This window comes from Thermotomaculum hydrothermale, from assembly GCF_016592575.1.
GTDB lineage: Bacteria > Acidobacteriota > Holophagae > Thermotomaculales > Thermotomaculaceae > Thermotomaculum > Thermotomaculum hydrothermale.
Genome location: NZ_AP017470.1, coordinates 634,385 through 692,055, shown reverse-complemented (window position 1 = coordinate 692,055; position 57,671 = coordinate 634,385). Strand labels below are relative to the sequence as shown.

At 33.7% G+C, this 57,671-nt stretch carries 51 protein-coding genes (1 of these 51 cut by a window edge); 29 read left to right on the top strand and 22 right to left on the bottom strand.

Annotated elements, in window-relative coordinates; genetic code table 11:
• Positions 1–890: the 5' portion of an S-methyl-5-thioribose-1-phosphate isomerase gene (mtnA, locus tag TTHT_RS03125; RefSeq protein WP_201328585.1), read on the bottom strand. 91 nt of this gene lie to the left of the window's left edge; only the first 890 of its 981 coding nucleotides appear in the window; its start codon is at positions 888–890; its stop codon lies beyond the left edge, outside the window.
• A gap of 103 nt (positions 891–993) precedes the next feature.
• Between mtnA and TTHT_RS03120 the strand changes: the two genes are divergently transcribed.
• From TTHT_RS03120 to TTHT_RS03050, 15 genes are all read left to right on the top strand, one after another.
• Positions 994–1,623, top strand: coding sequence for an L-threonylcarbamoyladenylate synthase (locus TTHT_RS03120; RefSeq protein WP_201328584.1), 630 nt, complete (start codon positions 994–996; stop codon positions 1,621–1,623).
• The gene (locus TTHT_RS03115; RefSeq protein WP_201328583.1) at positions 1,616–3,115 is read left to right on the top strand and encodes a hypothetical protein; all 1,500 of its coding nucleotides are present in this window, start codon (positions 1,616–1,618) and stop codon (positions 3,113–3,115) included. Before TTHT_RS03120 ends, TTHT_RS03115 begins: the two co-directional genes overlap by 8 nt.
• 53 nt (positions 3,116–3,168) lie before the next feature.
• Complete coding sequence (locus TTHT_RS03110) at positions 3,169–3,915, top strand: dihydroorotate dehydrogenase electron transfer subunit (RefSeq protein WP_201328582.1); 747 nt, start codon at positions 3,169–3,171, stop codon at positions 3,913–3,915.
• Positions 3,915–4,829, top strand: coding sequence for a dihydroorotate dehydrogenase (locus tag TTHT_RS03105; protein WP_408033908.1), 915 nt, complete (start codon positions 3,915–3,917; stop codon positions 4,827–4,829). Before TTHT_RS03110 ends, TTHT_RS03105 begins: the two co-directional genes overlap by 1 nt.
• Entirely contained in the window at positions 4,822–5,532 is a 711-nt protein-coding gene (pyrF, locus tag TTHT_RS03100) for an orotidine-5'-phosphate decarboxylase (RefSeq protein WP_201328580.1), read from the top strand. The genes TTHT_RS03105 and pyrF overlap by 8 nt, the downstream gene beginning before the upstream one ends.
• Positions 5,513–6,022, top strand: a complete 510-nt coding sequence (locus tag TTHT_RS03095; RefSeq protein ID WP_201328579.1) for a hypothetical protein — start codon at positions 5,513–5,515, stop codon at positions 6,020–6,022. The genes pyrF and TTHT_RS03095 overlap by 20 nt, the downstream gene beginning before the upstream one ends.
• Positions 6,023–6,086: 64 nt before the next feature.
• On the top strand, positions 6,087–9,941 hold the full coding sequence (locus TTHT_RS03090) for a glycosyl hydrolase family 18 protein (RefSeq protein ID WP_201328578.1): 3,855 nt from the start codon (positions 6,087–6,089) through the stop codon (positions 9,939–9,941).
• Between the two features lie 53 nt (positions 9,942–9,994).
• Positions 9,995–11,146 carry a TlpA disulfide reductase family protein gene (locus tag TTHT_RS03085; RefSeq protein WP_201328577.1) on the top strand — a complete coding sequence of 384 codons (1,152 nt, stop codon included), beginning with the start codon at positions 9,995–9,997 and terminating at the stop codon, positions 11,144–11,146.
• Positions 11,147–11,233: 87 nt separating this feature from the next.
• Positions 11,234–12,202 (top strand): NAD(P)H-dependent flavin oxidoreductase, encoded by a 969-nt coding sequence (locus tag TTHT_RS03080; RefSeq protein ID WP_201328576.1) that lies wholly within the window; start codon positions 11,234–11,236, stop codon positions 12,200–12,202.
• Between the two features lie 136 nt (positions 12,203–12,338).
• A complete protein-coding gene (locus TTHT_RS03075; RefSeq protein WP_201328575.1) occupies positions 12,339–12,782 on the top strand; it encodes a MarR family winged helix-turn-helix transcriptional regulator in 444 nt (147 codons plus the stop codon).
• The gene (locus TTHT_RS03070; RefSeq protein ID WP_201328574.1) at positions 12,775–14,199 is read left to right on the top strand and encodes an efflux transporter outer membrane subunit; all 1,425 of its coding nucleotides are present in this window, start codon (positions 12,775–12,777) and stop codon (positions 14,197–14,199) included. The genes TTHT_RS03075 and TTHT_RS03070 overlap by 8 nt, the downstream gene beginning before the upstream one ends.
• Positions 14,196–15,320: an efflux RND transporter periplasmic adaptor subunit gene (locus TTHT_RS03065; RefSeq protein WP_201328573.1), complete on the top strand. Its 1,125-nt coding sequence runs from the start codon at positions 14,196–14,198 to the stop codon at positions 15,318–15,320. Before TTHT_RS03070 ends, TTHT_RS03065 begins: the two co-directional genes overlap by 4 nt.
• Positions 15,317–18,415: an efflux RND transporter permease subunit gene (locus TTHT_RS03060; RefSeq protein ID WP_201328572.1), complete on the top strand. Its 3,099-nt coding sequence runs from the start codon at positions 15,317–15,319 to the stop codon at positions 18,413–18,415. Before TTHT_RS03065 ends, TTHT_RS03060 begins: the two co-directional genes overlap by 4 nt.
• A 47-nt stretch (positions 18,416–18,462) precedes the next feature.
• On the top strand, positions 18,463–20,622 hold the full coding sequence (locus TTHT_RS03055; RefSeq protein WP_201328571.1) for a histidine kinase dimerization/phospho-acceptor domain-containing protein: 2,160 nt from the start codon (positions 18,463–18,465) through the stop codon (positions 20,620–20,622).
• Entirely contained in the window at positions 20,588–21,415 is an 828-nt protein-coding gene (locus tag TTHT_RS03050) for a menaquinone biosynthetic enzyme MqnA/MqnD family protein (protein WP_201328570.1), read from the top strand. The genes TTHT_RS03055 and TTHT_RS03050 overlap by 35 nt, the downstream gene beginning before the upstream one ends.
• On the opposite strand, the gene TTHT_RS03045 is transcribed toward TTHT_RS03050, so the two are convergent.
• The gene (locus TTHT_RS03045; RefSeq protein ID WP_201328569.1) at positions 21,412–22,560 is read right to left on the bottom strand and encodes an anhydro-N-acetylmuramic acid kinase; all 1,149 of its coding nucleotides are present in this window, start codon (positions 22,558–22,560) and stop codon (positions 21,412–21,414) included. The genes TTHT_RS03050 and TTHT_RS03045 overlap by 4 nt on opposite strands.
• A gap of 81 nt (positions 22,561–22,641) precedes the next feature.
• Between TTHT_RS03045 and TTHT_RS03040 the strand changes: the two genes are divergently transcribed.
• The 6 genes from TTHT_RS03040 (at position 22,642) to TTHT_RS03015 (ending at position 29,564) form a co-directional block, all read left to right on the top strand.
• Positions 22,642–23,397, top strand: coding sequence for an ATP-binding protein (locus tag TTHT_RS03040; protein WP_201328568.1), 756 nt, complete (start codon positions 22,642–22,644; stop codon positions 23,395–23,397).
• A complete protein-coding gene (locus TTHT_RS03035) occupies positions 23,394–24,737 on the top strand; it encodes a replication-associated recombination protein A (protein ID WP_201328567.1) in 1,344 nt (447 codons plus the stop codon). Before TTHT_RS03040 ends, TTHT_RS03035 begins: the two co-directional genes overlap by 4 nt.
• A gap of 55 nt (positions 24,738–24,792) precedes the next feature.
• Entirely contained in the window at positions 24,793–25,302 is a 510-nt protein-coding gene (locus TTHT_RS03030; protein WP_201328566.1) for a L,D-transpeptidase family protein, read from the top strand.
• A 128-nt stretch (positions 25,303–25,430) separates the two neighbouring features.
• On the top strand, positions 25,431–27,479 hold the full coding sequence (locus TTHT_RS03025) for an OPT family oligopeptide transporter (RefSeq protein ID WP_201328565.1): 2,049 nt from the start codon (positions 25,431–25,433) through the stop codon (positions 27,477–27,479).
• Positions 27,476–29,158: a dipeptidyl-peptidase 3 family protein gene (locus TTHT_RS03020; RefSeq protein ID WP_201328564.1), complete on the top strand. Its 1,683-nt coding sequence runs from the start codon at positions 27,476–27,478 to the stop codon at positions 29,156–29,158. Before TTHT_RS03025 ends, TTHT_RS03020 begins: the two co-directional genes overlap by 4 nt.
• 67 nt (positions 29,159–29,225) lie before the next feature.
• Positions 29,226–29,564, top strand: coding sequence for an STAS domain-containing protein (locus TTHT_RS03015; protein WP_201328563.1), 339 nt, complete (start codon positions 29,226–29,228; stop codon positions 29,562–29,564).
• A gap of 28 nt (positions 29,565–29,592) precedes the next feature.
• On the opposite strand, the gene TTHT_RS03010 is transcribed toward TTHT_RS03015, so the two are convergent.
• From TTHT_RS03010 to TTHT_RS02975, 8 genes are all read right to left on the bottom strand, one after another.
• Positions 29,593–30,156, bottom strand: coding sequence for a histidine kinase N-terminal domain-containing protein (locus tag TTHT_RS03010; protein ID WP_201328562.1), 564 nt, complete (start codon positions 30,154–30,156; stop codon positions 29,593–29,595).
• Between the two features lie 80 nt (positions 30,157–30,236).
• On the bottom strand, positions 30,237–30,983 hold the full coding sequence (pssA, locus tag TTHT_RS03005) for a CDP-diacylglycerol--serine O-phosphatidyltransferase (RefSeq protein ID WP_201328561.1): 747 nt from the start codon (positions 30,981–30,983) through the stop codon (positions 30,237–30,239).
• A 22-nt stretch (positions 30,984–31,005) separates the two neighbouring features.
• Complete coding sequence (locus TTHT_RS03000; protein WP_201328560.1) at positions 31,006–31,245, bottom strand: YdcH family protein; 240 nt, start codon at positions 31,243–31,245, stop codon at positions 31,006–31,008.
• 61 nt (positions 31,246–31,306) lie between these two features.
• Entirely contained in the window at positions 31,307–33,856 is a 2,550-nt protein-coding gene (gene glgP / locus TTHT_RS02995) for an alpha-glucan family phosphorylase (RefSeq protein WP_201328559.1), read from the bottom strand.
• A gap of 10 nt (positions 33,857–33,866) precedes the next feature.
• Entirely contained in the window at positions 33,867–34,760 is an 894-nt protein-coding gene (locus TTHT_RS02990; protein ID WP_201328558.1) for an NAD(+)/NADH kinase, read from the bottom strand.
• Positions 34,750–35,553 carry a TlyA family RNA methyltransferase gene (locus tag TTHT_RS02985; protein ID WP_201328557.1) on the bottom strand — a complete coding sequence of 268 codons (804 nt, stop codon included), beginning with the start codon at positions 35,551–35,553 and terminating at the stop codon, positions 34,750–34,752. The genes TTHT_RS02990 and TTHT_RS02985 overlap by 11 nt, the downstream gene beginning before the upstream one ends.
• Before the next feature lies 1 nt (position 35,554).
• The gene (locus TTHT_RS02980; protein WP_201328556.1) at positions 35,555–36,694 is read right to left on the bottom strand and encodes an acyl-CoA dehydrogenase; all 1,140 of its coding nucleotides are present in this window, start codon (positions 36,692–36,694) and stop codon (positions 35,555–35,557) included.
• Between the two features lie 3 nt (positions 36,695–36,697).
• Positions 36,698–37,843: an acyl-CoA dehydrogenase gene (locus TTHT_RS02975; RefSeq protein WP_201328555.1), complete on the bottom strand. Its 1,146-nt coding sequence runs from the start codon at positions 37,841–37,843 to the stop codon at positions 36,698–36,700.
• A gap of 250 nt (positions 37,844–38,093) precedes the next feature.
• Between TTHT_RS02975 and TTHT_RS02970 the strand changes: the two genes are divergently transcribed.
• Complete coding sequence (locus tag TTHT_RS02970) at positions 38,094–39,494, top strand: hypothetical protein (RefSeq protein ID WP_201328554.1); 1,401 nt, start codon at positions 38,094–38,096, stop codon at positions 39,492–39,494.
• A gap of 149 nt (positions 39,495–39,643) precedes the next feature.
• Here TTHT_RS02970 and TTHT_RS10895 read toward each other — a convergent pair whose 3' ends face one another.
• From TTHT_RS10895 to priA, 12 genes are all read right to left on the bottom strand, one after another.
• The gene (locus TTHT_RS10895; RefSeq protein ID WP_201328553.1) at positions 39,644–40,120 is read right to left on the bottom strand and encodes an MBL fold metallo-hydrolase; all 477 of its coding nucleotides are present in this window, start codon (positions 40,118–40,120) and stop codon (positions 39,644–39,646) included.
• 7 nt (positions 40,121–40,127) lie between these two features.
• The gene (locus TTHT_RS10890; protein ID WP_201328552.1) at positions 40,128–40,574 is read right to left on the bottom strand and encodes an MBL fold metallo-hydrolase; all 447 of its coding nucleotides are present in this window, start codon (positions 40,572–40,574) and stop codon (positions 40,128–40,130) included.
• Entirely contained in the window at positions 40,561–42,276 is a 1,716-nt protein-coding gene (locus TTHT_RS02955) for an N-acetylmuramoyl-L-alanine amidase family protein (protein ID WP_201328551.1), read from the bottom strand. The genes TTHT_RS10890 and TTHT_RS02955 overlap by 14 nt, the downstream gene beginning before the upstream one ends.
• Positions 42,258–42,758: a hypothetical protein gene (locus TTHT_RS02950; protein ID WP_201328550.1), complete on the bottom strand. Its 501-nt coding sequence runs from the start codon at positions 42,756–42,758 to the stop codon at positions 42,258–42,260. The genes TTHT_RS02955 and TTHT_RS02950 overlap by 19 nt, the downstream gene beginning before the upstream one ends.
• The gene (gene rdgC / locus TTHT_RS02945) at positions 42,748–43,347 is read right to left on the bottom strand and encodes a recombination-associated protein RdgC (RefSeq protein ID WP_201328549.1); all 600 of its coding nucleotides are present in this window, start codon (positions 43,345–43,347) and stop codon (positions 42,748–42,750) included. Before rdgC ends, TTHT_RS02950 begins: the two co-directional genes overlap by 11 nt.
• 12 nt (positions 43,348–43,359) lie before the next feature.
• Positions 43,360–44,073: a tRNA1(Val) (adenine(37)-N6)-methyltransferase gene (locus TTHT_RS02940; RefSeq protein ID WP_201328548.1), complete on the bottom strand. Its 714-nt coding sequence runs from the start codon at positions 44,071–44,073 to the stop codon at positions 43,360–43,362.
• Positions 44,074–46,356 carry a type I DNA topoisomerase gene (gene topA, locus TTHT_RS02935; protein ID WP_201328547.1) on the bottom strand — a complete coding sequence of 761 codons (2,283 nt, stop codon included), beginning with the start codon at positions 46,354–46,356 and terminating at the stop codon, positions 44,074–44,076.
• Positions 46,356–47,393, bottom strand: coding sequence for a DNA-processing protein DprA (dprA, locus tag TTHT_RS02930; protein ID WP_201328546.1), 1,038 nt, complete (start codon positions 47,391–47,393; stop codon positions 46,356–46,358). The genes topA and dprA overlap by 1 nt, the downstream gene beginning before the upstream one ends.
• A complete protein-coding gene (locus TTHT_RS02925) occupies positions 47,386–47,901 on the bottom strand; it encodes a pilus assembly FimT family protein (RefSeq protein WP_201328545.1) in 516 nt (171 codons plus the stop codon). The genes dprA and TTHT_RS02925 overlap by 8 nt, the downstream gene beginning before the upstream one ends.
• A 328-nt stretch (positions 47,902–48,229) precedes the next feature.
• Positions 48,230–48,511 (bottom strand): hypothetical protein, encoded by a 282-nt coding sequence (locus TTHT_RS02920; protein ID WP_201328544.1) that lies wholly within the window; start codon positions 48,509–48,511, stop codon positions 48,230–48,232.
• Positions 48,508–48,693 (bottom strand): hypothetical protein, encoded by a 186-nt coding sequence (locus tag TTHT_RS02915; protein WP_201328543.1) that lies wholly within the window; start codon positions 48,691–48,693, stop codon positions 48,508–48,510. Before TTHT_RS02915 ends, TTHT_RS02920 begins: the two co-directional genes overlap by 4 nt.
• Before the next feature lie 168 nt (positions 48,694–48,861).
• Positions 48,862–51,264 (bottom strand): replication restart helicase PriA, encoded by a 2,403-nt coding sequence (priA, locus tag TTHT_RS02910; RefSeq protein ID WP_201328542.1) that lies wholly within the window; start codon positions 51,262–51,264, stop codon positions 48,862–48,864.
• Between the two features lie 59 nt (positions 51,265–51,323).
• Here priA and nusB point away from each other — a divergent pair, with 59 nt between their 5' ends.
• Genes nusB through TTHT_RS02875 form a run of 7 tightly spaced genes read left to right on the top strand, consistent with a single transcriptional unit; the run spans position 51,324 to position 57,653 of the window.
• Positions 51,324–51,734, top strand: coding sequence for a transcription antitermination factor NusB (gene nusB, locus TTHT_RS02905; RefSeq protein ID WP_201328541.1), 411 nt, complete (start codon positions 51,324–51,326; stop codon positions 51,732–51,734).
• Complete coding sequence (locus TTHT_RS02900) at positions 51,731–52,468, top strand: transglutaminase-like domain-containing protein (protein ID WP_201328540.1); 738 nt, start codon at positions 51,731–51,733, stop codon at positions 52,466–52,468. The genes nusB and TTHT_RS02900 overlap by 4 nt, the downstream gene beginning before the upstream one ends.
• Positions 52,468–54,435, top strand: a complete 1,968-nt coding sequence (locus TTHT_RS02895; protein ID WP_201328539.1) for a chemotaxis protein CheA — start codon at positions 52,468–52,470, stop codon at positions 54,433–54,435. The genes TTHT_RS02900 and TTHT_RS02895 overlap by 1 nt, the downstream gene beginning before the upstream one ends.
• Positions 54,398–54,823 (top strand): chemotaxis protein CheW, encoded by a 426-nt coding sequence (locus TTHT_RS02890; RefSeq protein WP_201328538.1) that lies wholly within the window; start codon positions 54,398–54,400, stop codon positions 54,821–54,823. The genes TTHT_RS02895 and TTHT_RS02890 overlap by 38 nt, the downstream gene beginning before the upstream one ends.
• On the top strand, positions 54,792–55,589 hold the full coding sequence (locus TTHT_RS02885; protein ID WP_201328537.1) for a CheR family methyltransferase: 798 nt from the start codon (positions 54,792–54,794) through the stop codon (positions 55,587–55,589). Before TTHT_RS02890 ends, TTHT_RS02885 begins: the two co-directional genes overlap by 32 nt.
• Positions 55,574–56,596, top strand: coding sequence for a chemotaxis-specific protein-glutamate methyltransferase CheB (gene cheB, locus TTHT_RS02880; RefSeq protein ID WP_201328536.1), 1,023 nt, complete (start codon positions 55,574–55,576; stop codon positions 56,594–56,596). The genes TTHT_RS02885 and cheB overlap by 16 nt, the downstream gene beginning before the upstream one ends.
• Positions 56,568–57,653 carry a thermonuclease family protein gene (locus TTHT_RS02875; protein WP_201328535.1) on the top strand — a complete coding sequence of 362 codons (1,086 nt, stop codon included), beginning with the start codon at positions 56,568–56,570 and terminating at the stop codon, positions 57,651–57,653. The genes cheB and TTHT_RS02875 overlap by 29 nt, the downstream gene beginning before the upstream one ends.
• Positions 57,654–57,671: the final 18 nt, after the last annotated feature.

Genomic DNA, 57,671 nt, shown 5'->3' with positions numbered 1-57,671 from the left:
CCAAAGTGCAAAACAGGGGATTTTTCAGGAATAATTGATTTACCATTAATAAGTGCAACCTCATCCCTGCCCCTTTCCTCAATTACAATTTCATTACCGCTTTCAATTGAAAAATCAAATGTTGAAACAGGTGCTGCAATGTAAAAGGGGATATTAAAGTAATTGGCAAGTACCGCAAGCATAAAAGTGCCAATTTTGTTTGCTGTGTCACCGTTTTTGGCAATTCTGTCTGCCCCAACAATAACTGCGTCAACCTCTCCTCTTGACATTAAAAGCCCTGAGGTATTGTCTGTAATTACAAAGTGAGGGATGCCCTCTTTCACCATTTCGTATGCGGTAAGCCTTGCACCCTGAAGGTAAGGCCTTGTTTCATCAACAAGAACTTTTTTTATAAGCCCCCTTTTGTGCAAGCTTCTAATAACCCCTAATGCTGTGCCATAATCCCCTGTTGCAAGTGCTCCGGCATTGCAGTGAGTCAATATTGAAACTTTACTCTTAAACAAATCTGCCCCATTCTCACCGATTTTCCTGTTTATTTCAATATCTTCAAGGTGAATTTTTCTTACTTCTTCAAGCAATTTAAAATAATCGTTTCCTGCTTTTTTATAAAAATTTTTCATTCTATCAAGCGCCCATTTAAGGTTTACTGCGGTAGGCCTTGTGTTTAAAAGAAGGGAATAAACATCATCAACATCAAGGCCTTCCTTAATGCCCATAGCAAAGCCATAAGCAGCGGTAATACCAATTGCAGGGGCTCCCCTTACAATCATATCCTTTATAGCCCTTGCAACATCTTCAGCAGTTTCACATACAATAAATTCCTCTGAAAAAGGCAATTTTCTCTGGTCAAGAAGTATTAATTTCCCATTTTCAAACTGAATGTGATTCATTTTAACTCCCAATCTTTTAGTCTTAAAAATTTTAATATGAATTATTGACAAAAACAATATTGTTTTTTAAGATTAAAATATAAACACTTTGAGAGGTAATTGAATGTTAATACAAATTAACGAAAATCATCCACAACCTTACAAAATAAAAAAAATAGTTGAAATTTTAAACAATGATGGAATTATAATTTACCCTACTGATACAATTTACGGGATAGGGTGCTCTATTTATTCACCAAAGGCTATTGAAAAAATCAGGCAAATTAAAGGCAGAGAAAAAAACAAATATTTTTCAATACTTTGCTATGATTTAAAACATCTATCAAAATACGCAAAAAATGTTTCAAATGAGGCGTATAAATTAATGAGGAAGATATTACCAGGCCCATACACAGTTATCTTACAGGCTTCACGAGAATTGCCTAAAATTCTTCATTCAAAGAGAAAAACAGTGGGGCTTAGAATACCAGACCATAACCTATCAAGAGAGATTGTAAAAGAGTTGGGACACCCGATTATTACAACAAGTGCAAACAGAAGCGGAAAAGAGCCTTTAAATGACCCAATATTACTTGAAAAAGAATTTAGCAATGAGGTAGATGCAGTTATCGAAGGTGATGTTTTGTTCTCTGAACCCTCAACAGTTATAGATTTAAGTGAGCAACCTTTTAAAATATTAAGAAAAGGGCAAGACCCTTACGGAATAATTGAACTATTAGAAGAAAATGTTTAATTTACTTTTAAACCTGGCTAAATCTTTTCCTTTTTCTCTTTTAGTACTTGATAAAAACGGAAATATTGAATTTATGAACAAATCAGCTGAATTATTCCTGAACCATTTTAATATTCCCTCTATCTCTATAACAAATTACCGAGATTTAAAACCTTATTTCCCTAATCTTTGCTTATACATAGAAAACTATTACACTAATATCTTTACTGGAAATCAGAGTAAATACGGGATTGAGTTTTCAAAGGATTACATCGCAGATGTAACCCTTGTTCCATATTTTGAAAATGGAGAATTTAAAAACTTAAGCATTATCATTGAAGACAAAACAGCGCATTACAAAAAAATACAGGCATACAACATAAATTCCAAATTCCTAAAAGATGTCATAGAAATTAAAGATCTGGTGACTGGTAATTCTAAGTTCCTGTTTGATAGAACATTAACTCTGCTCAAAAATATAAGCGGACAAAAAAAAATTCTTTTTACATTTGGGGAAAATAACCCTTATGAAGAATTCTTTTATACTGGATTTAACAAAAATGATGTACAAGAGTTGTTAAAAAGTGAAAAATTATTATCCTTTATTTTAGATAATGAAGCATCAGAAAAATTCAACTTAGTTGATAATATATATTTCTTCCCAAACAATATCCTTCTCGATTTAGGAATAAACCTTGAATTCAATGATAAGAACACTCTAATCTGTGCAATTTTAAAAAATAAAAAAACTCCTTTTGGTGCCATTTTTATAGAATTTAATCAAAATATCATTCCCTACATAACAATGATTGAGCAACTCTCTCTTTTTATGCAATTTGCCCCTCTAATCTTTGGAAATTATGAAAAAACAAAAACTCTTATTGCTCAAAAAAACTTTATTCAATCTGTTATAAATAATCTTCCTCAAAATATTTTTGTTTGCAATAACAATTTTGAAGTTGAATTAATAAATAAAGTTGGAAAAAATAATTTTAATCCACCGGAACAAAAAACACACCTCAGCGAAGTAATTGGAGAAGATTTGTTTTTTAAAATTATTGATGTGTACAATAAAAAAACAAAAACAGGGGAAATAAAATTTAATAACAAACACTATACTGTTACAATTTCAAAAACAAAATTCGGGAAACACACTAATCTTCTCATTGTAATTTCAGATATCACTGAAATTAAAAAATTAGAAAATGAAGTAAGGGAAAAGGAAAAATTAGAAACAATAAAATCCCTGAGTGTTACTGCACATGATAGGATCAATAATCCATTAACCGTTATTTCAACAAAGCTTGATATTATGGAAACCTATCTTGAAAAAAACATGTTAGACAAAGAAAAGACAACAAAAATTATAAAATCACTAAAAAAGCAAATAGATAGGATTTCTACAACATTGACTAAATTAAATTCAATGGAAAGTATTCAACTTGCAAAGTATGCAAATATGGAAAACATTAAGCAAATTATACTCAAAGAACCAAAGGAAAAAATAGACTAACCCTCTAAAATTAAGTATACTTTCATTGATTAAAAATTAGATAAGGATTGTTAATGAAGCAGGGGAAACTATTTTTAAAAAATAAGAAGACATACTTTGATTATGCAATTCTTACCTTTTTAACTGAAGTTGAAGACTTTCTTAATGTAAAACCGGGAAATTTCTTTATGCTTCAGGCAAATACATTATTAAAAAAACCGATAAGTGTAATGGATTGCAATAAAAGAGACAAAATGCTTAAATTTCTTGTAAAGAAGATAGGTAAAGGGACGGAATTCCTTTACAACCTTAATCCAGGGGAAACAATAGATGCCATAGGCCCTTCCGGAAATTCATTTCCTATAGATGAGACAGGAGAATACATCCTCGTTGGCGGGGGAAGCGGAATACCACCATTATACTTTCTCTCAAAACAGATAGAAAAAAGCAGGCATACAGTTGTTTACGGGGGAAGAACAAAAAAAGACATTGTACCTATTTTTGGAAAATCAGCACCAACAATAATTACAACAGAAAACGGGGAATTAGGAATTAAAGGAACTGTAATTGATGGAATAAAAAAGGTAATTGAAAAAAACAATTTTAAAAAACCAATAATACTTTCATGTGGACCTGAAGGAATGGTTAAGGCTATAAAGAAAAATTTTCCAGATATACCCCATTATACCTCTCTTGAAAGGTATATGGCTTGCGGCTTTGGAGTTTGTTTAGGTTGCGTCGTTGAAACCAATGAGGGATACAAAAGAGTTTGTGTTGACGGCCCTGTTTTCAACATTAATGAGTTAAAGGAATTAAAATGATAGAGTTAAGTGTTGATTTAGGCAGAAACCTGAAACTTAAAAACCCCGTTCTCCTTGCAAGCGGAACCTGCGGATACGGATTGGAGTTTGAAAACTTCTATCCACTCTCAAAAATAGGCGGGATATGCACAAAAGGCTTATCCTATAAACCTATTGAGGGAAACCCAACCCCAAGAATAGTTGAAACATCCTGCGGAATGATAAATTCAATAGGATTGCAAAATATAGGAGCAAAGGCATTTGTGGAAGAGAAACTACCCCTGCTTGCAAAAAAAGATACAAAAATAATAGTTAATATTTTCGGCTATTCGCTGGAAGAATACATAAAAGTTGTTGAATTTTTAAGTGAATACCAGGAAATAGACGGCTTTGAAGTAAACATATCCTGCCCAAATGTGAAAAAAGGGGGAATACAATTTGGTACAAACCCTAAATTAACAAAAACCCTTGTTTCAAAATTAAGAAAAACAACAGAAAAACATTTAATGATAAAACTCTCCCCAAATGTAACTGACATAACTGAATTTGCTAAGGTTTGTGAGGGAGAGGGAGCAGATTCAATCTCCCTTATTAACACTTTATTAGGAATGGCTGTCAACATTGAAACCAAAAAATTCTCTATAAAAAGAAAAATGGGAGGATTTTCAGGACCTGCAATAAAACCTGTAGCACTTAGAATGGTTTACCAATGTGTAAAAGCGGTAAAAATTCCTGTAATCGGGATAGGAGGGATTTCAAATTATAAAGATGCACTTGAATTTCTTTTAATTGGTGCAAAGGCGATTCAAATAGGCACAGCAAACTTTTTTAATCCATCTTGTGGCAAAGAGATTGTTGAAGGGATTTCAAATTTCCTACAAAACAAAGGAATTGAAAACATAAATCAATGGATAGGGAGTATTGAAGATGAATAAAATGGAAAGAGTTATTGTTGCACTTGATGTTGATTCAAGGGAAAAGGCTTTAAGTATTGTAAAACAATGTGCACCTGATATCTCATACTTTAAAATAGGAAAACAACTATTTACAGCAGAGGGGCCACAACTTGTAAAAGACATAAAATCACTTGGGGTAAAGGTATTCCTTGATTTAAAATTTCACGATATTCCAAACACTGTTGCAAATGCTGTAATTGAGAGTGCTAAATTAGGTGTGGATATGGTAAATATACATCTAAGCGGCGGCTCTGAAATGGTAAGAAAAACCGCTGAAAAATTAAATGATTTCTTTGAAAAAAACGGAACAAAACCACTGCTAATAGGGGTTACAATCCTTACATCTCTTGACGATAATGCTTTAAAAGAAATTGGATATGCTTACAACACAAAAGAAATGGTAAAAAGGCTTGCACTTTTAGGAAAAGAAAATGGAGCTAACGGAGTGGTTTGCTCACCCCTTGAAATTGAAATAGTGAAAGAAGTATGCGGGAAAGACTTTATAACTGTTACACCTGGAATAAGGCCTGAATTTGCATTAAACAAAGACGACCAGAAAAGGGTTATGACTCCTAAAATGGCATTTGAGAAAGGAACGGATTATATTGTAATAGGCAGGCCTATTACAAAGGCAGCATCAATAAAAGAGGCGGTGAAAAAACTTGCAAACGAACTCAAATGAAATAGGGGTATTTACACATGGCAAATTAACAAGAAGCTTTGCCTTCTTAATAAGTGGTGTAGCGATATTCTTTTACACAAGACAATGCATCATTGCAAAATCAATTATGGAAAATTTAACTGCTAAAATGCTACTCTATCCCCAATCTGCTAACTTTTACTATGCAATGAAATTGCTTACAAGTCTAAGCCTTGTGGCCGGTCTTGTTGTAGTTCTTATAATTTTTTACACACTGATTGATGTATGGGGGTTAAAGGTTATTATAACCACTGATGAATTAATTGTAATAAATACGCTGATAAAAAAATTCCCTGGAACAGGAAGAATTCCCTGTGATGAGATTGTTGAAATTAAAAAAGGATTATTCAGGTTTAAAATTTTAGGAGAAAAAAACTCTGTTAGCATAAGCGGGGTTGAAAAAATAGACCTATTATTCCACCTTATCTATGAGTGTAAAAACAACAAATTTAAAGACAAATTGAAATTATAATTTTTTCATTCCTTTTTTTTCAAAAAAATAATAAAATTACAAAAAATTAGTTTTTGGAGGAATTATGTTTCCCAAAAAAATGATAGTTTTGGTTATAATAATTGCTTTTTTCACTGCTTTTGCAAATAAAAACGCAAATAACCCAGCTTTAAGCTTTCAATCTATTCATCAATTGCAATCAAAAGAGTATCAAAATATTACCCCAACACCTTTAAAATCAGAACAATACTATAAAATGTTTACAAAGGGAGAAGTATCCACCCCAAGAGTTAAAAAGCAGGTTTTAGGCTATTATACATACTGGAAAACAGGGACATCAAATATTCAATGGGACTTACTCACTATACTTGCATACTTTTCAGCAGACATTGATTCAAGCGGAAACATCACTGATTTAAATGGATGGCCTTCTTCTGCCCCTATAAACGAGGCTCATGCACACGGAGTAAAAGTAATTTTAACTGCAACACTGTTTGGAGGAAGCTCCATTAGGACTTTAATTCAAAGTGAAACAAACAGACAAAATTGCATTCAAAACCTGTTTAATCAGGTTCAATCTGCAGGGGCAGACGGAGTTTGTATAGACTTTGAATTACCCTACTCTTCAGACAGGGATTATTTCAATACATTTATTCAGGAGATTTCAGACTATTTCCATACAAATATGCCGGGAAGCATTGTCGTTGTTGACACTCCGGCAGTAAACTGGAATGACAGAATGGACTTTAACACCCTTACAGATTACGCTGACTACCTATTTATAATGGCTTATGATTACCACTATTCAGGGGGAGACCCTGGCCCTGTTTCTCCATTAAGTTATACAAGCGGAAGCCCATGGCCAACCTGGGCAGGTATAGTTCAAACACTTGACGATTACATAAATGGCACATACGGTGTGGGAGATGCAAAAAAAGGCAAACTGATATTGGGAGTGCCCTATTACGGATACGACTGGCCTGCAAAAGCCTGCGATATTCCAACAGAGCAAAGGGCAAACGGCAGTGCTGTAATTTATTCAAATGCTGTTGACAAAGCAGCTCAGTACAACAGGGAATGGGACGACTACTCTCAAACACCTTTTTATGATTACAATTGCTCAACTTCTTACCCTCATCAGGCATGGTACGACGATGAAGTCAGCCTGGGATTAAAATACGACAAAGTCAACCAGTACAATATAGGTGGAACAGGGATGTGGGCTTTAAACTATGACGGAACGAGAACTGAATTGTGGGAAAAGTTAAGGGAAAAATTTGGTTTCTCATACATTACCTCAACAGCCCATGGAAACGGCTCAATCTCCCCAGAAGGACAGGTGGAAGTTAATTATGGGAAAAGCATTACATTTAACTTTACCCCTGATACCGGCTATCACATATCAGATGTTCAGATTGACGGAAATTCAATAGGAGTAGTAAATTCTTACACTTTTGATAATGTCACAACTGACCATACAATTGATGTTTTCTTTGAACAGGATGCACCAACAACATACATAATAACCGCAAGTGCCGGAAACGGTGGCTCAATCAGTCCAAGCGGGAATATAACAGTCAATGAAGGAGACGATATAACCTTTACAATTACCCCAGACAACGGTTACCACATAAAAGATGTTGTGGTAGATGGAGTAAGCAAGGGGGCAACATCAAATTATACCTTTACCAATGTTACAACAAACCACACAATAGAGGCGCAATTTGAAGCAGACACCCAGAACACCTTTACAATCACAGCAAGTGCAGGGAATGGGGGAATAATATCCCCATCAGGTACAATAACTGTCAATAAAGGGGATAGTATTACTTTTTCAATCAAACCTGAGCCAGGCTACGAAATTGATTATGTACTTGTTGACGGGAACTCAGTTGGTGCTGTAACCTCGTACACTTTTGAAAATATTACAGTAGACCACACAATAGACGCATTTTTTAAAGAAATGCAAACAAACAACTATACAATAACTGCAACAGCAGGGGAAGGAGGGAGTATTGATCCTTCAGGTACAATTACTGTTAATGAAGGAGAATCAATTACATTTGTAATCTCTGCAAATAACGGATATCTAATAAAAGATGTTATAGTTGATGGAAACTCTGTTGGAATTGTTAACATCTACACCTTTGATAATGTTCATGAAAATCACACAATTGAAGCTACATTTACCATAATTTCAAACAACAAATACACAATTACAGCACAATGTGGAGAGGGAGGCTCAATTTATCCATCAGGAGAAATCACTGTAAGCGAAGGGGAAACAAAAACCTTCACCATTTCACCAGATGAGGGACATACCATTGATAAAGTTGTTGTAGACGGAACAGATTTTGGAAGGATATCAAATTACACTTTTAAAAATATCACTTCAAACCACTCAATTTATGCATACTTCACAAGAGTATCTACCCCTGAAATTGAAAGTTTTTCAGCCTCAACTCAAAGCGGATTAACTGCTCTTACTGTGGATTTTTCCTGCAAATTTAATGAACCAAATAACAGACCTATCACAAAATACACTTGGATTGTTTCAGGAGATTATGAGGGAAGCTTTGAAACAGAAGAGCCTGAAATATCGTTAATTTTCTATGCAGCAGGAGCTTACTATGTAAAGGTTGAGGCAGAAAATGACCTTGGATACAAAGGTGAATCAAAAAGCATAAGAATTCTGCCTGTTGAATTGAAAAGCTATCCTTTAGCAATTAATGGGAAAACCACCATAAATGAAAGACAAATCAATTTTAATTCCTATCTGATAAACCCAATTAATCAAACAGCAAGAGCATCTATCCAACAGATAGATAATGAAAAAAATATTGAAACCAAAAATATTACAATAGACCCTTTCAGAAAGGTGAAACTTTCAGAATTCTTTAACAATAATTCTAACGAAAACTATCAATACACAATTACTCCTAATTCATTCCTTTTAATTTATACAGATGTAAGCGGTGAAAATTTAGGGGCTGCTGCATATCAGGGATTGACAACAAATTATCAACTAAACATCCCCCACATTGCAGAAGAAACCAATTACTGGAATACCCTTGTAAGCATTGGAAATAAAAATGGAAAACAGTTAATTGTAACTGTTAACAACCAGGGTTCAAGTCTTGATGCAAGTTACAGCAATTTAATTGACTTAAATAAATTTGCAGAAAATATTTCTGAACAGTTCAGCTGGGGCAAGATTTACGACATAAACCAATCTGATGTTTTAAACGGGTTTGAACTTTTTGTTCAAAATAACAATGATGGAGCAGCAATAACCCTTTCGTCTGACTCTTACACAAAGTTTTATATACCTCATATCCCTGAAGAAAAAGATATATTCTGGACAGGATTTACTTTTACAAACACAGAAAACAGAGATGGCAGGCTTATCTTCTATCTTTACAATGACAAAAAAAAGCTTGTGGGAACAAAGTCAATTGAAATAAAAGCGCTGTCGAAGGTTAAAGGGTTATTTGAGCACCTTTTCAGTGAAGAAGAATTGCAACAGGCTGTCTGGGGATATGCATACTCTAATGTGAAAACAACTGGAATTGAAATATATGGTGTCCCTGGAGGAGCAATTTGTGGTTATTCACTCCTCCCAAAGGGTAAAGAAGTAGGGACATTACCTGTTGCTTTAAGTGATGATAATTACTGGACAGGAATTGTAGCCCTCAACCCTAATAGAGAAAATGCTTTTGTAACTTTTAAACTGTATGATGGACAGGGAAATATAATTGGTGAAAAAGAAGTAAAAATAGAACCATTAAAGAGATATAAATCACTTTTAAAGGATTTATTTCCTGAAAATCAGTTCAACGAACACTCTTTTGTACAATATAGTTCAAACAAACCCCTTATTTGTATTGAAGTTGAAGGTGATAGGGGCAGAACCTATATGAAATCTTTAAATGCATATTAAAAAAGGATTATTGTGATATAATCCAGAAGACAAATTTTTTCAGGAGGATTTTAATGAGAAAATATTTAGTTTTTATTTTTATGATGTTATTAACCACTTTAAGCTTTGCAGGTTTTAAAGAAGACTACAATAATTTAATGCAAAGCCTCCAACAAAAACAGAAGACAATTAAAACAAGAGAGCAATACCAGAAGTTTTTAGATGAGATGAAAAAGCAGATGAATGACCTGATTTCAAAATACGATGTTAATAAAATGAATGACGAAGAAAAATTGCTTGCAGCACAGCTATATAACTCAGTAAACGATGGGAAAAAAGCTCTTGCTACTTTAAAATTAATAAAAAAGCCTGCTGCTTTAGACCAGGATAAATTAAATCTGACAAAAGCAGTTGCTTACTTTGAACTTAATGATTACTCAAATGCGTCTAAATACCTTGACATGGTTAGCAAAACAAGCTCTGATTATGCAAGGAATGCTTTTAACTTTGGATATATGCTTTTAGGAAAAAACAAAAACAAAGAAGCAATTGCGTTTCTTGAAAAAGCGGTAAACGCTCCTAAACTTGACCCAATGACAGCATACTATGCTTATGACAGTTTGTCTCTTGCTTATCAGCAGGTTGGAAACATTGACAAGGCAAAAGAAACAATTAAAAATGCTTTAAACAGCAAGGTACTCCCTGACCAGATAAAAAATAGAATGAAGCCAAGACTTACCCAATTAGATACTGTAGGAAAACAGGCACCTGAAATTACTGGAGTTGACACATGGATTAACACAAAAGGAGTGAAGCTTTCCGATTTAAAGGGCAAAGTTGTTGTATTAGACTTCTTCGCCCCATGGTGCCCTCCTTGCAGAGCAGCTATGCCTCACCTTGAAAAACTCTATGCTCAATTAAAGGACAAAGGGCTTGTTGTTATAAGCATAACTTCTTACTATGGAACATTTTCAGACGGCAAACAGAAAATACCCAATCTAAAGCCTGAAGAAGAATTAAAATACATTAAAAACTTCTTAAAAGAAAGAAATATTGAGTATCCTGTTGCAATATTAAAAGATAAATCAATATATAAAGCGTATGGTGTAAGCGGTATCCCTCACTTTGTTGTAATAGACAAAGAAGGTAAAATTTCAAAAGTTTTCGTAGGTTTTTCAGATGGAAACGACCCGCTTATCACTTACATTAAATCATTGCTTAAATAAGTAAAATATTTTAAAATAACAAAAAATTGGAGAGAGGGGGAGATTTACTCCCCCTTTTTCTATTTAAAGAGAAATCTGGGAGGTAACATGTTTAAAACAAAGGTAACCGAAACCCTTGGGATTAAATACCCCATTATTCAGGGGGGTATGATGTGGTTGTCAAAGGCTGAGTTAGCCTCAGCAGTATCTAATGCGGGAGGGCTTGGAATTATAACTGCATTGTCCTTTGACAAACCTGAAAAATTAGCCGATGAAATAGACAAATGCAAAAGTTTAACTGATAAACCGTTTGGAGTAAACATTACATTTTTACCGACATTAAGGCCTGTAAACTATGATGCTTACATTGATGTAATTATTGAAAAAGGGATAAAAATAATGGAAACTGCAGGAAGAAACCCTGAACCTTATATGAAGAAATTAAAGGATGCAGGAATTAAGGTAATACACAAATGCACTTCAATAAGACATGCTAAAAAGGCAGAGGCAATCGGTTGTGATTTTGTAAGCATTGACGGATTTGAATGTGCAGGCCATCCTGGAGAAGACGATGTTACCTCACTAATCCTTATTCCAAGAGCGGCTGATGAATTAAACATTCCTGTAATTGCTTCAGGAGGATTTGGAGATGCAAGGGGATTTTTAGCAGCCCTTGCACTTGGTGCTGAAGGTGTAAATATGGGCACAAGGTTTGTTGCAACAAAAGAGGCACCCGCACATGAAAACATTAAGAAAAAACTGGTTGAAGCAAAAGAGACAGACACAATTCTTGTTGAAAGAAGCTTAAAAAACACTCTAAGGGCATTGAAAAACAAACACGCTTTAAAAATCAAAGAGATGGAAGAAAAAGGGGCAACCCTTGAAGAACTTGCACCACTTTTAAGCGGATTAAGAGGGTTAAAGGCATTACAAACCGGCGAACTTGACGACGCACTCTTTGCATGCGGCCAGGTTGTCGGCCTTATAAACGACATTCCAACAGTTAAAGAGTTGATTGAAGGAATTATTTCAGAGGCAGAAAAAATACTAAAGGAAAAAATGTGTAAGTTTATCTAATAATTACAAAAAATATTTTTTCAGGCGGCAAATTGCCGCCTTTTTTTATTGACAAAACTGTTTACGGGAATTAATATTTTATTAAATCAATATTTTAGCTTCTAAAATATTGAGGAACTAAATTAATGAGGGGAAAATGGGTATTGATTTTTCAACAATGAGTGTATTAACAAAGTTTCTTCATTTAAATCATTTATTCCTTTCAAAAAGGATAAAAGAGATAGACCCTGCTTTAAGCAAACCGCATGCTGGTATTATTATCCATATGCTGCCGGATACACCTTATAAAGTTGGAGAGCTTGCAAAAATGCTTGATGTCACCCCAGGGGCAATAACACAGGCAACAAAACCTTTAATAAAAGAAGGATACCTTTTGAGGGAAAACGGTGAGGATTTAAGAACGGTTTACTTGAAATTAACCAAAAAAGGAGTTGATTTAAGGGGGAAAATACTGAATGAATTTAAGAAACTGAACAATACCATGCTGGATTTTTTAACAGACAATGAAAAAAAAATTTTTTTATCACTTTTACAAAAAATAACAGATGAACTTGAAAAAAGGATTGAGGATTATGATTAAAAAAATTGCTGTTTTATTCGCAATTATTGTATTTTTTCAGGTTTCCTGTAACTTAGCACCTGAAGTTGAGGAGAAAAAAATAACACCAGAAAAAGAAAGCTTTGTTAATTCTAAAAAACAAAACAAAAAACTTGGCGACTTAAATTGGTGGAATGAGTTTAACGACAAAAACCTTAATACATTCATACTTGACGCGCAAAAAAACTCCCTTGATTTTAAAAATGCAGATTTAACAGTTGAAAAATTTAAACTTCTTTACAGGGTATCAAAAAGCAATTTCTGGCCTAATATTTCACTTTCAACAGGGGCAATGAGAAACAAAACAAATTTAAGAACTTTTTTACCTCAAGGGGGGGCATTTAAAAATACCACCTACTCTTTTACTTTTGATGCATCATACGAGATTGATTTATTTAATAAACTAAAAAACGAAAGAAAGCAGAGCCTTTATTCATTTTTAAATATGGAACAAACTCAAAAATCGTTGAAACTCTCAATAATTGCAAACGCAACTTCCCTTTACCTGAAATATTCAGAACTAAAGAAAGAGATTAAAAATACTGAAAAAACAATTGAGGTTTATAAAATCATAAGAGATACCGCTTACAAAAATTATTTAGATGGAGTATATCCTTCTGAAACCTTTTTGCTTGCGGAAAATCAGTTAAACCAGCTTGAAAATACATTAAACTCTTTAAAACAAAACAAAATAATACTTGAACAGTCAATAAAGAATATTCTTTCAAAACACAACGCATCAATAAAAACAACAGACTTTGACAAATTAAAAAGGGAAATTAAACCTTTAAATCCCGGACTTCCTTCAGAGCTTCTTTTAAGAAGGCCAGATGTTCTTGCATCCTATTTAGATGTAAAAGCAAAGGCTTCAAGCGTTGGGATTAATAAAGCAAACCTATTTCCCTCAATTAAACTTACAGCCTCTGACGGTTTTAAGACAACAGAACTCTCATTGCTGTTAAATCAAAAATCAAATGTATGGAATTTTGGGATTAATATTTTCCAGCCAATCTTCAACAGAGGGGCATTGAGAAACAAATTGAAGATTTCAAAAAAGGATTTAGAGATTGCAATAAACAATTACAAAAAAACCGTTATAAACGCATTTACAGAGGTTGATTCACTATTAGAGCAGTATGAAACAATCACAATCCAGATTAATTCAGAGAAAAAGGCTGTTTCAAGCCTCAAAACCATTTTAGATAAAAAGAAAAAGGACTATATAAATGGAACTGACACCCTTGAAAACTATTTAAACCAGAAAATTGCTTATATAAACGAGAAAAACAAGTTAGACCGCCTGTACTTAAACCTTCTGTTAAACAGGGTATCACTTTACAAAGCATTAGGTGGCGGGGTAAATTTGCTAAAAAATAATGAATATAGAGGTGAAAAATGAAAAGCAGAAAAGAGGTATTTATAGCCTTATTTATTGTTATTTTAGGCGTAATTGCATTTACCCTTTTTATAAAATTTAGAATAAAGCCTAAAAAGACAAAGGTTGAATACAAAGGCCCTATTGTTGAGGTTTTAGACGCAGAAAAAAAGCTTCAGCCTATTGTTTTTGAAACTTACGGCACTGTTGATTCTTTAAAAAAGATAAACCTTATTCCTCAGGTTTCAGGAAAAATTGTAAAGGTATCAAGAAAATTCAAAGAAGGTGGATTTTTCAAAAAGGGCGAAGAAATTGTTTTTATAGAGCAAACAGACTACAAAATTGCATTAGAAAGGGCAAAGGCTAATTTAGTAAATCAGGAAGTAAATTACAAAAAGGCATTAAAGCAGGCAAAGATAGCAAAAGAGCAATGGGAAGAAATATACAATAAGATTTTGAATAATGAAAAAAATATTGTGCCAGATGAGTTAACTTTATACATCCCTCAATTAAAAGCGGCAAAGGCCTCCTTTGATGCTGCAAAAGCAGAAGTTGAATTGGCAAAAATAAACCTTGAAAGAACAATAATAAAAGCACCTTTCAACTGCTACATTATTTCAAAAAATGCTGATGTTGGGCAGGTTGTATCCCCACAAACAGTACTTGCCTCTATCTACTCAACAGATGACATTCAAATTGTAACTCCTTTAAACAAAACAGAGGCAAGCTATGTTCAGAATGGGAACTCTGTTAAAATATTGATGCAAACCAAAGATAAATTTAAAGAATTTAACGGAAAAATTGACAGGATAGGTTCAAACTATGACTTAAAGACAAGAATGGTAAATGTTTATGTTATTCCCGAAAAAAATGCAGGGAAAATGTTAAAGTTAGGCGATTTTGTAATATGTCATATTGAATCAACACCTGTTATTTGCACAAAAATTCCACTAAACTCTTTCAGAGACGGCTCTGTCTGGATATACAAAGACAACACATTACAAATTAAGCAGGTTAAACTCTTATACGAAGACAAAAAATTTGCCTATGTAAAAGGGTTGCCTGATAAATGCAAAATTATAACAACAAACCTTTACGCAGTATCAAACGGAATGAAAGTGAGAGTAATGAAGGGTGAAAAATGAGAAAGATAGTTGAATGGACAGTTAAAAATCATGTAACCGCAAACCTATTACTCGTCTTTATATTATCCTATGGCTTTATAAACATGAAAAACTCAAATGTTGAAGTCTTTCCATATTACAGCCTTGATATGATTAGCATTACAGTACCATACAGGGGGGCAACACCAAAGGATGTTGAAGAGAGCGTTTGTGCAAGGATAGAAGAGGAAATAGCAGGGATTGACGGGATAAAAGAGATAAAATCAACTGCAAGCGAGGGAATTGGAACTGTTATTGTTGAAATTCAGAAGGGATACGATTCAAGAAAACTGCTTGACGAAATAAAGAATGCAGTTGACAGAATTACAAACTTTCCGCAAGAGATTGACAAGCCAATAATTACAGAGGTTTCAAGGAGAACAGAGGTCTTAAAAATCCTTGTTTACGGCGATGCGAACGAAAAAGACATAAAGAGAATTGCAGAAAAGATAAGGGATGACTTAACTTCATTAAAAGAGATTTCTCTTGTTCAAATTTCAGCATCAAGGCCTTATGAAATTTCCATAAATGTACCAAGGGAAAGCCTTGAAAAGTACAATTTAAGTTTAAGCGACATCTCAAAGATTGTAAGGGCAAACTGTATTGACATACCAGCAGGGAGAATAAAAACAAAGGATAGTGAAATACTTGTCAGAACAAAGGGATTAAAGTACACATCAAAAGACTTTGCCAATATCCCTATAATAAACAACATAAACGGGAACATAGTAAGATTAAAAGACATTGCAACAATTGTTGACGGTTTTGAAGATGTTGACAGTAAAGTTGAACTTGACGGTAAATTAACCGCAGTAATAAATGTTTACAGAATAGGGAAACAATCAGCCTTAACAATTGAAAAAACAGTAAAAAAATACTTAAAAGAGGAAGAAAAATACCTGCCAGAAGGAGTGCACACCGTAATTCTCGGCAATATGGCAGACATTCTAAGAAGCAGGTTAAACCTATTGCTTAGAAATGCTGCTCAGGGGCTTGTTCTTGTATTAATAATGCTTGCAATGTTTCTTGAAATAAGGCTTGCCCTATGGGTTGCAGCAGGTATACCGGTCTCCTTTTTAGGTGCGTTTATAATACTCCCCCACTTTGGAATAAGCGTAAATATGATTTCATTATTTGCATTTATTGTTTGCCTTGGTATGGTTGTGGACGATGCAATTGTTATAGGAGAACATATTTTCTACAAAATTGAGCGTGGCGTTCCAAAGATGAAAGCATCAATTGAAGGAACAATGGAAATGGCCTTACCTGTATTTCTATCAGTTTCAACAACAATTGCCGCATTCTATCCTCTTTTGAATGTTGAAGGAATATTTGGCAAATTTATGTTTGCAATACCTGCTGTTGTAATTTCAGTTTTAACAATCTCCCTTCTTGAAGCACTCTTTATTCTGCCATCCCACCTTGCCTGGATTAAAGATAGGGAATCAAAGCTATATAACATACTTCCCAAATACTTTAACAAAAAACTTGATTATTTTATTGAAAACTATTACTTAAAACTATTAAGAAAGGCTCTTGACTATAAATACATAACATTATCTATTGGTTTTTTTATGCTTTTGTTTACCTTAGGATTTTTTGCATCAGGACACTTGAAATTTCTGTTTTTCCCGAAAGTTGATTCAGACCAGGTTGTATGTGCAATAAAGCTTCCTGAAGGGGCAAGTGCCATAGAAACTCAAAAAGCAGTAAGTTATGTGCAAAAAAAGGCGTTTGAACTTGAAAGAGAAATAAACAAAAAGTATGGAAAAAAAATTATCAAGCATATTGTTGCAACAATAGGAAGCCAGCCATATTCAAACAGACACAACACTTCAAAGGTAACAAACAATTTTTCATCAAATTTAGGAGAAGTTGCGCTTGAACTTGAAAAATCAGATAAAAGAAATTTAGACAGCAATATAGTTGCCAATATGTGGAGAAGGATAACAGGGGAAGTGCCAGGAGTTGAAAGTATTAGTTTTACCTCCTCATTATTCAGCTCGGGGGAAGCAATAAACATTCAGCTTGCAGCAGATGATTTTGAACTATTAAAAAAACTTGCGAAGGAATTGGAAAACAAATTAAGGGAATTTAAAGGCGTTTACGACATAAAAGACAATCTGCAGGGCGGTAAGAAAGAGCTAAAACTAAAACTTACCGATTTTGGAAAGGTTTTAGGTTTTAATGTTGCCACACTTGGAGAACAGGTGAGAGGTGCATTTTACGGCCTTGAATCAGTGAGAATTCAGAGGGGAAAGGATGATGTCAGAGTAATGGTAAGGTTTCCTGAAAATGAAAGAAATTCAAAATACTTCCTTGATACCTTAAAGGTCAAAGCACCTGACGGCTCAATGGTACCTTTAAAATATGTTGCTACATATAAAATATCTCCGTCCTATTCGGTAATTACAAGGGCAAACAGGAGAAGAGTCGTAAATGTCATGGCTGATGTTAATGAAAAGGTTGCAGATGCAGATAAAATTTTGAACAAATTAAAGAAAGGATATTTAAGAAAGTTAAAGGAAAACTATCCAGGGCTTTCTTACTCTTTTGAAGGGCAAAACAAGGAAAAAAGAGACTCAATGAAGAGTATGATTGAGGGATTCTGGATTGCTATCTTGCTAATTTATATATTACTTGCAATACCTTTTAACTCATTCAGAATTCCCATTGTCATTATGACAGCCATTCCCTTTGGAATAATTGGAGCAGTATGGGGGCATGTGCTTTTAGGCTACGATTTAAGTTTGCTCAGTTTTTTCGGGATTGTTGCTTTAACAGGAGTGCTTGTTAACGATAGCCTTGTGCTTATTGATGCTATTTATCAATTTAAAAAGGAAAAACCAGAGCTTTCAAAGTATGAGCTTGCTATTGAGGCATGCAAAAAAAGATTCAGGCCTGTAATATTAACCTCAATTACAACATTTGGCGGGCTAATGCCTTTAATATTTGAAAAATCAGTGCAGGCGAAGTTTCTTATTCCAATGGCATTAAGCCTTGGTTTCGGCGTCCTTTTTGCAACCGGTATTACCTTGATTTTAATACCATCGCTTTACCTTATTTTTGAAGATTAAGTCTTGTATTTCTTGACATAAATAAATGAAAAACATATCATTAACCTATGGTACAAATTAGTTTTACAAAGAAAGAAATCTTAATAAAAATAGTATATTACGGGATGGCATTGGGGGGGAAAACTACCTCTCTGCAATACATTCATTCAAGGATAAAAAACAAATCAAGCGCAAAACTTTACTCTGTAAAAACAGAAGAAGATAGGACATTATTCTTTGACTTTTTGCCTATTACAATCCCCTCTTTAAACAATTACAAGGTTAAATTAAAGCTTTACACAGTACCTGGACAGGTGAAATACGCATCAACAAGAAGGGCTGTACTGGCAGCAACTGACGGTATAGTGTTTGTGGTTGATTCCCAGAGCAATTTAATCAAAGAAAACCAGGAAAGTTTAAAAGACCTTGCTGAAAACCTTAAATTTTACAACTTTGACATAAACAAAATTCCCATAGTTTTGCAATATAATAAAAGAGACCTAAAAAATATTCTTCCACTATCTGAATGTAAAAAAAATTACAATGTAAAAAACTGGCCTGATTTTCCTACTATTGCTATTAATGGCACGGGAGTACTTGACGCCTTTTTTGAAATTGCAAAAAATGTTGTTGTTGATTTAATAAAAAACAAAAAATTGTCTGCTCCACCAAATTTTGCAGAAGAATTTGTTTTATACCTTAGAGATATTTTTACTGATGAAGAACAGGCTGAAAAAGAAAAAATAAAGCAAAAGGGAAAAGAAAACAATCAAGAAAAAGGAAGTGAATTAAAAATAATTTTCCCTGCGTCAGACAACGATACTGGAGACCAGTTAATCCATCAGGCTGTTCAAACAAATATGGAGTTAACAGAACTTTACAATGAGCTTGAAGAGACAAAATCCAAACTTGAAATAAAGGTAAATCAGCTTGTTTCAGCAAGCAAATTAGCACAGGCAATAGTTTCGGAACTGGATTTAAAAAAGATATTTAAACTTGCAAGTGACTCTCTGAAACTTTCCACAAAAGCAGGGGTCTCCATATTGCTTGAAAATGAAAACGGTGAACTAACTCAAAGTTTTATTGACAGTATTAAAGAAGACTATTTGATGGAAATAGGCAGGGAAACTGGAAATAACTTACATTATCAGGTTTATAATCAAAATAAAATTGTAGTAATGTATAGAACCAAAAACACAGAGCTATATAAATTGTTAAAAAAATACCATCCCCTTGTAAAGGGATGTGTTTCATTGCCATTGAAAAAGTCAAAAAAAAGAATAGGATTAATAAACCTTTACCTTTTTGAGGATATTCAAATTGAAGAATCTACCCTCCATTTTTTCAATATAATGGCAAACTTTATTTCAATCGCTATTGAAAACGCAAAACTTTACAGTACAGTCAACAATCTGAACAAACAGTTAAAAGAAAAAATGGATTACATTGCAAATATAAACAAGGAGCTTGAACAAAAGGTTGCAGAAAGGACAAGAGAACTTGAACTTAAAAACAAACAATTAGAAGGGTTACTATCACAGTTAAGAATGATTGACAAATTGAAAGATGATTTTATGGGATTAATGTCTCACGAATTAAAAACCCCATTAACATCAATTATTACCTATGCGGAAACAATTGCAGACGGATACATATCAGATCCCGAGGAATTAAAAAAATTCGCAAAGGTAATTCAAAAAGAAGGCACCTATCTTTCCTCAATTGTTGAAAGGGTGCTTGACACTGTAAATATTGAAAATAACAGGCTTGAACTGATAATTCAGCCATATCCATTGAAAGCACTTGTAATGGAACAAATGCATCGTCTTGAAGAACAGATGAAAGAGAAAAAAATAAAGGCAGAAATCAACCTGAAAGATACCCTTGTCATGGTCGATAATGAGCAGGCTGGGAAAGTTATATTCTTTGTTCTTGAAAATGCCATAAAATATAACCCACCTGGAGAATTGATTAATATATACTCATCAATAGAAAACAATAAAGCAAAACTTTACATTGCAGACTCTGGACCAGGAATTAAAGAAGAGGATATTGAAATTATATTTGACAGGTTTAAATTAATAGAAAAACTTGAACACCATAAGAGAGGATTAGGTCTAAGTTTACACCTTGCTAAAAGGTTAATGACAAAAATGCAAGGGGATATTTATGTGACAAATCCGGGAGGAAAAGGTGCCGAATTCTGCATCGAATTTAAAAAAGCATAAGCCAATAATTTCTGTAATTCCTTATATTAATGCGAAGCCGTTAACTTATTTTCTTGAAAATAAAGACAATAAAGATTACGATATAAGTTACAACTATCCATCAGATTGCATTGAAAAATTAAAAACTGGAAAAATAGACGCAGGGATAGTCTCATCAATAGCAATTGCAAAGATTCCAGATACAAATGTAGTTGACGGGATTTGCATAGCCTCTCATTCAAGCGTGGAAAGCGTTTTACTATTTTCCAGAAAAGAGATTGAAGAAACTAAAACCATAGGGTTAGACCCAAACTCTGGCACATCAAACGCACTAATAAAAATACTTATGGAAAAGTGGAAAAATAAAAAATGCAATTATAAATTTTACAATACAGATATAGAAACCGCTTTAAATTCAAAAGATTATGATGCAGTCCTTGCAATTGGGGACAGGGCACTTCTATTTGGAACCCAAAACCCATCTTTAATTAAAATAGACCTTGCATTAGAGTGGAATCACTTTACAGGACTGCCCTTTGTTTTTGCAATGTGGCTTATAAAAAAAGACTCTTCACTTTCTCCAGAAATATTCAGGGAAGCAGGAGAAAAGGGGATTCAACAGATTGACACAATTATTGAAAGTATTGCATTTAATGGAGAATCAAACCTTACAAAATATCAGATAAAAAAATACCTTAAAGAAAACCTCCACTATCGCTTCGGTTCAAAGGAAAGAAAGGGATTAATGCTTTTCTTAAAATACTGTGCTGAAATGGGATTAATACCTCAAAACTATTCTCTAAATCTAATTTAAGGCAAACTAATCTTTCCTAATATTTGAGGCTTTGAACAACCTGTAACAGAAGGAATTGAAGATGGAATTCTGTTTAAAGTGTTAAAACCTAAAATTGCAAAACCTATTGCTTCCTTAAAATCAGAGCTTATCCCCAATTTATCTGAACTAATAATATCAACATCTGGAAGAAGGTTTTTCAAACTTTCCATAAAAAACTCATTGTTAACACCGCCCCCTGAAACAATTAGAATTTCAGGAAAATCCTCATACTCAACAAACATCTCAATAGACTTTGCAATTGAGTAAGGCGTTAAATAAGAAATTGTTGAAAACAAATCTAAAAAATCAAGGTGTCTTCCAACCTGCAAAACAAAATTAAGAAAATCCTCTCCAAAATACTCCTTCCCGGTAGATTTAGGCGGCATCTTCCTGAAATACTCGTCTGCAAAAATCCTCTCTAAAAGAAGGTTGTTCACCCTTCCCTTTTTTGCAAAGTTTCCGTTTAAATCGCAGGTGTGCTTATTTCCAAAAAGCCTTTTAACAGCAAGGTCAGAAAGGTAATTTCCAGGGCCTGTGTCAAAGGCAATCAAATCCCTACTCTCATTTTTAGGAATAATTGTAATATTTGCAATCCCTCCAATGTTCAAACAGGCAACATTTTTGTCTTTCCTGTAAAAGAGAAGCTTATCAACAAAGGGAATTAATGGCGCACCCTCACCACCGCTTGCCATATCCTTTCTTCTAAAATCAGAAACAGTGAGAATACCTGTTTTCTCCGCAATAATATCCCCGTCTCCTATCTGCAAGGTAAAGGCGGTATTAACACCAAAAATCTTTTTTTGAGAGGGGAAATGCCCAACAGTTAAACCATGAGAGCCGATACAAAATATTTCTTTTCTATCAATCTTTGATTTTTCAAGCAGCTTTTCAACGCAATCTGCAAAAAGTTTGCCTAAAAGAAAATCGTATCTTAAAAGCTTTTCCTTATTTACAACCTGGCTTTCAGATAATTCTTTTAACTCATCCCTTAAACTTTTTGAAAATGGCAGGTAAATACTTTCAATAAGGGATTCAAATCTGCCATCTTCATTAATTTTAACAATAACCCCATCAATCCCATCTAACGATGTTCCACTCATTAATCCAATACAGAATTTACTCATATTTTTATTTTAAATTTTTTAAGTTGCAATTAAAACCTATTTCTTTAAAATTCAATAGACGACTTTATTTCAGGAGCGTGTATGAAAAAAGCCTTTGATTTAATAGTTAGAAGAACAGGAAAAGCAATTGGCGACTTTAAAATGATTGAGGGGGGAGACAAAGTCGCTGTTGGAATATCAGGAGGAAAAGACTCTCTAACCCTATACCTTGCGTTAAGAGAATTGCAAAGGAAGGCAAAGGAAAAGTATAAAATTGTTCCTGTTTACCTTTCAATGAACAATGAACCGCCTAAAAAAGACTTGAGCGATTTTTTTGAAAATTTAGGTGAAAAACTAACCTGGTTTAAGTCAGATATAGAAATCACTGTGAAAAAAATGATGGCTGAAAATCCAAAAGAGGATATGCCGTGCAGGCTTTGTTCAAGGTTTAGAAGGGCTGTTTTGTACGAAAGGATAAAAGAGATTGGCTGCAACAAATTGGCCTTAGGCCACCACATGGACGATATGGTTGAAACCTTTGTAATGAACATGTTTTTTGCAGGGAAAATATCCGGTATGCCTGCAGTTGCCCAAAGTGAAAAACACCCTATCCTTTTAATCAGGCCTATGTGCTACATTCAGGAAGAATTGATAATAGAGTTCGTAAATTCGGGAGAAATTAAATTTCCAACAGACACAACTTGCGAGCTTTTAGGTGATAAAATATCAATGAGAGACAAGGTAAAAGAACTAATTAATGAATTGAAAAAAAAGGATAAAAGAGTGCTGCACAACGCTTTTACGGCACTGAAAAAGTACAACTTCTTCCACGATTATTCAAAGGGAGTAAAAGATTGAAAAAGCCTTTTGCAGAAAAATTCAGGCCTGAAAAACTTGAAGACTTTATTGGGCAAAAGCATCTAATTGGAGAAAATGCTCCAATAAAAAAATTTATAGAGCAAAAGCACATTCAATCAATGATTTTCTGGGGAAATCCAGGTACGGGAAAAACAACCCTTGCAAGGATAATTAGCAAAGAGATGAATATGCTTTTTACAGAGATCTCCGCAACAAATTCAGGGGCAAAAGAGCTAAAGGATATTGTTAAAAAGGCATCTTTATCAAAAAATATACTTCTCTTTGTTGATGAAATCCACAGGTTTAACAAACTTCAACAGGATATACTTCTGCCTTCCATTGAAAAAGGGGATTTGGTTATGATTGGTGCAACAACTGAAAACCCTGCATTTTCAGTAAACAAGGCAATACTTTCAAGGTGTCTGGTATTTCACTTTGAACCATTGTCCAGCGAAGAGATTTTTGAAGGGCTGAAAAAAATAAAGGAAAAGGAAAACCTGAAAACATCAACAGAAACCCTGAAAAAAATAAGTTTTTTCTGCGGCGGAGACTTTAGAAAGGCATTAAACTATCTTGAAGCAATTGAGGTTACAGGGGAAGATGCCTTTGAAGAGTTTAAATCAAACCCTGTTTACGACAAACACTCTGATGAGCACTTTAACCACGCATCTGCATTGCAAAAGAGTTTAAGGGGCTCAGATGCCGATGCAGCAATCTATTACATTGCAAAGATGTTAGAAGCGGGGGAAGACCCTGAATTTATCGCAAGGAGAATGTTTGTTTGTGCTGCAGAAGACATAGGAAACGAAGACCCCTTTGCAACAGTTTTAGCCGCTGCTGTGTTGTATGCTGTTAAAAATTTAGGATTGCCAGAGGCAAGAATTCACCTTGCACAGCTTGCAATTTACCTTGCAAAAGCTGAAAAATCAAACGAAACAATAGTTTCAATTGACAATGCAATAAATGACATAAGAAATGGGCTTATTTTTGATGTACCAGACCACCTAAAAGACACACATTACAAGGATGCAGATAAAATATCAGGGGCAAAGGGCTACATCTATAGCCATTCTAACCCCTTTGAAAAACAGGAATTTTTACCAAAACAACTAAAAAACAAAAGGTACGTTAAACACTCTGAAATAACAAATCTTTCAAAAGAAATTGAAGAGAAAATAATGAATAAGCTAAAAACCCTTGACGGCGAAAGAATAAACCTTGAAGATTTAAGCATCAGTTTAAATATTGAAAAATGGAAGATGAAAAAAGCTCTTCGCTACCTTATAAAATCAGGGAAAATAAAAATAACAAGAGACTGGATACTACACATAAAAAAGTAAAATTTGATGTGCAAACAATAATCATTTACAATAAATCAACTTTAAAGGGAGAAAAATGGCAAGAAAAATATTATCTAAAAATTTTAAAAAATTTCTAATTTTTCTGTTTATTTTTCTCATAACCCCATCATTTGCTATAACCCCTGCGGATATGGTGGTGGTAAAAAAGTCTGAACATAGATTATACCTTATGAAAAATGGCAAGGTAATAAAATCCTATCATGTTGTTTTTGGAAAAAATCCCAAGGGGCACAAGATAAAGGAAGGAGACTCAAAAACACCTGAAGGATTATATGTCCTTGATTATAAAAATCTCAATAGCAAGTTTTACAAATCAATTCACATATCATACCCAAACAAACAGGACATAGAAAGGGCAAGAAAACTCCATGTAAACCCGGGCGGCGACATTATGATTCACGGCCAGAAAAATGGCTGGGAAATGTTTTCATTCATAATGCAAAGATTCAACTGGACAAGGGGATGCATTGCACTAAGCAACAAAGATATGGACGAAGTATGGAAATCGGTTAAAGTTGGCACACCAATTAAAATCCTTCCATAAAAAATTTTTATAAAACAAGCTGAAAATAGAAATCAAACTGTACAATTACATCTTAATTTCCTTGAAAAAAAAGTGATTTTGCAATAAAGTAATTAGGTAAGTTTACCAAAATTTAAAAAGGAGAGGTTATGGAAGTTAAAAACCCTAAAGGATTACCTGAAAACGCTTACAGGCCTTTAAAAGAAGGGGAAAAGTATATCCCTTTTATCCCTGCTGAAAAAATTATCCCGGAAGTAACCCCGAGAAGTATTATCTGGGGAATGATAATGGCATTTCTATTTACCTTTGCATGTGCTTACTCCGGATTAAAGGCTGGACAGGTATTTGAAGCAGCAATCCCTATTGCAATTTTAGCGGTGGGGTTAGGGAAAATGTACAAAAGGGAAAACACAATTCTTGAAAATGTTATTATCCAGAGCATTGGGGCAGGCTCAGGAGTTGTTGTTGCAGGTGCTATTTTCACCCTTCCCGCCCTGTTTATGTTAAATCTAAATCCTGGATTTTTAACAATATTTTTTGCAGCATTTTTAGGGGGAGTTTTAGGTATATTATTTTTAATTCCCCTTAGAAGATATTTTGTTGCAGACCAGCACGGAATTCTACCCTTCCCCGAGGCAACTGCTACAACAGAGATTTTAGCAACAGGGGAAAGCGCAGGAGACCAATCTAAAACCCTTATTTACTCCATGCTTGTCGGTGGAATAATTGACTTTTTAGGAGAATCAATGAGATTCTGGGGAACGCATTTCAACTGGACAATGCTTGGCACCCCCTTTAAAACATTTACCGAAAAAACAAAAATGCTATTTAAAATGGAAACAACCGCATTCTTCATAGGCCTTGGATACATTGTGGGATTAAGGTATGCCTTTGTAATTGTTGCAGGCTCATTTTTGGCTTGGTTTGTATTTGTTCCATTTTTTGGTTACTCTCAATCATTGGTGCATGCAACTGCAATGACTCCAAACGCCATATTTGCTCAATATGTAAGGCCTATCGGTATAGGCGCAATCGCTATTGCAGGTTTAATGGGAATAATCAAAAATTTCAATGTTATCATCTCATCATTTTCAATAGGATTTAAGCAGATTTTCGGCCACCACGAAGAACATGAAGAAATAAGGACTGATAAAGACTTATCAATGAAAACAATTATCACTTTGTTGGGAGTTTCCTTAATAGCAACCTTTATTTTTTACTATATACTTACAAAAAGTTTCGGTTTCGGGCTATTGACTTTAATCATTACCTTTGTAATTACATTCTTATTCACAACAGTTGCAGCAAGAGCAATTGCTATTGTTGGCTCAAACCCTGTTTCAGGAATGACACTTGTTACTTTGATTATAGGCTCTGTTTTGCTTGTTAAAGCAGGGCTTCATGGAGATAAGGGAATGGCTGTTGCATTAGTTATGGGCTCTGTTGTATGCACTGCACTCTCTGTTGCAGGGGGCTTTATTACTGATTTGAAAATCGGTTACTGGTTAGGGGCAACACCTTACAACCAGGAAAGGTTTAAGTTTTTAGGGATTTTAATTGCTGCCGCAACAGTTGGAGCTGCAATTTACCTTATAAATGCAACCTTAGGTTTCACCCTTCCAAACGGGCAACCGAACCCTGCAATGCCTGCTCCTCAGGCAAATGTTATGAAATCAATTATCCTGACCCTAATGGACCCAAAAGCAAATATTCCATGGATTTTATACGGCGTTGGCGGAATTGTTGCTCTTCTTATGGATATTTTAGGAGTGCCTGCCCTTGCATTTGCCCTTGGAATGTACTTACCCCAGGAATTAAATACCCCTCTTTTAGTTGGAGGATTTATTGCATGGCTATTAGGCAGGAGTTCTGAAGACCAGGAGATTGCAAAGAAAAGAGTGCAGAAGGGCACACTTATTGCCTCAGGTTTGCTTGCAGGTTCAGCACTGTTCGGTGTTTTAGGGGCTGCGCTCAGGGCATGGACAATATGGCCTGCAATGACTGTTAATGGAGAAAAATTAAACTTATTAGATACTCTCTGGCATATATTCGGTGTTGCCGGAAAAGAGGGACATCACCCTTACCTTGTTTCCGCAAACGAAGGCACGGCAACATTGATTGGACTTATTATTATGATTGTTATTACAATCGGTGTTTACTATTTTGCAACGAAAGAACATAAGGAAAAAATGCTATGAGAAAAATATTAACTTTAGGCATAATTCTTTTATTTGCTTTGTCATGCAATACAGAAAAAAAGGAAAAGACAGAAATAAAAATGGAAAAGAATAAAGAAAAATTAGAGTATTTAAACAGGGAAATAAACAAGTTTGCCCCTGTAAAACTATCTTTTGACAAAAAACTAATAAACGAAAAGCAGAAAATTGTGCTTAAGAAACTTATAGAAGCCACAAAAATAATGGACGAGATTTTTTTGAGACAGGTTTACTCAAAAAATGTTGAAATAAGGGAAAAATTAAAAAAAGCAAATGATGAGTTGTCAAAAAAAGAACTTGAGCTGTTTAACATTTACTATGGGCCATTTAACAGGCTTGAACATGATAAACCTTTTATTGAAGGTGTTGGAGAGAAACCTTTAGGGGCAAATTTCTATCCTGAAGATATGACAAAGGATGAGTTTGAAGACTTTTTAAAACAGCACCCAGAACTTGAAGATGAATTTACATCAAACTTTACAGTAATCAGAAGAAATAAAGACGGTAATTTAGTTGCAATACCTTATAGCAAAGAATATAAACCTTTTTTAGAAAAAGCGACTCAATTGCTTAAAGAGACTGCAAAGAATTGCGAAAACCCCACAGTAAAAAAATACCTTAATTTAAGGGCAGAGGCTTTTCTATCAAACGATTACTTCAAATCAGACCTTGCATGGATGGATGTAAAGAATAATGCAATAGAGGTTGTAATTGGTCCTTATGAGGTTTACGAAGACAGGCTATTCGGCTACAAAGCCTCTTTTGAATCCTTTGTTACAGTTAAAGACCCGGTTGAGAGTAAAAAACTAAAAACAATAGCAAAGTACCTTATAGACATGGAGAAAAACCTCCCAATCCCTGATATGTACAAAAACTTTAACAGAGGATTATCCTCCCCTATCGCCGTTGTTTACGAAGTTTACTGTGGGGGAGACGCAGGGGCTGGAGTTCAAACAACAGCATTTAACCTTCCAAACGACGAAAGAGTAAGGGAAGCAAAAGGCTCTAAAAAAGTGTTATTGAAGAATGTTGCCGAAGCAAAGTATAAGATGTGCTGGATTCCAATAGCAAAAACTGTTTTAACAAAAGATACCTTGAAAAATGTTTCCTTTAACGCCTATTTTACACACACACTGTTACACGAAATTTCACACGGATTAGGGCCTGGAATTATTACAAAAAACGGTAAAAAAACAACTGTAAACAAAGAGTTAAAGGAATACTATTCAACAATTGAAGAGGCAAAGGCTGATGTTTTAGGTGTTTACAATGGATTCTTCCTGACTGAAAAAGGGGTTTTCCCGAAAGGATTTGAAAAACAACTGGTTACAACCTTTATTGGTGGAATTTTCAGGTCTATAAGATTTGGAATTAACGAAGCACACGGAGGTGGAAACATAATCATCTTTAATTACCTCAGGGAATTAGGCGTTATTAATTACGATGAAAACAGCAAAAAGTTTTCCGTTAATCTTGAAAAAGCAAAGGATGGATTTACAAAACTGGCACATGAGCTTTTAATACTTCAGGCAACCGGGGATTATGAAAAAACAAAACAGTTTGTAAACACTTATAAAGTCATCAAACCTGAGGTGAAAAAAGCACTTGAAAAGTTAAAAAATATCCCTGTTGACATCAGACCAATTTTTCCTGAAATTTAATAATGTTGAAACATTTATAAGGGGATTTCGTTAACTAATTTGTACAAAAAAGATTAGGGAGGTCAAAATGAAAATAAAAACAAGAGAAGTTGGAGATGTTACAGTAGTTGAAATTAATGGAAAAATAACAATAGGCGAAGGAGATGTTGCTTTAAGGAATACAATTAAAGAGCTACTCGAAAAGGGTAGAAAAAAAATAGTTATTGATATGAAAAATGTTTCTTATATGGATTCTTCAGGTGTGGGAGAGCTTGCAAGCGCCTATACCACAACCAAAAAACAGGGTGGAGAATTAAAATTAGCAAACCTTAACACAAAGGTTCACGATTTATTACAACTTACAACTTTAATATCTATTTTTGAGGTTTTTGACAGTACCGCAGAAGCGTGTGCAAGTTTTGAATAATAGCAGGGGGCTTTTAGCCCTCTTTTTTTTACCATTTCCAGTCAAAAAATGGAATGTTTTTGTAAGACATTTTTTCCATTAATTCATCATTTTTAAATGAGCCTGGGAAAAATACCTTTTTTAAGTCTTCCTCAGTAATTTTACCTGTTGAGCCTAACTCATTATACATTGCTTCCTGATACCCTCTAACTATATAAAATGCCCCAACATCAAAAAAATCGTAAATCTTTTTCAAAGTCTCAATTGCAATATAAATCTGCAAAGTAGAAGACAAAAATCCTTCCTCGTTAATCTTTTTCCAGAAAATGTTTTTAATCAAAAATAATGCATGAATCACTTCACAGAGAGGGAAGCCCTCCTCATACCTTTGCTTCCCCACCTTAACGAAATACTTGCCAACATCTTTGTATTCCATCTCCTCTTTTAGCCATGTGGTCATGGTTTTAAACAGTGATTTAGCTCTTGATACCACTTCTTCCTCTTCAAATCCCTTGTACCTCATCAAATACTTTGATTTTTTTACTTCTTTAGCAAAAGCTTTTGAAAAATTTTCTATATGTGTATCAATAAACTGAACAACTTTGTTTATCATATTTTCCTCCCAGTTTTTCTTACTAAGAATATAAAAACAATGGAAGATTTTGGCAATATAACTTGTTGAATAAATCTATGTTATTTAGAGGCTTTTGATTGCGGTTCTTTATGAGAGCCGTTTCTAAAAATAAAGGGATGGATTAAATAGAAAAAAGCAAAGAGGAGAAGTATAGTAGCAGGGGCAATAATTAGCCCGGCAAACAAAATAATAATAACAATTACAAAAGAATACGGCTTTTCTTTTTTTATCTTTGTTTTTTTAAAACTATAGTATTTAATTTTGGAAACCATTAAAAGCGCAACAAAAATAACCATCATGGAAACTATATAACTAAAAAGGGGAGAATTTACAGGTTCAGGAAACCTTAACACCATGGAAATCGTGAATATAGCTGCAATAGGAATTGGAACCCCTACAAAGTATTTTGAGTCAACAATGTTCTTCTGAATATTAAACCTTGCAAGCCTTAAAGCCCCACAACTAACAAAAATAAAGGCGGCCGCCCAGCCTAATCTCTTTAAAAACATATCTATTGCAGGTTGAGAAAAACCCCAGTGGTAAAAAATAAAAGCAGGGGCAACTCCAAAAGAGACAACATCCACAATAGAATCAAGTTCTGCGCCAAATTGAGACTCAGTACCAGTCATTCTCGCAATCCTGCCGTCTAACATATCCATAATTGCGGACACGAATACAAAAAAACATGCTATTTGATACTTTCCAGATTCCGCAAAAAGAATAGCGGAAAAACCAAAAAAAAGGTTTGCTATAGTAAAGAGGCTGGGCAGTATAAAAGCCCCTTTCCTCGGATTTTTTTCTGCCAAATTCTCTCCCTAATAATGCTTTTTATTCAGATTTGTGTGTCTCCCTGTATTCTCTTATCATTTGATACATTTTATCTTTTAAAATAAGTTTTTGTTTCTTTATCTCATGAAGTTCAAGCTCTTCTTCATTTGAAAGCCTGCTTTTTTTTAGTAATTCCTGAAGTCTTGCTTCAAAACTGGCGTGTTTGTCTTTAAGCTGTTTAAATTCAGGGTTTTCTTTGTAAAGAATTTCCTTCACCTGTTCTTCACTTAATTTAATCATAATACCTCCAAATTATGTTGTAATTAAAATATAACAATTTTAACCTTATTTTTCAATTCTTTTAATCGTCCCATTTTATATATGTCAACGATAAAGAGTCTTCAAGGTTTAAATTAACCGGCCTGATTCTAAACCTTAGACCAAATCTCCCTGTTTTTTCAACGGTTATTTCTCCAGAAAATTCATACACAGTACTATCAATTTGCTTTACATTTTCAAGTTTTTCTATCTGAAATTCAGATAATTTCCCATTTGCGTCAAGTTTCCCAAAGTAAGCTTCAACAACAATATCCTCTGGAGTTAACCCCGCAAGGTCTACCTTTACCCTGCAACCTAATGGAGTTCTAATTAAACTTTCCCTTTCCCCCAAAAATTCACTTTCCAAAATTCTCACATTATGCCAGTTTGTATCAATCTTCTTCTTCCATGCAAGAAGGTTTTTTAGCCCTTCAAAGCCGTTTTGCCCAAGGGAGAAAAAGTGTTCAGCCCCTTTTAAATAGAATTTTTCCATATAATCTTCAACCATTCTATGGGTATTAAAGAAACCGCAAATTGTTTTCAAGTTTATCTTCATTCTCTCTATCCACTCATGTGGCAATTTATCATCTCCTCTTGTATAGAAAAGAGGAATAATCTCTTTCTCAAGCAAATCGTAAATAGCCCTGCTTTCAACTTCATCCTGGTACTCTAAATCATCGTACTCCTCTCCACTACCTATAGCCCAACCGTTTTCCCCGTTGTAAGCCTCATCCCACCAGCCATCTAAAACGCTTAAATTAAGCCCGGCATTTGCAGATGCCTTCATTCCGCTTGTACCTGATGCCTCTAATGGCCTTCTTGGGTTATTCAGCCACAAATCAACCCCCTGAACAAGGTACCTTGCAACATTTATATCGTAATCCTCAATAAAAACAATTTTCTTCCTGAACCTTTCTTCCCTTGCAATCTGGACAATATTTTTAATAATTTCCTTTCCTTCCATATCCTTTGGGTGTGCTTTGCCTGCAATAATAATTTGAACAGGCTTTTCAGGGTTGTTTAAAATTTTATCTAGCCTGTCAGGGTCTTTAAATATAAGGTATGCCCTCTTGTATGCAGCAAACCTTCTCGCAAAGCCAATTGTTAATGCCTCAGGGTCTAAAACCTGTTTTGCCTTCATTATTTCACTTTGTCTTGCACCTTTTCTCTTCAAGCATTTAACAAGCCTTCTCCTCACAAAAGCAACCAGCCTCTCCCTTCTTCTCTCATGGGTTCTCCATAGCTCTTCATCAGGAATATCAAGTGCTCTTTCCCAGATTTTTTCATTGTCAGGGTCTTCAGCCCACTGAGGCCCTAAATACCTTGAATAAAGTGTAGCAAGGTCAAGGGAAATCCACGACGGGATATGAACCCCGTTTGTAATATGTTTAATGGGAACCTCTTCAACATCTATATGGGGATACAAGCCCTTCCACATATTTCTTGAAACCTTTCCGTGAAGCCTGCTCACCCCATTTGCAAAGGCTGAATTTTTCAATGCAAGCACAGTCATACAAAAGCCTTCCTGCTTATCAAAGGGATTTACCCTGCCAAAGCTTAAAAATTGTTCAGGGGAAAGCCCTAACTCTGAAATATACACGGAAAAGTACTTTGAAATAAGCTCAGGAGGGAAAACATCATTACCGGCAGGTACAGGGGTATGAGTTGTAAAAACAGTTGTATGTTGAACAAAAAGTCTTGCCTCTTCAAAGGTTAAACCGTGCTTTTCAATTAAAATCCTTACTCTCTCAAATGTTGCAAAAGCGGAATGCCCCTCATTTAAGTGATAAACAGCAGGCTGAATTCCCAGAGCGTCAAGAACTCTTACCCCGCCAATGCCAAGGATTATTTCCTGCTTAATTCTATGCTCTATATCTCCCCCGTACAATTGGTCGGTTATTTTTCTATCTTCATCAGAATTCATCTGGTTATTTGTATCAAGCATATAAACAGAAACTCTTCCAACTTCAAGCTTCCATACCCTAACATAAACATTTCTATCTCCAACTTTAACTGAAACTGTTAAAGGGTTTCCGTCTCCATTTTTAACTAACTTCATAGGCATATTGTGAAAATCATTTTCAGGGTACGTTTCCTGTTGCCAGCCGTCAGGGGTTAAATACTGCCTGAAATAGCCCTGCTGATACATTAATCCAACCCCTATTAAAGGAACATTCAAGTCGGAAGATGATTTTAAATGGTCACCTGCCAAAACCCCCAATCCACCAGAATAGTTTGGAATAGAATCGTTAATACCAAACTCTGCAGAAAAATAGGCTATCTTAAAATCTTTGTTTACTCCAAGTGAGTATTGAAAAAAGTTTTTGTTATCAACATACCTTTTAAAGTCAGAATATACTTTTTCAAGGAAGAGCATAAATCCTTCGTCATGGACAAGCTCATTTAACTTTTCTTGACTGAGTCTCCCAAGCATTAAAACAGGATTATGATTGCAACTTTCCCACAATTTCCTGTCAATTCTCATAAATAAAGTAATAGCATCTGGATTCCATACATGCCAGAGGTTAAAACTAATCTCTTTTAAAGGCTCTAATTCAGGCGGAATATTCGGAACAATATTAAATGTTTTCATTTTTCACTCCTTACCTTTCTCCCCATTTCAGTTTTTCTTTTAAAACTTCAAAATAATTTTTTAATTTGGGATTAATTAACAAAGCCTTTCTCTCTGACTTTTTTACCTTTAAAATATGCTGAGAAGAAAATCTGTAACCTTTCTGGCCGTCAAAGGTTATAAAAATATCTGTGTGCATTTTATTTAAAGTAATCTCAATTTCAGAGTTAGAACATACAACAATTGGCCTGTTTGTTAAAGAGTGCGGACAAATAGGGGTAATTGTAAGAACATTTGTTGAAGGAAAGATAATAGGACCTCCTGCTGCAAGGGAGTATGCTGTTGAACCTGTCGGTGTTGAGATTATAAGCCCGTCAGATTTATAGTCAGACACAAAATCCCCATCTATCATTAACCTTAAATCCATAATCCTTGCCAGCGCTGCTTTGTTAACTACAACATCGTTTAAAACATGCTCCTCAACAAGAACCTTACCATTTTCATCAAAAATCTTCCCTTCAAGCATTAACCTTTCGTCAATCTGATAATTACCATTTAGAGTGTTGGTTAAAGCCTCTTCAAATTCATCAACCTGTACTATTGTTAAAAAACCAAGACTTCCTAAATTCACACCTAATATTGGAATTTTTTCACCCTCTAACAATCTCACTGATGACAACAAAGTGCCATCTCCCCCTAAAACAAGAAGTAAATCAACACTATCAATAAAATCCACCGGGGATGCTTTAACAAAAAATTCTCCTAAAGAATTATCAACTGTTATAGTTTCTGGAATAGGTTTCAATGTGTAAGCCTTTGAAATTCCTCTTTTAATCAATATCTTTTCAAGGGCAAACAACACCTTTTCGAGAGTTTTTAAATCAGCCTTCGGCTTAAAAATTACACCTATTTTTTCAAATTTCATTGAAAACAACCTCTTCAACTCTTTTCTTATTTATAATATTACTACAATTTCCTTTAACCTTTAAATGTAAAAGATATTCGATATTTCCCTTCTGTCCCTGAATTGGTGATTTTGTTAAATTTTCAGCGCAAAATCCGTGTGAGTTACTAAAAGATATTATATCTTCAATAACCCTGAAATGCTTTGTCTTATCCTTTATAATGCCCTTTTTTTCCACTTCGTCTTTCCCAACCTCAAATTGAGGCTTTATTAAAATGACAGCATCAAAATCTCTCTCCTCATCAATTATAGACGTAAAAACAGGAATAATTTTCTTTACAGAAATAAAAGAAACATCCATACAGATAAAAGAAACTGGAAAAGATAAATCCTCCCTTTTCAAATACCTTGCGTTAAAATTTTCCATAACAACAACACGGTTGTCTTTTCTGAGTTTTAAATCAAGCTGGTTTGTGCCAGTATCTATTGCAAAAACAAGCTTTGCTCCCCTTTGAAGCAAGCAGTCTGTAAAGCCCCCAGTAGATGAGCCTATATCGGCACAAATTCTATCCTTTACATCAATCTTAAACTCATTAAGGGCTTTTTCAAGTTTCAATCCCCCTCTACCAACATAATTGTGTAGTTTTCTTTTAACAAAAATCTCTTTTTCAATTGGGATTAACTCCCCTGCTTTTTCAATACGCTTATTGTCAAGAAAAACAAGACCCGCCATAATCAAACGGCGGGCTTCTTCCCTTGATTTAACTAAATTTCTTTGAACGAGCAGTTTATCTGCCCTCTCTTTTTTTGCCATTTTATCCCAACAGGCTTTTTGCAATAACAAGCCTCTGTATTTCGTTAGTTCCTTCGTAAATAGTGGTTACCCTTGCATCCCTGTACAATCTTTCAATCTTGTACTCCTTGGAATAGCCGTATCCTCCATGAATCTGCAATGCTTCGTATGTGCAAAAAATTGCTGTCTCAGAAGCGTACATCTTTGCCATTGAGGAAAGTTTAGGGTCAGTTTTTCCTATTGAATCCATAAACCCTGCATAGTACACAAGGTTTTCTGCCGCTTCAATCCTTGTTGCCATATCTGCAATTTTAAACTGAATAGCCTGCTGCTTTGCAATAGGTTTTCCAAATTGAACCCTTTCAGTTGAATATTTTACCCCTTCTTCAAATGCCCCTTTGGCAATTCCAAGAGCCTGTGCACCAATACCAATCCTTGAATGGTTTAAAGTAGTAAGGGCAATTTTAAAACCCATTCCCTCTTCACCTAAAAGGTTTTCTGCCGGTACTTCCAAATCCTCTAAAGTAACCATACAGGTTTTGGAAGAGCGCATTCCCATTTTATCCTCAGGTTTATCCACAATAAAGCCTGGATGGTCTGCATCAACGATAAAGGCAGAAATTCCTTTATGCCCAGCCTCAGGGTTTGTTGAAGCAAGTAAAACAAAGTACTTGCCCACTCTCGCATTCGTTATCCAGGCTTTAGAGCCGTTAATAATGTACTTATCCCCCTTTTTTACAGCCTTAGTCCTTAAACTTCCTGCATCAGAACCTGCATTTGGTTCTGTAAGACAAAAGCCACCAATTACTTCTCCAGAAGCAAGAAGGGGTAGATACTTTTTCTTCTGCTCTTCATTACCGAATTTTAAAATAGGAAAGCAACAAACAGAATTGTTGACACTCATTGTAACTGCAACGCCAGGATCAACCTTTGCAAGCTCTTCTACAGCTAAGAGATACGATATAACATCCCCACCTGAGCCACCGAATTCTTCTGGGATAAATACCCCCATTAAACCTAACTCGCCCATTTCTTTAACTAAATCGTGGGCAAATTCTGCCTTTTTATCTCTCTCTGAAGCCCCCGGTTCAACCTCTTTTTTTGCAAAGTCCCGTACCATATCGCGGAACATTTTTTGCTCTTCTGTAAGGCGAAAATCCATAATTTACACCTCTGATAAAACCTGAGCAGCAATTACAATTCTCTGTATCTCGGAAGTACCTTCGTAAATCTCAAGAATTTTTGCATCTCTGAAGAATCTTTCCATTGGATACTCTTTCATATAACCATATCCGCCAAATATTTGAACTCCCTTTCTTGCTGCTTCCATTGCTGTTTCAGCTGCAAAAACCTTTGCCATAGAAGTAATTTTGTTGCACCTTCCCCCGTTCTGTTTGCAGGCAGCCCCTTTGTAGGTTAAAAGCCTTGCAGCCTCTATATTTGTTGCCATATCTGCAAGGTACCACTGAATCGCCTGGAAAGAAGATATTGGCCTTCCAAACTGAATCCTCTCTTTTGCATACCTAACGCATTCGTCTAAAACAGCCTGCGCAAGCCCCACTCCCTGGGCAGCAATACCAACCCTTGCACCGTCAAGCGTTGCAAGAGCAATCTTATAGCCCTGGCCTTCTTCTCCAAGCATGTTCTCCTTTGGTACTCTCATATCTTCAAAGTAAAGCTCAGCCGTTCCGCTTGCATTAATACCAAGTTTGTCCTCAACAGTGCCTATGTTAAACCCCTCTGTTTTTGTATCAACAACAAAAGCAGAAATTCCGTGCTTACCCTTTTCTTTGTCTGTAACAGCAAAGAGAAGGCAAACATCAGCGTGTGTAGCGTTTGTAATAAAAATCTTTGAACCGTTAATAATATAGTAATCTCCGTCTTTTTTAGCTGTTGTTTTTAAGTTTGCCGCATCAGAACCAGCGTTAGGCTCTGTTAAACCAAAACAACCTAACTTTTTGCCCTCAGCAAGAGGAGTTAAAAACTCCTTCTTTATATAATCGCTTCCATACTTTAATAGCGGGTCACAAACAAGTGAGTTGTTAACAGAAAGTATAACCCCTGTTGATGCACAGGCTCTTGAAATCTCTTCAATCATTATTGCATAAGAGATATAATCCATTCCTGCACCGCCGTATTCTTCAGGAATTGCAACCCCCATAAAGCCCAACTCAGCACATTCTTTAAGCAAATCAACAGGAAACTCGTGAGTTCTATCTCTCTCAGCAGCCCCTGGTTTAACCCTTTCCTCGGCAAAACGCCTTGCCATATCCCTCATCATTTGTTGTTCTTCAGTCAATCTAAAATCCATATCCCACTCCCTTTTTAAAGATTATGTACTAAATTATTTTATCAAAAATAAATAAAAGTTGCCTTTTAATTTTCATCTTCAAAATATTGTGAAATATAATTGTTTTGTTAAAGCAAAAACAAAAAATATTTTATTTTTAGAATCTCTAAACTTTTCTTGAAGCATACGACAACATTTTGTAATTGATTTATAACAATAGACTTTTATATATAAATGTGTTAAGTTTTTATAAGTAAATGGAGACTACATTATGGACAGAAAAAGACTTGACGGCTGGAAAGAAATTTCAGAGTATGTAGGAAAATCAGCAAAAACTATACATAGATGGGAGAAACAAGACGGATTCCCTATCAGGAGAATAAAGGATAAAAAATCTGTATTTGCATATACAGATGAGATAGATAAATGGCTTGCTGAAAGGAATAAGAAAGATAAGCCTGAACAAACTCATAACAACCTGGTTACAGAGAACATACTAAAAGATAAACAATCTAAAAAAAAACCGATTAAACCTTTTGTGTTTTTCGCTATAACAATTCTTTTAGTCATAGTCGCAGGTTATAATTTTACTTCATACTACAAAATTAGAAAGTTGCAAAAAAGAAAACTATTTTATGAAATTAAAGGCGAAGGCTCAATAATAAATATTAAAGACCAGTATGGAAATATCTTGAAAACATTTCATACCAATTCTGATGTTTATAAAAGAGTTGCATTTGAACCAGGAAATTGCAAATATGTTCACTTTGTTGATTTAAATAATGACAAAATATTAGATATGGTTTATGCAGAAATTGACCCGGAAAAACCAAAAGAAGTTAGAATTTTTATTTCAGATTCAAAAGGTAATCTAATTGAAAAAAAGAGATTTAATTTGTCTACTTCCTACAAGGTAAAAGACGAAAATTATGTTTATGATAACTTCGCCATAGTAAATACAAAAGTGAATGATATTGACAGTGATGGAAAACCAGAATTAATTATTTTACAGGTGGACATCCCTTTTTATCCTTCATGTGTAAGAGTTTTTAATCTTGATGGAAAAGAAAAGTTCACATTCTGGCATCCTGGCAGATTTCGATCTCTTGAAATTAGAAAGGTAGAAGGGGAAAAGGTTTTAATTTTAAGTGGAACGAATAATTATTTACACAAGTTTTCTCTTCCCGTGATTACTTTTATGAAATCAGACTGGAAATTTTATAACAAAACCCTTGATTTTATACAACCAGAGAATACAAATTTTGATTTCAATAAAAAGTCCAATATAGTTTATTTAACCTTTTTCCTGGACAACTTTAAAATGACAAATTATTACCTTGCAACATATCAAAAAAGCAATAACAGTAAAACCCACATGGATTTCAGCGCATTTTTTTATTCAAAAATTAAACCTATGGTATTCAAAAAAATGGGGATTAACTTTAATATCCATCAACATATTTTGAATATAATTACCGATTATCAAGGAAATGTAATCAACAAATTTTTTTATCCAGAGTTTATAGTAATCGAAAATATAAAAAATCCAGAAGAGTATATTGATAAGCATGTAAAAACCCTTTATTATGATGGACAAAACTGGCAGAAGGATTACACTTCAATTGAGAAACAATTTAAACCATTTCAAAGGCTTCCATATTTTAAAAACTAAAAACATAAAATTCTCCCTAAAATTCTTTTCACGAACACTTTCTTAAAAAAAGTTACAGGTGTTTAAGAAAAACTATAAGGAAAGATATTAATTTTTTATTCAATTATCACTCAATAAAAAACAGGGTAAAAAAACTATTGCCTAACAATTTAAATTATTACAACTTCACCTATTTTAGGGATTTTATTTTCAGGGATTATCTTTACTATTTTTTCATAAGGTTCGCTTACAGATTCGTCGCTTAATTTAAAAACTCCATAATGGATTGGGATAAAATGCTTTGCATTTAAATCTTTGAACGCTTTATAAGCCTCTTCAGGATTCATATGGTTATGTTTCATTATGTAATCAGGCTTGTAAGCGCCAATAGGAAGAAAAGCATAATCAATCTCAAATATTTCCCCTATGTCTTTGAAATGATATGAGTATGCTGTATCCCCTGCATAATAAATCGTAGTTTTATCTGTTTGAATAAGAAAACTACCCCAGAGTGATGTATTCCTGTCAAAGAGCCTCCTCTTTGACCAGTGTTTAGCAGGCAATAAAACAATTTTAATTCCTTTAAACTCCCAACTTTCAAACCAGCTTAATTCTTTAATTTTTTCTTTCTTAAAAATTTTTTTCACATATTTTCTATTTTTTAAGAGGCAAAACAATTTTTCCTGCATTTTTTATCTTTTTTAAAGATGGTATATCAAGGTGGTCATAGTGGTTGTGAGAGATTAAAACAGCATCTATAGGCATCAAATTTTTAACTCCATAGGGAAAGGGGGTATATCTTTTGTAAAACGGTATATTCCCAAAAACAGGGTCTGTAACTATCCTCACCCTATTTAGTTGAAATAAAATTGTTCCATGACCTAACAAACAAAAAAAGTCTTTTTCTGTTTTAAGTTTTTCAGACTGATTAACAACAGGTAAGGAAAACTTTTCTCTTTTTCTAAATTTTAAATGAATTGACTCAAACTGCCACCTGATTATGTTGAAAAAATAAAGCCCTCTGGCACCGTTTAAAGGGGAATCAAATCTGTAGAATTTAAAAGTTAAATTATATTTTTCTTTAAAATTATTTATTGCCATAAAACTCTAAAAGAGACTGTACAACTGTTTCAGCAAATTTTTCTCTGAATTCAGGATTTGCAATTGATTTTGCATCCTTTTTGTTTTTTAAATTTCCTACTTCTATTAGCATTTTAATCATTACCTTATTGTAGCGAATAACAGCAGGGACAAATGGCCTTGAATACCTTGAGCGGAAAATAAATTCCCTAACAGGCTTTTCTTTATGAACAGTTATACCATTGTTTTTTAAATTATCAATTATCTTGTACGCAAGTTTTCTTGACAAACCTTCTGAAACTGAAACCTCTTTTTTAGTAAAAGTATAGAAGGGCTTAACTCTTACCTCATAGTACTTTAAATAAACCCTGTTCCTGCGCCCTGCCTTTTTTCTGTATAACCCTGCATAGGGAATATAAATCATTGTGCCCCTTACCTTTTTGTACAGCGCATCTGCATGAAAACTGATAAATACAATTTTTGAAGGATTAACACCTGACTTTATCCTCTTTGAATTAAGGTAATTTGCAAGATACCAGCGAAGGTTTACCCCTACCTTAGATGCAAGTTTAGAATTTAAATTAAATTTAGGGGTGGTCATCAGATACTCGTCTCTGTCCAATTTAATCTTTTTTGTATTAAAAATTTTATATCCTGAACTTTTATCCCATACTGTAGGTATTACCACTGCTTTTGTTTTTGTTTCAAGAATCCTCTTTATCCTGCAAACAATATCATACATATAATCATCTTCCCAGACACCGTTGTACATTGCCCCTGTGTCTGCCCCACCGTGTCCAGGGTCTAAAATCACATAAACCCCTTCAAGATTTTTTGATTTTTCTATCTTTTGTTTACTTGCAAGGAGTTCTGATTCTTTCAAATCACTCTCATACTGTTTATACTCTTTTGAATTTTTAGGTTTGTATTCAGGTAAAAGGTATTCAACCGGGATTTTTATAGGATAGCCTACTGGTATATCTGTAACATCCTTTATGCCACTTCTTTCGGCAATCTTATACGCAAGCTCCATAACTGAATCTGCATCAAGCCTTCCTGTAAACCTTACAACAACTGCAGAATATAGTGCTTCACCTTTTTTCAGTCTATAAATAGCATATTCCCCTTTTTTGTCTTTTCTGTACTCAAGCAATGGTTTGGCTTCCTTTTTCCCTGAATTTAAATTGTTTTTCCCAGATTTTTTTTTCTTCTCAGGCTTTAAAAAAGAAAGGAGTAAATTTTCAGGTATTTTCACAGTTGTTTTATAATAGAGAGAGTTTTTTCTCAACTTGTTGATTTTTTTTATTTTTTTGTAATTCATTCCGTCTCCAGTAAACCAAACAGCAACTCTCCACAGAGATTCAGCCCCTTTATACCTGACTTTGTGGTAATAATATCCGTTTTTAAAGTAATCATAGGGAAATAATTTTTTTATAACAATCTCTTTGTAAATATCTTTTAAGTCCTGATATTTAATATAAAACCTTCTGGTTCTAATGCTTCTTTTATACCTTATTTTTGCCTTTTTGGAATTCGCATATATTTTTCTAACAGTATTTTTGGATGCTGAAGACTTTGTTTTAACCACTAATTGAATGCCATCTGACTTTGTTAAGTATGCGTAAAGGGAAAAATTACCTTCTTTTTTTAAATAAACAACAGTTGATGCAAAAAGAAAAATAGTGTTTATAAGAAAAAGGAGTATTAGAGTTCTTTTGCCCATTTTTTCACATCATTTACAAACATTTCCCATTTATCCTCATCTGTCCTTATACTGCAAAAATCCTTAAATATTGATTCAAGGATTAAATAAATTGTCTCAATGTAAAACATTCTTTGTTCAAGCTTTATATCAGGTTCTTTTATTGCAACAACAGGTATCTTAAGGGATTTTATGTCAAGGGTTTTGGAATCTATCACAAAAAAGAATGAATCCTCTCCTGACTGTATTTTTAATTTCATTAAAGATGGCATTTTGCCATTTAAAATTGCCCTCTTTGCCTCTCGAGATATTGAAGGCACTCCTCTTTTTAAATCAGTTTCCCAGACATCACCTTCACCTTCCAGGGTAAGCCTGTCCATTACATTTAAGTAAATTATTTCACCGTTAACCTCAATTTCTCCCCCGTTAATCTCTGAAGTGTAAAGGATATAAAGGAGAAACTCTTTAAAAATAAACTCATCTATTCTTAACTCATTCGTCATAGATTACTGTCTCCGTTAGAGAAGATAACTTTTCAACCCCCTGTTTCCCCACAGAAATGTATGAGAATACAGTTGGGTCAACATAAACAGGCATAATTGAAAAGCTTTTTTCAAACAAAGATAAAAACAAACCCCCTAATTTTTTAGAGGTGGAATTTAATAAAAGTGTTTTTTTATTCAAGTCAATTACAGCTTCAACAATTTTAGGAGAAGGAAGAGTTTTCTTTAACAATTCCTGCTTTATATCATCTTTTAACTGCTTCAATTGTTTATTATTTTGAATAGATAACCCTTCTCTTTCTATTGTTTCATTTAATTTGCAATCAATAAGAACTTTTGATACTTTCTTTGTGTCATATCTTAATGCTAAAAGTATATAGTTACCGTAATAGATTTCTTCAACATCAATTTGAGATTTATAAACCTTTAAAGGGCTTACCCACCCTATTGATTCCTCTTTTGCCTGATTTTCTATATCCTTGAAAAGATAGTTATTTAAGTTTGCAACAACCCTTTCTTTATCTTTAAAGTATTCAATTTCCTCTATAAAAAATCTTTTAAGACTTAAATTTCCGCTAAAAAATCCCATGGAAAGATTTTATCATACAATCCCTAAAATCTGTTTAACTTTGTCTGTGTAAATGTTTTTTGACTTGTATATGGTAAGATATTGTTCTTCAAAATCCTTCTTCTTTTTGTTTATCAAAATTAGAAATAAGTTCGGATTTTTGTTTTCAAATGGCTTTACATAAACAATTTTTTCAACAAAAAGGGAAAATTCCTCAACTTTTTCTCTGTAATATTCCAGATTCTTAATTGTTTCAACAAAGGCAAGTTTTGTATTTTGCCCTGTATTCTCTATATACCATTTTAATAGTGATTCAAGGTTTAAAAGATAGGTATGCCTTGCTATAGCCTTTTCAAAATTTGGGGAAACCTTTCCCTTTGAAAAATCAGTAAAAGGGGGGTTTGAATAGACAATATCGGGAATTACTGAAGGCAATACAAACCTCGCATCCTCATTTCTTAAAACAAACTTACTTTTATAAGGCTTATTTAAATCAATATTTTTTTTAAGAAGGTTAAAAAGGGATTTCTGCACTTCAATTAATTCAAAATGCTTTTTGTCTTCTGTCATTCTCTCAATTAAAAGGGAAACTATCCCGCTACCTGCTCCTATTTCTAAGCCTTTACTGAATTCTTCCCCTGCAACAAACCAGGCAAGCAAAAAGGAATCAATTGAAAACCTGTAACCCTTTTTATTCTGAAAAAGTTTTAAATTGTAACCTTTAATTTCAGTTAAATCAGTGGGCATTTAGTCAGACTTCTCACCATTATCAGGCAAAGTCCATGATGCGTAATCACAATCCGGATACCTTGAACAGCCGTAAAAAACCTTTCCTCTTCTCGTTTTTCTCACAACAATTTTTCCCTTTCCACACTTAGGACAAATTATATCCAGTTCTTTTGGTTTTTCTTTTTCTATATATTTACATTCAGGATAACCTGAGCACGCTATAAACTTACCGTATTTCCCTTTTCTCTCAACAAGAGGCTTCCCACACTGGGGACAGTTTTTGTCAAGCTGCTTTACTCCGTTTCCGTTACCGTTTAAGGATTCCCTGTAATCGCATTCAGGATAATTTGAACAGGTATAAAACTTTCCATACCTACCTGATTTTAAAACAAGCTCACCTCCACATTTTGGGCAAGTTTTTTTCTCACCATTTGCATCTTCTCCATCTGCACTTTCAACAACCTCACGGGTATTTTTGCACTCAGGATAGTTGGAACAGGCAATGAAAACTCCAAATTTTCCAACCTTTTTTACCATTTCGCCACCACACTTTTCACACTTTTCCCCAATAGGCACACCGTTTCTCTTAACGCTTACCATTTCCTCTTCTGCTCTTTTTAAGTACCTCTCAAACTCTATGTAAAACTTTCTTAAAACTTCAAGGTAATCAAGTTTGCCTTCTTCAATACCGTCTAACTCTTTCTCAAGGTTTGCAGTGTAATTAATTTCAAATATTTTGGGAAAAGAGGAAACAAGCAACTTGTTTACCAGTTCACCTAAGGCAGTTGGGTAAAACTTTTTCTCCTTCATTAACACATAAGCCCTGTTTTGAATAACAGATATTATTGTTGCATAGGTGGAAGGCCTTCCTATTCCGTTTGATTCAAGTTCTTTAACAAGGGTTGCCTCGGTGTACCTTGGCGGTGGGGTTGTAAAGTTTTGCTTTGCTTCTATATTTTTCAATGCAAGTTTTTCCCCCTCTTCAACCTCTGGTAACAATTTGTCTTTCCCTACCCCTGGGTTGTAAACCTTTAAAAACCCCTCTTTTTTTAAAACAGTGCCACTTGCTTCAAGGGTATACTTTCCGTTCTTAATTTTTACCTCTGTTTCTTCAAATATTGCAGGTGTCATCTGGCTTGCTACAAATCTTTTCCAGATAAGGCTATATAGTGCCAGCTCATCTTTAGAGAGGTATTTTGAAATAGATTCCGGTGTTCTAAAAACAGATGTAGGTCTTATAGCCTCGTGTGCATCCTGTGCATTCTCCTTTGCAGAATATACATTTGGTTTTGACGGTAATTCTTCCTTCCCGAATTTTTCGCCAATAAAAGCCCTTGCACTTTCAATAGCCTCTTTTGAAATTCTGGTAGAGTCTGTTCTCATATATGTAATCAAACCGACAGGGCCATCACCTATATCAACACCTTCATACAATTTCTGCGCTATTCTCATTGTTTTCTTAACAGGAAAATCTAAAACCCTTGCTGCTTCCTGCTGTAATTTACTTGTAATAAAAGGTGGCAATGGATTCCTTTTTTTATGCTTTTTCTTAACTGATTCTATTAAAAAATTTCCTTTTTCAAGTTCCCTCTTAATTTGTTCGGCAAGTTGTTTAGAGTCTATTGCGATTGGCGCCTTTTTATTCCCTATTCTAACCTTTCTCCCGTCTATCTCAACGAGTTTTGCAGTAAAAGGGATTTCATTTTTTAATAATTCTGCCAATATTGTCCAGTACTCTTCTTTGTTGAATTTCCTTATCTCTTCTTCCCTTTCGCAGATAATCCTTAAAGCAACTGTCTGAACCCTACCTGCAGACAATCCCCTCTTTACCTTTTCCCATAAAAGTGGGGAAACCTTATAACCAACAATTCTATCCACAATCCTTCTTGTCTGTTGTGCATTAAATTTGTTTAAATCAACATCTCCAGGGGATTCTAAAGCCTTTGATATTCCTGTGGGGGTTATTTCATTAAACAAAACCCTGTATATCTTTTTGTCTTTAGATGAAAGGAGATTCTTCAAATGATAACAGATAGCTTCACCCTCTCTATCAGGGTCGGCAGCAAGGTAAATTTCCGAGTAATTCTTTGCCTTTTTTTTCAGATTGGAAACAACCTTTTTCTTCTCATCAATAACAACATACTTTGGCTTAAAACCGTTTTCTATGTCTATGCCAAATTCTTTTTTTGGCAAATCAACAATATGCCCCATTGTGGCTTCCACATGGTATTTGCCTTTAAGATATTTTTCGATTGTTCTTGATTTTGCAGGAGATTCAACAATTATAAGTTTATCTGCCATTAAACCCTCTTTGTATATTGATTAAATCCATTTTTCATTACTTTCCCTTCAACCTCAAGAAAAGAAAGCCTTGTAATTAACTGTTCATAATTCATTCCGCTCTCCAGCATTAATTCTTCAAGCGATTTAGGTCTGTCTGAGAGATACTTTTCAACAAAATCATCGCTCAACTTCAAAAATTTATCAGATTTTTCTGAAATTGCAACCAGAGAATATTCTTCCACTATATCTTCACCTGATAAAATTAGTTTAGCCTCTCCGTTTTTTATCTTGGTGTTTGTTGCAATTGAAGCCTTATCAAAAATTCTTCCAGGCACTGCAAAAATTTCCCTTCCCTGATTTAATCCATAGTTTAAGGTTATCATTGAGCCTGATTTTTCTCTTGCTTCAACCACAACAACCCCCATCGAAATGCCTGAAATTATCCTGTTTCTTATAGGAAACCTGAAAGGCTCAGGTTTGGTTTTAGGAACAAACTCCGATATTATACACCCTTTTTCTATAATCTCACCGTAAAGTTTTAAATTGTTTCGGGGATAAATTACATCTACCCCGCAACCTAACACAGCAATAGTAGGCATATTAAATTTAAGGGCACATTTATGTGCAATTGAATCTATCCCGTTTGCAAAACCGCTTACAATGCCTACCTTGTATTGAGACAAATCTGAAATTAGCTTTTCAGTTGCATTTATCCCGTAAGGGGTAGCCCTTCTGGTACCGACAAATGCAAGATAATTTTCTTTTAAAATCTCTATATTACCTTTTGCAAAAAGGCAAACAGGTGGATCTTGTATCTCTCTCAATCTTTCTGGGTAAAATTCATCTTGTATAGTAATAATTTTAATTCCCTTTTTATTGCAAAATTCAATAATCCCTCTTGCTGACTTCAAAGGAAGATACACTTCTTCCTTTTTAGATAAAAAAGAAATAGTTTTCTCTATGTCATAATTATAGTTAACCAATAAATCTCTTTTAGATTTGTACCCCATTCCCTTTAATAAGTGAAAAGCAAGAAACAATTCTTTATTACTCATACTTCACCTCACTTCCGTCAGGAAAAATTTTTACAGGTTTCACCACAAAAGATTTACCGTAAACTTTAAGCCTGAATACACCGTCATCTGGATTTTTTGTCTTCAAATAAATACTCCCGTTTGAACTTGTAAAGTAAGGGGAGAAGGATATTACATGCTTGCTTGAAAATGCTATCTTTTTAATATAAACACCTGGGTATTCTTTTTCTAAAACTATCCCCTTTCCTATCTCTGCATCTCTTCCACTAAGGTACTCTCTATAGCAAACACCATTGTAATTTGTATCTTTCACAAGTGTAAAATAGTGCCCGTCTGGCTTTTCCTCAATAACAACTGCGTAATTACAACCCTGCCTTAATGCCAGGCTCCTTGCCTCAACAAAAAGAGAATAGATTTTAAAAGAAGCGGCTTTTAATCTTGCCTGTGGTAAAGAATTTATAATACCAATAGATGACATTGCTGTTATTGAAAAAATTCCAAATACAATAAGCAATTCAGATAATTTCATTTTTCCCTCCTGTGACAAAAGTTTGTTCATTACTATTAATTCAACTCCTTTGCCATTATCTAAATCCATATTTATAAGAAAAAGAAGATAATTATTTTTAAAAAATGTAAAAAAACTTTTACAGGAAGAAAAAATGTAAATTTTATTTTACGGATGGAAATAAAAAAGAGAATGTTGGAAAACAAAAAAGGAATAAATTAAAAAAAAGTTTACCATTAACAGGAGAGAAAAAAAGTAGTTATTTGCAAGCCTTTTAAATTTATATTAATTAAAAATGGTAATTTAATTTTAACAAAATTACACATCAGTCTTTTTTTCAAAACAAAAATTACCTTATTCTTTTTGTTTTCAACTCATAACCGCAATTTGAACATTTATTTTTTGGGAACTCAATTTTATCTCCGCATATGGGACAACTTTTAAAATAATACGATTTATAAAGCTCTGTTAAACTTAAAAGGCATATGGTAATACCGCTTACCAATCCGAATATCATTGCAGACCTGAAAATTTCCATGTTTAACCCCAGTGAAAAAATTATAATTACAAGTCCGATTAAAAACGAAATCACAAAATAATTTTTTATGCCTTTCATGATATCTCCTTTCATATGGCATACCTCCTCAGATAATTAAACCTTTCAATGGCAAAATACCTGATATCGCCTACCATGGAAAAATCCTTTTCAAGGGGTTGACTTTCCTCCGGGAAATTTTTCCCTTTATTAGTCTCATTTAAATCTACAATTATCTGTTTTTTGCCATCTTCTGTTACATTAAACTTCAATTTCATTTCTTACCTCCTTGTCTATCCTCACTCTATTTTTTGCACGCAATATGCCAACAGAAGCAACAAACCAAACCAAGATAACTTCTTTTTTTTCTTATAATTAAAACAGAATTGTTAAAAAAAATGTTTTAAAGTAAAGTTACAGGGGAAAAGTGTAAAAAAAAATTTACGCTACATTATAGAGTATGGATCAATATCTGGAATTATTACAATTCCCGATAGTTTTTTCTCAAGAAAGGGTAAAACTCCTTTTTTAAATAAACTTCTCAAACTTCGCCTATCCTTTGATTTTAAAATTATGTGATACCTGAATTTATTATGAACTTTGAATATAGATGCCTTTACTGGACCCAAAATTTGCACTTTTCCATCAACATTTTTCTCTTTTAACCTGTTTCCAACCAAATTAGAAAATTCTGCTACCTTTTCTTCGTCATTCCCTTTAATTTCAACAACAATAATCTTTGCAAATGGAGGGTATAGTGCCTTCTTCCTAAAATCAATCTCTTTATCAAAAAAAGAGAGATAATCGTGATTTTTTAAATACTTAAAAATATAGTGTTCAGGCTTGTAGGTTTGAATTAAAACCTTGCCTTTCAACTCCCTGCCTGCCCTGCCTCCAACCTGTAAAAAAAGGGAAAATGCCCTCTCAGCAGAGCGAAAATCAGGAAAAGAAATCAAGCTGTCAGCATCCACAATAACAGAAAGTCTCAAATACGGAAAATGATGGCCCTTTGCAATCATCTGTGTGCCTACAACTATATCAATTTCTCTCCTATTCATCTTTGTCATAAAGTTTTCAAACGCGTTCTTAGTTGAAACTGTATCTCTGTCAACCCTTTCTATTTTTGCTTTTGGAAATAATGATTTAAGCCTTTTTTCAATCCTCTGGGTACCGTATCCCATCATTTGAATAAAGTTATCCCCACAGGATGGGCATACATCAGGGATCTCTTTACCATAACCGCAGTAGTGGCATTGAAGGGGATAAGAATTACTGTCAGAATGCACCGTCAAACTAACTGAGCAATTGGGACACATCTCAATAAACCCACACTTTCTACACATCAAGAATGGAGCATAACCTCTTCTATTTACAAAAATAAGCACCTGACCACCTGAATCAATTACTTTTTTTATTTCATTTATAGTTGTTTCAGCAAATATTTTCTTTTTCCCTTTTGCTTTTTTAAATTCTTCCATCATATCTATAATTTCAACTGAAGGGAAACCGCTCTCCCCAGCTCTCTCTGGTAATTTGTACAATTTGTATTTCCCTTTTTTAGCATTGTAAAAGATTTCCACTGAAGGCGATGCCGAGCCTAAAATAATGGGAATATTATCAATTTTACCTCTGAATAAAGCACAATGCACAGCGTTGTATTTAGGAAAATTCTCCTGTTTGTATGAGTGGTCATGCTCCTCATCAACAATTATCAATCCTAAATTTTTCAAAGGGGCAAATATTGCAGACCTTGTCCCTACCACAATTTTTACCTTTTCGTTTAACACCCTCAACCATTCTGAAATTCTCTCACCGTAACTTAAACCAGAGTGTAGTATAGCAATATCTTTCCCAAACCTTACCTTTAACCTTGAAATTGCTGCCGGGGTTAATCCTATTTCAGGGACAAGGTATAAAACAGTTTTCCCTTCTGAAATAATTGCTTCTGCACACCTTAAATAAACCTCTGTTTTACCTGACCCTGTAACTCCGAATAGGTAATAAACCCCGTTTTTAGAGTTTAAAAAATCCCTGTAAAATTTTTCCTGATACTTGTTTAAGGTAATAATTTCTTTTAATTGAGGATGCTCTTTTATTAATGATGGATAATCGTAAAAAAGCCTGACAAAACCTTTTTTTTCAAGAGATTCAAAAGATGAAGAGGAAACCTTTAGCCTATCGGAAAGCTCACTTACGAGAAAAAAATTTACCCCTTTATTTTTAACAAGGTAGTCTAAAACCCTAAACTGGGCTGGGCTTTTCCTTTTTATAGCTTCAATCTCTTTCTCTTCTGGAATTTTTAAAAGGCTTACAGCCTTTCTTTTGGTTGTTTCAGCCCTTTTAAATGGATTTGCTATCTCTTTTTTTATCAACCCCAGTTTTTCAAGATTTTTCAATGAAGCAACAACATCCTCTTCTCCTGTATATTTTTTTATTTCCTTTAACTTCATTGGTTTTTCTTTTAGAAGGGTGACTATCTTCAACTCCTCGTCTGTCAAAAATAAGCCGACCTTTTCAGAGTTTAAAGAATACTCGAATTCTATTCCTTTAAACATTTTTGAAGGAAAGGCTATTGAGAAGAAAACTCCGTAATCAGTAAAGTAATAATTTGATATTGTTTTTATAAAATCAATATAATTTTTAGAAAGGGGGGTAAAATCCCTGTAAATTGAGGAAATTCTGTTGTACTTCAAAGAGTTATCAATAGAATTATCTTTCTCAACAACTATACCCACATATTGTCTGTTTCTCACTTTTACAGAACAAAAATAACCAGGATTTATCTCTGATTCAGAAAAAAAAGTATAGGTTTTCTTAATTTCAGGTATAGCGATTTTATAGTATTTCATAGACTTTTTAATCTCCATTTCAATTATATGATATAATCTTTTGCGAAAAAGGAGAAATTATGGGAAACAGAAGAAAAGCAAGGGAATACGCACTGTATATGCTTTACTCATACGATGTTACTGGGTTAAATCCAGATTATATTTTAAAGAATTTCTATGCAGATTTAGAAAGGGCAAAAGCAGGAAGTAAAACAAAAGAGTATGCAGAAAAATTATTTAAAAAAGTACTCGAAAAAAAATCTATTATTGATAAAACTATTGAATCAAAATCACAGCACTGGAAACTATCCAGAATGTCAACAATAGACAGGAATATTCTTAGAATTGCAACATATGAGTTGCTTTTTGAAGACTTAGATCCTCCAATTGTAATTAATGAGGCAATTGAGATAGGGAAAAAATACGGAGACAGTGAAAGCGGAGTATTCATTAACGGAATACTTGACGCAATAAATAAAGACTTAAAATGAGATTTCTAATTCTCTTCCTCTTTACAATTAATGTTTTTTCAAATCAAATTGCAATTAAAACTATTTACTTGTGCTCTGAGACCCCTGCCTGTCTTAAAAATTACTCAAATGCAAACTATACTTTGAAAATAAAAAATAAAAATAAAATAGAGGTTAAAGTAAACTACGCACCTTTAAAAATTCCATCCCCCTATCCTTTTGAAATAAAGGAAAGAAGATTAATAACATTAATTGAAAAAAACAAATCAAACAGTGAAGAATTAATTTTGTTTGCACATGAAATTAAGCAAAAATCAAAAGGGTACTATCAGTGTGTGGACAATGTCCTAAACTTTGTGTCAAAAAATTTCAAGTACTCAAACACAATTAATCCACCATTAAAAGGTGACTGCAATACAGCGGCATTAACAACAGTAAAATTACTTGCCTTATGCAATATCCCTGCAAGGATAAGATATGTAATAAAATTTGAAAACACAAAAAAAACAACAATCTCCGGAAAAAGCCTTCACGCAATTGTTGAAATATATTACCCCAGGTATGGCTGGGCTTTCTCAGACCCTGTAAAGTACCATCACTTTGTACCTTCTACATACCTGCTTATTTGCAATTCACAAACACTTTTAGGAACAACATTTAAGATTAAAAACAACTTAACCAAAAAAGGATTTACTGATATACTGAAAAAGAAAACAATTGTCTACAAATTACCGAATTTATTCAGGTTTTATTAATGGCTAAAAGAAACGAAATTTTTGAAGAAATATCACAACTTAACGAAAAGCTCTACATACTTATAAAAGAACTTGAAGAAATTATTGCGGAAGAAAAAGAGTACATAGATGAAGTGAATGAACTTTACAGGATACTTCACACCCTGAAAAGCTTAATGTTAATGGCTGATTTAGCAAAATTAAGCGACATTATTCACCTATCAGAACAGATGCTTAATGAAATAAAAAAAGGGAAAATAAACCTTAATTCAAATGTTATGGAAACTATTTTCAATGTCCATACATTGATAAACCAGGCACTTAGCAAAAAAACAATAAGTGAAAAAAAACTAAAACAGGCAATAAATAAAATCAAAAAAATATTGTCAGAACAGAAGGAAATAACAAAAGAAGATTTAAACTTCTATCTTTCAAAACTTCCTGAAGATTTAATCCAAAGTTTTACCGACACCGAAATTAACAGGGTTTATCTTAATATAAAAAAGGGAAGAAATATCATTCTTTGTTCACTTACCTTAAACTTTGAAAACTTTGAAAAAGAAATTGAGGAAATTACAACCAAGCTAAAAGAAAATGGCGAGGTAATAGCAGTAATTCCAGGGGATTTATTGAATAACAACACTAAAATAAACTTTGATATTGTATATTCCTCTGAAACACTTTTAAGGGAAATAAAAAAAAATTGTGGCAAAAACGCAAAGTTAAAAATTTTATATAAACAGATAACTAAAAAAAATGCCAACTTAGAGAACAAAGAAAAAACAAAAATATCCCCCATTTTAAAAATTGAATCAAATCTTATAGACAGTCTTTTAGGAGACATTGATGAACTTGAAAGTGCAAAAAATAACCTGATCAAAAAAACCAAAGAGGTTACAGAAGAATATCAATTTGAAAAATTAGAATTTTATATCTCTCTCTTAAACAAAAAAATTAGCAACTTACACAAAAACATAGTCAATTTAAGGTTGGTTAACCTATGGCCATTGTTTCAACTTATTGAAAATACAATTAAAACAACTGCTGAACAGTTAGATAAAAAGGTTAATGTTGAAATAAGAGGTGCCAATGAAAAAATAGACAAACCAATTATTGATATTTTAATTGACCCCCTTGTCCACCTTGCAAGAAATGCTATAGATCACGGTATTGAATACCCTGATGAAAGAATAAAAAAAGGGAAAAATGAATATGGAAAGATTACAATAAATGCATATCAAAGCGAAAATTCTGTTTATATAGAGTTTACAGACGATGGAAAGGGAATAGATTTAGATAAAGTTAAAGAAAAGGCAAAACAATTAGGATTAAACAAATTTTATCATGAATTTACTGAAGAATTATTACTGCAACTAATCTTTCAACCTGGCTTTTCAACCAAAGAGCACTCCTCAAAAATTTCCGGAAGGGGAATAGGGCTCGATTCTGTTAAAGCAACACTTACCTCAATAGGCGGAGACATTTTTATTAAAACAGAAAAGGAGAAGGGGACAACTTTTATTTTGAAACTCCCTTTGACAACAGCCATTATGCCTCTATTCTTTGCTACAGTGGATGATTTTATAATCTGCATTCCTGAATTTGCAATTATAAATATTGAAGAATTTAATGAAGAAAAAATGATTTATTTAAACAATAAAACCTATTACAAGTGTGAAAATTCTCCAGTTCCTTTAATTAGTCTCCCACAATTAATGAACAAAAGTACAATATACTCCAACCTTTCAAACATAATAACTTTAAACTTTGCAAGTACCACAATTTGCGTACTTGTGGATAAAATTATAGACTACCAGGAAAAAACAATAATGCCTTTCAAAGGGAAACTTAAAAAATTTCCTATATTTTCCGGGGTTTGCAGATATGATGACAATAAAATAGGCTTTATACTGGATGTTAATCAGTTAATTGAACTAACAAGGAAAAAATATGAAACAAGAATCAAATTCACAACTTTTAATTTTTAAAATCAGCAATCAATTTTTTGCCATTAATACCGACTTTATTAAAGAAATTATTGAGAACACAGAATCTTTTCCATTACCGATAGAAGCACCGCACATTAATAAAATTATCGTTCATAGAAATGAAATTATTGCTGTATTGAACACTTTTTATTATTTTGAAATTAAAATCAATAACCCAAACTATTTCATTGTGCTAAACGAGATGATAGCAATCCCTGCAGATGAATTAGGTGGAATTTTTAACTCAAACCAATTTGAAAATAGAGAAAAAAACATAAAATCCCCTTTTGTAAAAGAAATTTTCTATATAAACGAAAACCCAATTACAATAATTGATTGCAAGGAAATAAGCTCTCATGAAGGAAAAACAATTTTATTTCTCATTTAATGATTATGTCCAGCTCTTTGAAGACATAACAGGATGTAAAATAAAACCTGAAAGAAATTTGGTAAAAAAAAGGCTTGAAAGATTTTTCAAAAAATGCCAGATAAAATCGGACAATATTTTTGCTGTTGAACATTTAATTAGAACAGACAAAGAGTGCTTTAATTCATTTATTGATATCTTTATCCCTGTGGAAAGTTATTTTTTTAGAGAACAGGATTACTTAAATCTGGCAATTGAAATAGCAGAAAAACAGAACTTTAAAGAAATCCTGGTTGCCCCATGTGCAACCGGGGAAACTGCATATTCCCTTAAAATACTGGCTAATGAAAAAAACCTAAACTCAATAAAGATTGAAGGAATTGATATTTCTGAAAGTGCAATAGACCAGGCAGAAAAAGGAATTTTCAATGAACATTCTGTAAAAAATTTACCTAACAAATACTTACAAAAATATTTTTTTAAAACTGAAAAAGGATTTAAAGTTTTACACCCCTTGAAAGAAAATATTGAGTTTTTAACTTCAAATTTGCTAACTTTAAGAAAAATCAACAAATATGATATAATTATATGTCGTAATTTTTTAATTTACTTAAAAGAAGATACAGTGAAAGTTGTTTTAAACATTATTTATCAGAGTTTAAAAAATTGTGGTGTTTTAATTTTAGGAAAATCAGAGCTGTCATTAATCAAATGTTTCCCATATTTTAAAAGGGAAGAAATAAATAACTTGTTAATTTTCAGGAAAAAAACATGTCAAAACTCTTAATAGTAGAAGACTCAGATTTAACAAGGAATGAAATAAAAATAATTGCCCTTTCAAGTGGGTTATTTAATGAAACAGTAACCGCATCAACAGGGGAAGAGGGGATAAAGCAGGTTGTAAAGCATAAACCTGATGCATGCGTATTAGACCTTGAAATGCCAAGAATGGGAGGATTCACCTTTTTAAAATGGTTAATGAAAAACCACCCAATTCCTGTTTTAATATTCTCATCACTTAACACAAATGAAAACATAATAAAAGCTCTTGAATTAGGAGCAATTGACTTTTTAGGAAAAGAAAAAAGTTATATAACTTCAAATTTTAAAGAAAAATTTATTGAAAAACTAAAAATACTCAAAAACTCAAAACCAAGATTATTAGAGATCAACCACAAAAATCTTGAAAGTTACAAAATAATACCTGAAAAAGAAAAGAAATATAAATTCAAACTAATTGTAATTGGAGCATCAACAGGTGGCCCCACTGCAATCCAAAGAATTTTAAAAGACATTGATGGAAAAATATCAATTCCAATTATTATTTGCCAGCACATGCCCAAAAATTTCACACCATTATTTGCTAATCGTCTAAACAACCTGGTTCAGCACTATCAGGTTAGTGAAGCAAGGCATTATGATAAAATCCAGGAAAATAATATATACATTTGCCCGGGAGAATCCCATTTACTTGTATCAGGGAAAAAAATTGAACTTATGCCATCAAAATCAAGCGATTTATACACACCATCAATTGATATTACAATTCAAACTGCTGCCACCTATTACAGGGAATCACTTTTAGGTATAATACTTACCGGGATGGGAAAGGACGGATTAGAAGGGGCAAAAAAACTAAAATCCGAGAGGGGAACATTGATTATAGAATCCCCAGAAACCTGTGTAGTGTATGGCATGCCAAAAGAAATTGCCTCAAACAACCTTCACAATTACCAATTACCAATAGATAAAATAGGAGAGAAAATTGTTGAAATTTCAATTGAAAAAGATTAGTTTATTCTTAATTTTAGCGTTTATTACCTTTAATGCAAAAACCGAAATTATTCAAAAACAAAATACCCTTGAAAAGTACCTGAACCTTGACCAGGCTGTTTACATTACAGGAAAAGTGATAAATGTTATCGATGGAGATACAATTAAAATAGAAAGAGACGATAACGGAACGCCAGAAAAAATAAGATTTCTTGGAATAAATACACCAGAAAAAGGGTATTATGATAATGACAACTATATTGAAGACCCTGAACCATATTCCATAGATGCAACTAATTACATTTATAACATAGTAAATGGAAAAACAGTAAAAGTTTACTATGCAAAAGATGATTACTATTCAAGAGACTCTTATGGAAGATTACTTGGTGTTGTTGTTTATAACGGAAGGATTTTAAACATTGAGCTTTTAAGGGAGGGGCTTGCCAAAAGGTACTTTTATAATGCCAACCCTATTCTAAAGTTTGAAGAATGGACTAAAGCAGAAGCCTCTGCAAGAATAAGAAGAGTAAATATGTGGTCTGATTACCATAAAAACAGGATTGTAATTACCGAGGTTTACCCCGACCCACCTGGCAATGAAACAGATACTGGCAAGGAATTTATAGAGATAAAAAACTTCGGGAAAGACCAGGTTAATCTCAAAAACTGGCTTTTTATGTTTGACAAAAGCACTCATTACTCTAAATTAACCTCAAATGATTTTATTTTAAACCCTGGAGAGGTTTGTGTAATCAGTACAGTTGATGAAGCTACCTTTAGAAGCCTTTTTCCTTCTGTTCCACAGAGTGCCAAATATTTACAAAGCCAAGATAATTTCTGGTTCACAAATAATCCAACCCCTATTCAGCAAAGAATATTTTACCTTGCAACTCCCGACAGACACATTGAAGAGGTGCTTACATTTAGTTTAGATTGGTATGACGGGCTTAGAAATGGAGGCAAAAGCCTACAAAGGGTAAATTTCAGAAAAATTGAAACAGGAATTCAAACATCAGACAGTCCAGACAAAGAATTATTTAAAGCAGACACCCCAAATCCAGGGATCGTGGAGTAACGAAATCCTTAAAAAAAT

Coding starts and splice junctions, on each gene's coding strand:
- glgP (WP_201328559.1), bottom strand. CDS start 33,856: ATGAAAACATTTAATATTGTTCCGAATATTCCGCCTGAATTAGAGCCT.
- TTHT_RS03000 (WP_201328560.1), bottom strand. CDS start 31,245: ATGATTAAATTAAGTGAAGAACAGGTGAAGGAAATTCTTTACAAAGAA.
- TTHT_RS03080 (WP_201328576.1), top strand. CDS start 11,234: ATGTTTAAAACAAAGGTAACCGAAACCCTTGGGATTAAATACCCCATT.
- rdgC (WP_201328549.1), bottom strand. CDS start 43,347: ATGGGATTTTTTAGCGGAAATTTAAGTCTTAAAAGATTTTTTATAGAG.
- TTHT_RS03090 (WP_201328578.1), top strand. CDS start 6,087: ATGTTTCCCAAAAAAATGATAGTTTTGGTTATAATAATTGCTTTTTTC.
- TTHT_RS03025 (WP_201328565.1), top strand. CDS start 25,431: ATGGAAGTTAAAAACCCTAAAGGATTACCTGAAAACGCTTACAGGCCT.
- TTHT_RS02890 (WP_201328538.1), top strand. CDS start 54,398: ATGAAACAAGAATCAAATTCACAACTTTTAATTTTTAAAATCAGCAAT.
- TTHT_RS03030 (WP_201328566.1), top strand. CDS start 24,793: ATGGCAAGAAAAATATTATCTAAAAATTTTAAAAAATTTCTAATTTTT.
- TTHT_RS02970 (WP_201328554.1), top strand. CDS start 38,094: ATGGACAGAAAAAGACTTGACGGCTGGAAAGAAATTTCAGAGTATGTA.
- TTHT_RS02955 (WP_201328551.1), bottom strand. CDS start 42,276: ATGGGCAAAAGAACTCTAATACTCCTTTTTCTTATAAACACTATTTTT.
- priA (WP_201328542.1), bottom strand. CDS start 51,264: ATGAAATACTATAAAATCGCTATACCTGAAATTAAGAAAACCTATACT.
- TTHT_RS03015 (WP_201328563.1), top strand. CDS start 29,226: ATGAAAATAAAAACAAGAGAAGTTGGAGATGTTACAGTAGTTGAAATT.
- TTHT_RS03065 (WP_201328573.1), top strand. CDS start 14,196: ATGAAAAGCAGAAAAGAGGTATTTATAGCCTTATTTATTGTTATTTTA.
- TTHT_RS03110 (WP_201328582.1), top strand. CDS start 3,169: ATGAAGCAGGGGAAACTATTTTTAAAAAATAAGAAGACATACTTTGAT.
- TTHT_RS02950 (WP_201328550.1), bottom strand. CDS start 42,758: ATGACGAATGAGTTAAGAATAGATGAGTTTATTTTTAAAGAGTTTCTC.
- cheB (WP_201328536.1), top strand. CDS start 55,574: ATGTCAAAACTCTTAATAGTAGAAGACTCAGATTTAACAAGGAATGAA.
- TTHT_RS03020 (WP_201328564.1), top strand. CDS start 27,476: ATGAGAAAAATATTAACTTTAGGCATAATTCTTTTATTTGCTTTGTCA.
- TTHT_RS02975 (WP_201328555.1), bottom strand. CDS start 37,843: ATGGATTTTAGATTGACTGAAGAACAACAAATGATGAGGGATATGGCA.
- TTHT_RS03040 (WP_201328568.1), top strand. CDS start 22,642: ATGAAAAAAGCCTTTGATTTAATAGTTAGAAGAACAGGAAAAGCAATT.
- topA (WP_201328547.1), bottom strand. CDS start 46,356: ATGGCAGATAAACTTATAATTGTTGAATCTCCTGCAAAATCAAGAACA.
- TTHT_RS02990 (WP_201328558.1), bottom strand. CDS start 34,760: ATGAAATTTGAAAAAATAGGTGTAATTTTTAAGCCGAAGGCTGATTTA.
- TTHT_RS02940 (WP_201328548.1), bottom strand. CDS start 44,073: ATGCCCACTGATTTAACTGAAATTAAAGGTTACAATTTAAAACTTTTT.
- TTHT_RS02985 (WP_201328557.1), bottom strand. CDS start 35,553: ATGGCAAAAAAAGAGAGGGCAGATAAACTGCTCGTTCAAAGAAATTTA.
- TTHT_RS03115 (WP_201328583.1), top strand. CDS start 1,616: ATGTTTAATTTACTTTTAAACCTGGCTAAATCTTTTCCTTTTTCTCTT.
- TTHT_RS03070 (WP_201328574.1), top strand. CDS start 12,775: ATGATTAAAAAAATTGCTGTTTTATTCGCAATTATTGTATTTTTTCAG.
- TTHT_RS02895 (WP_201328539.1), top strand. CDS start 52,468: ATGGCTAAAAGAAACGAAATTTTTGAAGAAATATCACAACTTAACGAA.
- TTHT_RS03120 (WP_201328584.1), top strand. CDS start 994: ATGTTAATACAAATTAACGAAAATCATCCACAACCTTACAAAATAAAA.
- TTHT_RS02900 (WP_201328540.1), top strand. CDS start 51,731: ATGAGATTTCTAATTCTCTTCCTCTTTACAATTAATGTTTTTTCAAAT.
- nusB (WP_201328541.1), top strand. CDS start 51,324: ATGGGAAACAGAAGAAAAGCAAGGGAATACGCACTGTATATGCTTTAC.
- TTHT_RS02915 (WP_201328543.1), bottom strand. CDS start 48,693: ATGAAATTGAAGTTTAATGTAACAGAAGATGGCAAAAAACAGATAATT.
- TTHT_RS03085 (WP_201328577.1), top strand. CDS start 9,995: ATGAGAAAATATTTAGTTTTTATTTTTATGATGTTATTAACCACTTTA.
- dprA (WP_201328546.1), bottom strand. CDS start 47,393: ATGAGTAATAAAGAATTGTTTCTTGCTTTTCACTTATTAAAGGGAATG.
- TTHT_RS02980 (WP_201328556.1), bottom strand. CDS start 36,694: ATGGATTTTCGCCTTACAGAAGAGCAAAAAATGTTCCGCGATATGGTA.
- TTHT_RS02885 (WP_201328537.1), top strand. CDS start 54,792: ATGAAGGAAAAACAATTTTATTTCTCATTTAATGATTATGTCCAGCTC.
- TTHT_RS03055 (WP_201328571.1), top strand. CDS start 18,463: ATGGTACAAATTAGTTTTACAAAGAAAGAAATCTTAATAAAAATAGTA.
- TTHT_RS03010 (WP_201328562.1), bottom strand. CDS start 30,156: ATGATAAACAAAGTTGTTCAGTTTATTGATACACATATAGAAAATTTT.
- TTHT_RS02920 (WP_201328544.1), bottom strand. CDS start 48,511: ATGAAAGGAGATATCATGAAAGGCATAAAAAATTATTTTGTGATTTCG.
- TTHT_RS10890 (WP_201328552.1), bottom strand. CDS start 40,574: ATGGCAATAAATAATTTTAAAGAAAAATATAATTTAACTTTTAAATTC.
- TTHT_RS02925 (WP_201328545.1), bottom strand. CDS start 47,901: ATGAAATTATCTGAATTGCTTATTGTATTTGGAATTTTTTCAATAACA.
- TTHT_RS03060 (WP_201328572.1), top strand. CDS start 15,317: ATGAGAAAGATAGTTGAATGGACAGTTAAAAATCATGTAACCGCAAAC.
- TTHT_RS03075 (WP_201328575.1), top strand. CDS start 12,339: ATGGGTATTGATTTTTCAACAATGAGTGTATTAACAAAGTTTCTTCAT.
- pyrF (WP_201328580.1), top strand. CDS start 4,822: ATGAATAAAATGGAAAGAGTTATTGTTGCACTTGATGTTGATTCAAGG.
- TTHT_RS03045 (WP_201328569.1), bottom strand. CDS start 22,560: ATGAGTAAATTCTGTATTGGATTAATGAGTGGAACATCGTTAGATGGG.